At 65.6% G+C, this 40406-nt stretch carries 36 protein-coding genes; 22 read left to right on the forward strand and 14 right to left on the reverse strand.

The window, feature by feature from the left end; genetic code table 11:
- Positions 1 to 203: 203 nt before the first annotated feature.
- The 5 genes from sfsA (at position 204) to KDJ86_RS12595 (ending at position 6308) form a co-directional block, all read left to right on the forward strand.
- Positions 204 to 905 carry a DNA/RNA nuclease SfsA gene (gene sfsA / locus KDJ86_RS12575; RefSeq protein WP_291746190.1) on the forward strand — a complete coding sequence of 234 codons (702 nt, stop codon included), beginning with the start codon at positions 204 to 206 and terminating at the stop codon, positions 903 to 905.
- 83 nt (positions 906 to 988) lie between these two features.
- Complete coding sequence (gene map / locus KDJ86_RS12580; protein WP_291746192.1) at positions 989 to 1819, forward strand: type I methionyl aminopeptidase; 831 nt, start codon at positions 989 to 991, stop codon at positions 1817 to 1819.
- Positions 1816 to 2517 (forward strand): RadC family protein, encoded by a 702-nt coding sequence (gene radC / locus KDJ86_RS12585; RefSeq protein ID WP_291746195.1) that lies wholly within the window; start codon positions 1816 to 1818, stop codon positions 2515 to 2517. The genes map and radC overlap by 4 nt, the downstream gene beginning before the upstream one ends.
- Positions 2518 to 2685: 168 nt before the next feature.
- Positions 2686 to 4551 carry a glycoside hydrolase family 15 protein gene (locus KDJ86_RS12590; protein ID WP_291746197.1) on the forward strand — a complete coding sequence of 622 codons (1866 nt, stop codon included), beginning with the start codon at positions 2686 to 2688 and terminating at the stop codon, positions 4549 to 4551.
- A gap of 368 nt (positions 4552 to 4919) precedes the next feature.
- Complete coding sequence (locus KDJ86_RS12595; RefSeq protein ID WP_291746200.1) at positions 4920 to 6308, forward strand: calcium-binding protein; 1389 nt, start codon at positions 4920 to 4922, stop codon at positions 6306 to 6308.
- A gap of 30 nt (positions 6309 to 6338) precedes the next feature.
- On the opposite strand, the gene KDJ86_RS12600 is transcribed toward KDJ86_RS12595, so the two are convergent.
- Positions 6339 to 8375, reverse strand: a complete 2037-nt coding sequence (locus KDJ86_RS12600) for an aldo/keto reductase (protein ID WP_291746203.1) — start codon at positions 8373 to 8375, stop codon at positions 6339 to 6341.
- A 194-nt stretch (positions 8376 to 8569) separates the two neighbouring features.
- Here KDJ86_RS12600 and KDJ86_RS12605 point away from each other — a divergent pair, with 194 nt between their 5' ends.
- From KDJ86_RS12605 to KDJ86_RS20610, 5 genes are all read left to right on the forward strand, one after another.
- The gene (locus tag KDJ86_RS12605; protein WP_291746205.1) at positions 8570 to 9988 is read left to right on the forward strand and encodes a circularly permuted type 2 ATP-grasp protein; all 1419 of its coding nucleotides are present in this window, start codon (positions 8570 to 8572) and stop codon (positions 9986 to 9988) included.
- Positions 9989 to 10007: 19 nt separating this feature from the next.
- Positions 10008 to 10952: an alpha-E domain-containing protein gene (locus tag KDJ86_RS12610; RefSeq protein ID WP_291746208.1), complete on the forward strand. Its 945-nt coding sequence runs from the start codon at positions 10008 to 10010 to the stop codon at positions 10950 to 10952.
- A gap of 10 nt (positions 10953 to 10962) precedes the next feature.
- Positions 10963 to 11787: a transglutaminase family protein gene (locus KDJ86_RS12615; protein WP_291746213.1), complete on the forward strand. Its 825-nt coding sequence runs from the start codon at positions 10963 to 10965 to the stop codon at positions 11785 to 11787.
- 93 nt (positions 11788 to 11880) lie between these two features.
- Positions 11881 to 12627 (forward strand): proteasome-type protease, encoded by a 747-nt coding sequence (locus tag KDJ86_RS12620; RefSeq protein WP_291746216.1) that lies wholly within the window; start codon positions 11881 to 11883, stop codon positions 12625 to 12627.
- A gap of 300 nt (positions 12628 to 12927) precedes the next feature.
- Complete coding sequence (locus tag KDJ86_RS20610; protein WP_367116799.1) at positions 12928 to 15540, forward strand: nSTAND1 domain-containing NTPase; 2613 nt, start codon at positions 12928 to 12930, stop codon at positions 15538 to 15540.
- A gap of 93 nt (positions 15541 to 15633) precedes the next feature.
- On the opposite strand, the gene KDJ86_RS12635 is transcribed toward KDJ86_RS20610, so the two are convergent.
- The 9 genes from KDJ86_RS12635 to KDJ86_RS12675 all read right to left on the reverse strand — a co-directional run bounded on the left by KDJ86_RS12635 (position 15634) and on the right by KDJ86_RS12675 (position 23334).
- Entirely contained in the window at positions 15634 to 16005 is a 372-nt protein-coding gene (locus KDJ86_RS12635) for a cyclophilin-like fold protein (RefSeq protein ID WP_291746224.1), read from the reverse strand.
- Positions 16006 to 16066: 61 nt separating this feature from the next.
- The gene (locus KDJ86_RS12640) at positions 16067 to 16336 is read right to left on the reverse strand and encodes an usg protein (RefSeq protein ID WP_291746227.1); all 270 of its coding nucleotides are present in this window, start codon (positions 16334 to 16336) and stop codon (positions 16067 to 16069) included.
- A gap of 163 nt (positions 16337 to 16499) precedes the next feature.
- Positions 16500 to 18116: an NTP transferase domain-containing protein gene (locus KDJ86_RS12645; protein WP_291746230.1), complete on the reverse strand. Its 1617-nt coding sequence runs from the start codon at positions 18114 to 18116 to the stop codon at positions 16500 to 16502.
- Positions 18113 to 18820, reverse strand: coding sequence for an XdhC family protein (locus KDJ86_RS12650; RefSeq protein WP_291746233.1), 708 nt, complete (start codon positions 18818 to 18820; stop codon positions 18113 to 18115). The genes KDJ86_RS12645 and KDJ86_RS12650 overlap by 4 nt, the downstream gene beginning before the upstream one ends.
- Positions 18821 to 18880: 60 nt before the next feature.
- Positions 18881 to 19219, reverse strand: a complete 339-nt coding sequence (locus KDJ86_RS12655) for an XdhC family protein (RefSeq protein WP_291746236.1) — start codon at positions 19217 to 19219, stop codon at positions 18881 to 18883.
- 70 nt (positions 19220 to 19289) lie between these two features.
- A complete protein-coding gene (locus KDJ86_RS12660; RefSeq protein ID WP_291746238.1) occupies positions 19290 to 20474 on the reverse strand; it encodes a vWA domain-containing protein in 1185 nt (394 codons plus the stop codon).
- A complete protein-coding gene (locus KDJ86_RS12665; RefSeq protein ID WP_291746241.1) occupies positions 20471 to 21379 on the reverse strand; it encodes an AAA family ATPase in 909 nt (302 codons plus the stop codon). The genes KDJ86_RS12660 and KDJ86_RS12665 overlap by 4 nt, the downstream gene beginning before the upstream one ends.
- Positions 21380 to 21441: 62 nt before the next feature.
- Complete coding sequence (locus tag KDJ86_RS12670; RefSeq protein ID WP_291746244.1) at positions 21442 to 21609, reverse strand: hypothetical protein; 168 nt, start codon at positions 21607 to 21609, stop codon at positions 21442 to 21444.
- Positions 21610 to 21675: 66 nt separating this feature from the next.
- Positions 21676 to 23334 carry an electron transfer flavoprotein-ubiquinone oxidoreductase gene (locus tag KDJ86_RS12675; protein ID WP_291746248.1) on the reverse strand — a complete coding sequence of 553 codons (1659 nt, stop codon included), beginning with the start codon at positions 23332 to 23334 and terminating at the stop codon, positions 21676 to 21678.
- Positions 23335 to 23433: 99 nt separating this feature from the next.
- Here KDJ86_RS12675 and KDJ86_RS12680 point away from each other — a divergent pair, with 99 nt between their 5' ends.
- The 5 genes from KDJ86_RS12680 to KDJ86_RS12700 all read left to right on the forward strand — a co-directional run bounded on the left by KDJ86_RS12680 (position 23434) and on the right by KDJ86_RS12700 (position 29224).
- Positions 23434 to 24510: a tartrate dehydrogenase gene (locus KDJ86_RS12680; RefSeq protein ID WP_291746251.1), complete on the forward strand. Its 1077-nt coding sequence runs from the start codon at positions 23434 to 23436 to the stop codon at positions 24508 to 24510.
- Positions 24511 to 24639: 129 nt separating this feature from the next.
- Complete coding sequence (locus KDJ86_RS12685) at positions 24640 to 26244, forward strand: serine hydrolase (protein ID WP_291746254.1); 1605 nt, start codon at positions 24640 to 24642, stop codon at positions 26242 to 26244.
- 130 nt (positions 26245 to 26374) lie between these two features.
- The gene (locus tag KDJ86_RS12690) at positions 26375 to 27313 is read left to right on the forward strand and encodes a substrate-binding domain-containing protein (protein WP_291746257.1); all 939 of its coding nucleotides are present in this window, start codon (positions 26375 to 26377) and stop codon (positions 27311 to 27313) included.
- A 135-nt stretch (positions 27314 to 27448) separates the two neighbouring features.
- Positions 27449 to 28435, forward strand: a complete 987-nt coding sequence (locus KDJ86_RS12695) for an ABC transporter permease (protein WP_291746260.1) — start codon at positions 27449 to 27451, stop codon at positions 28433 to 28435.
- A 3-nt stretch (positions 28436 to 28438) separates the two neighbouring features.
- Complete coding sequence (locus KDJ86_RS12700) at positions 28439 to 29224, forward strand: ATP-binding cassette domain-containing protein (RefSeq protein WP_291746263.1); 786 nt, start codon at positions 28439 to 28441, stop codon at positions 29222 to 29224.
- Between the two features lie 21 nt (positions 29225 to 29245).
- On the opposite strand, the gene KDJ86_RS12705 is transcribed toward KDJ86_RS12700, so the two are convergent.
- From KDJ86_RS12705 to KDJ86_RS12720, 4 genes are all read right to left on the reverse strand, one after another.
- Positions 29246 to 30238, reverse strand: coding sequence for an LLM class flavin-dependent oxidoreductase (locus KDJ86_RS12705; RefSeq protein WP_291746265.1), 993 nt, complete (start codon positions 30236 to 30238; stop codon positions 29246 to 29248).
- 43 nt (positions 30239 to 30281) lie between these two features.
- Positions 30282 to 31043: an ABC transporter permease gene (locus KDJ86_RS12710; RefSeq protein ID WP_291746268.1), complete on the reverse strand. Its 762-nt coding sequence runs from the start codon at positions 31041 to 31043 to the stop codon at positions 30282 to 30284.
- Positions 31043 to 31972, reverse strand: a complete 930-nt coding sequence (locus tag KDJ86_RS12715; RefSeq protein ID WP_291746270.1) for an ABC transporter ATP-binding protein — start codon at positions 31970 to 31972, stop codon at positions 31043 to 31045. Before KDJ86_RS12715 ends, KDJ86_RS12710 begins: the two co-directional genes overlap by 1 nt.
- Positions 31973 to 32161: 189 nt before the next feature.
- Positions 32162 to 33532 (reverse strand): PQQ-dependent sugar dehydrogenase, encoded by a 1371-nt coding sequence (locus KDJ86_RS12720; RefSeq protein WP_291746272.1) that lies wholly within the window; start codon positions 33530 to 33532, stop codon positions 32162 to 32164.
- A gap of 120 nt (positions 33533 to 33652) precedes the next feature.
- Between KDJ86_RS12720 and KDJ86_RS12725 the strand changes: the two genes are divergently transcribed.
- From KDJ86_RS12725 to KDJ86_RS12755, 7 genes are all read left to right on the forward strand, one after another.
- Positions 33653 to 34468, forward strand: coding sequence for a uracil-DNA glycosylase (locus tag KDJ86_RS12725; RefSeq protein WP_291746288.1), 816 nt, complete (start codon positions 33653 to 33655; stop codon positions 34466 to 34468).
- Between the two features lie 120 nt (positions 34469 to 34588).
- Complete coding sequence (locus tag KDJ86_RS12730; protein ID WP_291746275.1) at positions 34589 to 35926, forward strand: MFS transporter; 1338 nt, start codon at positions 34589 to 34591, stop codon at positions 35924 to 35926.
- A gap of 115 nt (positions 35927 to 36041) precedes the next feature.
- Positions 36042 to 36965: an ABC transporter permease subunit gene (locus KDJ86_RS12735; protein WP_291746278.1), complete on the forward strand. Its 924-nt coding sequence runs from the start codon at positions 36042 to 36044 to the stop codon at positions 36963 to 36965.
- A gap of 2 nt (positions 36966 to 36967) precedes the next feature.
- Positions 36968 to 38386, forward strand: a complete 1419-nt coding sequence (gene livM / locus KDJ86_RS12740) for a high-affinity branched-chain amino acid ABC transporter permease LivM (protein ID WP_291746280.1) — start codon at positions 36968 to 36970, stop codon at positions 38384 to 38386.
- On the forward strand, positions 38383 to 39288 hold the full coding sequence (locus KDJ86_RS12745) for an ABC transporter ATP-binding protein (protein ID WP_291746282.1): 906 nt from the start codon (positions 38383 to 38385) through the stop codon (positions 39286 to 39288). Before livM ends, KDJ86_RS12745 begins: the two co-directional genes overlap by 4 nt.
- Positions 39285 to 40007 carry an ABC transporter ATP-binding protein gene (locus KDJ86_RS12750; protein WP_291746285.1) on the forward strand — a complete coding sequence of 241 codons (723 nt, stop codon included), beginning with the start codon at positions 39285 to 39287 and terminating at the stop codon, positions 40005 to 40007. Before KDJ86_RS12745 ends, KDJ86_RS12750 begins: the two co-directional genes overlap by 4 nt.
- Before the next feature lie 8 nt (positions 40008 to 40015).
- Positions 40016 to 40378: a DUF6867 family protein gene (locus tag KDJ86_RS12755; protein WP_291746286.1), complete on the forward strand. Its 363-nt coding sequence runs from the start codon at positions 40016 to 40018 to the stop codon at positions 40376 to 40378.
- Positions 40379 to 40406 lie beyond the last annotated feature (28 nt).

Consider the following 40406-nt stretch of genomic DNA (forward strand, 5'->3'; position numbering starts at 1 on the left):
CCCTTCCCATTCTCGACCGGCTGGCCGCCGACGGGGTGCTCCGCCGCGACGGCGCGATGGTCGAGATGGCCGGGGATGCCCGCACGCTTGTCCGTGTCGCGGCGGCGGCCTTCGACGCCTATCGCGCCGGCTCCGGCGCCGTCCACAGCAGGGCGGTCTGAGCGGCTGGCGCCGGCGGTCCGCCGGATGGTATGGCCGGCGGCATGCGATTCCCCTCTCCCCTGATCGAAGCCCGGCTGATCCGCCGCTACAAGCGCTTCCTCGCCGACGTCGAAATGCCCGGCGGCGAGGTCGCCACCGTCCATTGCGCCAATCCGGGCGCGATGACCGGCCTCGCGGCGCCGGGGTCGCGCGTCTTCCTGTCCCGCTCCGCCAACCCGAAGCGGAAGCTGCCGCTCTCGTGGGAATTGATCGAGGCGGATGGCGGCCTCGTCGGCATCAACACGGCCCACCCCAACCGTCTCGCCGAGGAAGCGATCGCCGCCGGCACGATCCCCGAGCTCGCGGGCTATGCGGCCATGGCCCGCGAGGTCCGCTACGGCCGCAATTCCCGGATCGACATCCTGCTGACCGGGTCCGGCCGGCCGGACACCTATGTCGAGGTCAAGAACGCCCACCTTATGCGACGGCCGGGTCTCGCCGAGTTTCCCGACTCGGTGACGGCGCGCGGCGCCAAGCATCTCGCCGAGCTTGGCGAGGTCGTCGCGGCCGGCCATCGCGCCGTCATGCTGTTCATCATCCAGCGCGGCGACGCCCGCTCTTTGGCCGTCGCTCGCGACATCGACCCGGCCTACGGCAAGGCCTTCGACGAGGCGCGCGGGGCCGGCGTCGAGATGCTGGCGCGGCGATGCGACCTCTCGATCGGGCAGATCACGGTGGCGGAGGCCGTTCCGCTGGCGGACTGACAACGTCAATGGCCTTGTATCGACCCGGTAAAGTCGTCATATCCTCGCAATATGTCCTACGCTGATCCTGATGCGAGCCGTCGATGGTGACCTATGTCGATGCGGGCCTGGTGCCGGTCAAGAATGATGGAACGATCAAGCTCTATGGCCCGGAGGGGTTCGAGGGCATGCGCCGGGCCGGACGCCTGGTCGCCGAGTGCCTCGACGCGGTCACCGACCTGATCCGTCCCGGCCTGCCGACCCGGGCGATCGACGATTTCGTCTACCAGTTCGCGCTGGATCACGGCGCCCTGCCCGCGACGCTCGGCTACAAGGGCTACACCAAGTCCACCTGCACCTCGATCAACCACGTCGTTTGCCACGGCATCCCGGGCGACAAGCTCTTGCGGGAAGGCGACATCGTCAATGTCGACGTGACCCTGATCGTCGATGGCTGGCACGGCGATTCGAGCCGCATGTATATGGTCGGCAACGTCAAGCGGGCCGCCGAACGCCTCGTCGCGGTCACCTACGAGGCGATGATGCGCGGCATCGAGGTCATCCGCCCCGGCCGGAAGACCGGCGACATCGGCCACGCCATCCAGGAATATGCCGAGGGAGAACGCTGCGGCGTCGTCCGCGATTTCTGCGGCCATGGAGTCGGCCTGCTGTTCCACGACGTGCCGAATATCCTCCACTATGGCAGTCCCCGCGACGGCGTCGAGCTCAAGCCCGGCATGATCTTCACCGTCGAGCCGATGATCAATCTCGGCCGGCCCCAGGTGAAGGTCCTGTCGGACGGCTGGACGGCCGTCACCCGCGATCGTTCGCTGTCGGCCCAGTTCGAGCATTCGGTCGGCGTGACCGAGGACGGCTACGAGATATTCACGCTCTCGCCGAAGGGCCTGTTTCCCTCCCGCAGCAACGAGGCATGACGGGGTTTCGCGACAAGGGCGGGGACCTGCCCCACTATCTTGAGCATCGGGAGCGCATGCGCGAGCGCTTCCAGGAACTCGGCGGGGAAAGTCTCCGCGACTACGAGCTGCTTGAAATGATCCTGTTTCAGGCGCTTCCCCGCGTCGACACCAAGCCGATCGCCAAGGCGCTGCTCGCCCGCTTCGGCAGCTTCGCGGAAGTGCTCGCCGCGCCGCCCGCCCGCCTCGTCGAGGTCAAGGGTGTCGGCGATCGCGCCGCCCATCACCTCAAGGTCGTCTACGCCGCCGCGCAGCGCTTCCTCAAGGACCCGGTCAAGCAGGGCCAGCTGCTCGATTCCTGGACGGCCGTCGTCGACTATTGCCGGGCGGCGATGGCCTATGAGCCGATCGAGCAGTTCCGCATCCTGTTCCTCGACAAGCGCAACGTGCTGATCGCCGACGAGGTCCAGCAGAGCGGCACCGTCGACCACACCCCGGTCTATCCGCGCGAAGTGGTGAAGCGGGCGCTGGAGCTGTCGTCGACGGCGATCATCCTCGTCCACAATCATCCATCCGGCGATCCGACGCCCTCGCGGGCCGACATCAACATGACCAAGTCGATCGTCGACGTCGCCAAGCCGCTTGGCATCGCCGTCCACGACCACATCATCGTCGGAAAGAAGGGCCACGCCAGCTTCCGCGCGCTGAAGCTCTTCTGAGCGCGCCTCCATCCCGCGACGGCGCGCACCGGCGGGCCGGATTGTCTATAGTCACCGCGGCCGATTCACCCGACCGCCGGTCCGGCCACCGGGGCACCCGACTGAAGGGAGAGCCGGCAGCGAATGTTCTGGTCGATGGCGGTATGACGGACGATCCGGAGGTCATGCATGGCGGCTGAAACAAGGAAGCCGGCTCAGGCATTGTCGAAGCCGCTCGAAGACTACGGACTGATCGGCAACATGATGTCGGCCGCGCTGGTCGGCATGGATGGATCGATCGACTGGCTTTGCCTGCCGCGTTTCGATTCCCCGGCCTGCTTCGCGGCCCTGCTCGGCGCCCCCGAACATGGTCGCTGGCTGATCGCTCCCAGGGGCAAGGTGGTCAAGTCGAGCCAGCGGTACGTCCCGGGGACCGCGGTCCTCGAAACCCGGATGGAAACCGAAACCGGCGCCATCACCATCACCGACTTCATGCCGCTTTCCGACAACGAGGAGAAAGTCGACCTCGTCCGCATCGTCCAGGGCGACCGTGGCGAGGTCACGGTGTCGATGGAGCTGGTGCTGCGCTTCAACTACGGCGAGGTGCTGCCGTGGGTGGCGCGGCGGGATTATGGTCTCAGCGCCGTCGCTGGACCCGACGCGATCGAACTCCATACGCCGGCGCGGCTCGAGGGCCGCGACCTGAAGACCTTCGCGGACTTCACCCTGCGCGAGGGCGAATCCATGCCCTTCACGCTCTCCTACCACCCTTCCCACAAGCAGCCTCACTTCGTCCCCGACCGCCATCAGAGCCTCGAGGAGACGGTCGAATGGTGGAGCGAATGGGTCGGGCGATGCTCCTTCTCGACCCGGCGGCCCCGGTGGCACGAGGCGGTGACCCGCTCGCTGATCACGCTCAAGCTGCTGACTTTCCAGCCGACAGGCGGCATCGTTGCGGCGCCGACGACGTCGCTGCCCGAGGCAATCGGCGGGACGCGCAACTGGGACTACCGATTCTGCTGGCTGCGCGATTCCGCCCTCACCCTCTACGCGCTGGTCAATTCCGGCTACCGCACCGAAGCCGACGCCTGGCGGCAATGGGTGCGCCGCGCCACCGCCGGCCATCCGAAGCAGCTCCAGATCATGTATGGCATCTCGGGCGAGCGATGGCTGCCCGAGATGGAGGTGCCGTGGCTCCCCGGCTATGAGAACAGCGCTCCGGTGCGGGTCGGCAACGCGGCCGCCGACCAGATCCAGCTCGACATCTACGGCGAGATCGCCGAGACGCTCTATATCGCGCGGCAGGCCGGCCTCGGGCCGATGGACAAGCACTACGAGTTCCAGTCGCTGGTGCTCGAATATGTCGAGTCGATCTGGCAGACGACCGATCACGGCATCTGGGAGATGCGCGGCCCGCCGCGTGCGTTCACCCATTCGCGGATGATGTGCTGGGTCGCCTTCGACCGTGCGACGAGGATCGCCGAAAAATACGGCATCCGCGTGCCCATCGATCACTGGAAGAAGGTGCGCGACCAGATCCATGCCGATGTCTGCGCCCACGGCTACGACGAGAAGCGCAACACCTTCACCCAGTATTACGGCGGCACGACCCTCGATGCGAGCCTCCTGGCGATGCCGTTGGTCGGCTTCCTGCCGCTCGACGATCCCCGCCTTCTCGGAACCATCAAGGCGATCGAGGAGGATCTGCTCGTTGACGGCTTCGTCATGCGCTACGCGACCGACGATGTCGATGACGGGGTCGGCGGCAACGAGGGCGCTTTCCTCGCCTGCAGCTTCTGGCTCGCCGACGCCTATGTGCTGACCGGCCGGCATGACGAGGCCGTCGAGCTCTTCGAGCGGCTGTTGTCGCTGCGCAACCACCTCGGCCTCCTCGCCGAGGAATACGACCCGATCCGCAAGCGGATGGTCGGCAACTTCCCGCAGGCGCTGTCCCATCTCGGGCTGATCAATACCGCGCACAGCCTGGCAAGCCGCCACGGCTCGGCGCAGCAGCGCAGCGGCCAGGATCCGACACCGCCGGGAACGAAGGACTGATCTGGACTTCCCCGACACTCAAGGCTCACCTGAGGTCGCGAGGATACCCGCCCGCGGTCAACTGGATCATCGATCGGGCTTGGGCGGAAGGCGTCCTCCGGCCGGCGGCCTGTCGTGCCCGGGCTTTCCGTCCGAATCCTCCTGATAACGGCTTTCGCGACGCAGCACGCATTACCCCCAAATGGGGGTCGGTGCATTCCAGATTCCAGGCCATGATCGACCCTGGACTCATCTTCGCGGGACCGCACAATGACGACTTTTGGGTCGATGCGTTCATCCGAACGCCAGAGCATGCCTCTCCCTGGGGCCATGCCCGCGATCACTCAAAGATCCGCTAATCGCTTCCTAGTCAAGATCGAGAAACAGCAATGACTTCAACATTGCCGCCCAATACATTCGAAGGAGCGTTGTCGGTTGGCACCTTTGGCGTCATAGATCCAACAACACATCGTTTTCTAACCGTCCATTTGGAAGGCACTATCACAAAAACTTCTCCGTTTGATACGGTATACTATAAATTCAACATCAAGTCGTCAGATTATTCGATCGCCGCGCCATATTATGAGAATCCCGGCGGCTCAAGCTATCTCGTTCTATATGATACGAACCGGAAGGAGCTCGCTGACAATCGCGCCAATGATGAGACGTATACCAGACTCGATCATGTCAGCTATGATACCTCATCGGAAGGTCAACTTCATTATATAAAAGTCCATCCATCGGATTCGAGTTGGACGACAGCAACTTATTCTTTTGGTATTGTCGTATTTCCCTTAATTCCCACCGATCATGGGGGAAATTCACCCGGATCTGGCCTGGATATCGGAACGCTATCCAAAAGCGACACGCAAATTTTTGGCAAAGACTCTTTCTATACCGCGTTCGGGAGAACTGACGCTGGCGGCTTGGCCCCGGGTGATCCTCTTCCCGTGAGCGATAAATTTGTGGCGGATGATCGCGACTACTTTGATTTCTCGGTTGCCGACGCGGGGACCGTAACCTTTCAGGTTGGAGGCAAATATGGTGGGTTCATTTTGCATGGTCCGGCCCAGAGCGCTACGGGAACGCCCCTCAAGCAGATCATCCACAACGGGGACACGATCCATCTGAATAAGGGCGATTATTATCTGGAAGCGGTTGATTCGGCAACAACGCTCTCGGGAACGAACGTATCAATTCGCCATGACGACTGGGAAGTCTACGAAAATTACAATTTTTCTTTCTCTCTTTCACCTGACAACCCTTTCGGATCAGGGAATGACGTCGTTACACTTAAAATTCCGGGAAAAGTCTGGTACGCCGGCTCCGGCAACGACAAGATATTCGGCACCTCCGGTCCCGACACCATCTACGGTCAAAGCGGGCGAGACAAGATATTCGGGGGAGACAGCAACGACATCCTTGGGGGAGGCTCAGGCAAGGACAAGCTTTCCGGCGGGCCGGGTCTATCGAATGTCTTTGTTTTCGATAGCGCGCTGAAAGCATCGAATGTCGATCGCGTGACTGATTTTAGGCCGGGCCTCGACGAGATTTGGCTGGACAAGTCGGCTTTCAAAAAGCTGAGCCTGGGCGTTTTACCAAAGAAGGCATTCTTCTCGGGAACGAGCATCGATAAGGCAAAGAAGGACGATTTGATCGCTTACAGCAAGAAATCCGGTGAGCTTGCCTACGTCGCGGGTCACGCGGAAAAGGTTTTCGCCATACTGAAGCACAGTCCGAACCACGTTAGTCATGATGATTTCTTGGTCATAGCGTAGGGGCCCGACGCCTCGAGCGAGATCCTGCGCTTAGCCAGGCCCGTCTTCAATGGTCCCGGCCGCTTCGTCTCCCTGCTCCAGCCAGCGCAGATCGTCGGCGGTCAGGGTGATGTCGAGCGCCTCGAGCGAGTCTTCCAGCTCGGCGAGGCTCAGCGGCCCGATCAGCGGGACCACCGGGAAGGCCTGGTGGAGACAATAGGCGAGCGCCACATGCAGCGGGCTCTTGCCCAGTCGCTCGCCGAGTTCGATGGCGCGTGCGCGCCGGGCGAAGTTCATGTCGCTGTACCAGCCGTTGACGAGCTCCGGGTCGTCCAGCTTGTCCGGCCCGGCGCGGTCGGTAAAGAAGCCGCGCGCCTGGCTCGACCAGGCGAAATCCGGAATCTGTCGTTCGGCCAGCCACGACTTCCAGGCATCGTCCGACGCCGCCAGCGTCCCGTTCCAGACCGGATTGACCATCTCGGCGAGTGAGAAGTTGTTGGACAGCGCCCCCGGCGGCCGCTTGTGGTTGCGTTCCGCATAGGCGATCGCGGCATCCATCCGTTCGCGCGTCCAGTTCGAGCCGCCATAGGACCTGATACGCCCCGCCTCCACCTCGTGATCGAGCGCGTCGACGAATTCTCCGACCGGGATTTCCGGATTGTCCCGATGCATGAAATAGATGTCGACATGGTCGGTTTGCAGCCGGTCGAGGGATTCGGTCAGTTGCCGGGCGATGACGTCGGGATAGGTCAGCGGCGCGTTGGCGCCCTTGCCGACCAGGACGATCTCCTCCCGGATGCCGCGCGCCGCCATCCAGGCGCCGAGGAGCTCGTCGCAGAGCCCGTTGCCATAGAGCCAGGCGCTGTCGAGCACGTTGCCGCCGCGCTCGAAATAGGCGTCGCAGACTTCCGCCGCTTGCGGGAAGGAGGTGAAATTGGCGCCGCCCAGGGCGACCACCGAAACCTCGCGCGGCAAGCCGGGCAGCATCCGTCGCGGCATGGGATTCGCCGGACTTGCAAGACCACGCCGCGCCGAGCCGAGCCGGGACCGTTTATCCCGCTCGAAGCCGTAGACGAGCCCGATATCGGCGCGCCACTGGTCGAGCGCCTTCATGTTGCCGATCGTGTCGTCCCATGTCGGTCCGGGTGGCGAGAACTCGCACCGTCCCTCGCGGATCGCGGCCGTCGCGGCCTCGATCTCGAACGAATAAAGGTGACGCGGCTCATCGATCGCCTCGGTCTCCGTCGTCCCGTCGGGGCGATGGATGACGATGTCGGCCGGACCGGATTCGGTGCATCGCCAGGGCGAGGCGACCGACATCCATCCGCGGGTGCCGAAGATGCGCAGCGCATTGTCCTGTGTGAGGGAAAGGCTGGCGGACACCTCGGCAAGGATGTCACCCGGAAACCGCAGCACGGCCGCCGACCATTCGTCGACCCCGGTGTCGCCAAGGTGGCCGGCGCCGTGAACCGCGACCGGCTCGAGGAATGCCAGACCGCTGGCCGCGCCGGCTATCAGCCGCGCCGCCGAGACCGGATAGCAACCGGTGTCGAGGATGGCTCCGCCCGCCGCATCATTGGCGAACAGCCTGTCGTCCGGTCCCGAATTCGGCGCGTTGATCCCGGCACTCGCCTTGATCAGCCGGACCTCGCCGAGCGCCCCGGACCGGACCAGGTCGACGATCCTGGCTGTCAGCGGATGCAGCCGGTACATGAAGGCCTCGCCGAGAAAGGTACCGGCCTGGCGGGCGGCATTGGTCATCGCCGCGGCTTCGGCGGCGGAAACGGCGAGCGGCTTTTCGCAAAGGACGTGCTTGCCCGCCTCCGCCGCCCGTACCGCCCATTCCGCATGATAGGTGTGCGGCGTCGCGATATAGATCGCCTCGACCTCCGGGTCGGCCAGGATCGCGGCATAGCCGTCGATAATCCGCGCGCCGGGGAACGCCTCCGCAAGCCCCGGCTTGTTCGGATCGCGGGTCGCGATCGCTGCGAGGCGCCCTGCTCCGGATTCCGACAGGGCGCTGGCAAATTGCCGGGCAATTGCACCCGGTCCGATAATGCCCCAGGCTACGGCTGCGTCTTCAGTCATCGGCATATCGTCATGAAAGGCTTGGCAAACCCGAATTGCTGATGGAGGAATCCTAGTCACTTAGCGAGCGGGGCACAAACAGTGGCGGCCTTCCTTTTTGGCTTCGTTTTTGCATCCATTTGCAGTAGGGACCGCAATTCGGGTTAGGATACCCTGCCTGACGGCGTTTGCCGCCAACAACTGAAAAGGGGACCATGCCGGCGCCTTTCGACGAAATGAATCACGCCGGCGGCGAATGCCGTCCGGGCTATGACCTGATCAAGCGCTGGCTCGAATCCGAGACGCCGGAGTCCCTCGCCCACAGGCGGCTGGAAGCCGAGTTGCTCTTCCGCCGGATCGGCATCACCTTCGCCGTCTATGGCAACGAGGAGGCCGAAGAGCGGATCATCCCCTTCGACATCATCCCGCGGGTCCTGACCCAGTCGGAGTGGCGGAAGCTGTCGACCGGACTCGAGCAACGGGTACGGGCGCTCAACATGTTCCTCGCCGACATCTACGGGCCCGGCGAGATCATCAAGGCTGGCGTGATCCCCGCCGACCTCGTCTATCGCAATCCGTATTTCCGCCCGGAAATGATGGGGCACAAGCTTCCCCACGACATCTACGTCCAGATCGCCGGCATCGACCTCGTGCGCACCGACGCCGAGGATTTCTACGTGCTGGAGGACAATGCGCGGACGCCGTCCGGCGTCTCCTACATGCTGGAAAATCGCGAAGTGATGATGCGGATATTTCCGGATCTCTTCGCCGACTACCGGATCGATCCGGTGGAGACCTATCCCGAAGAGCTGCTGGCGACGCTGAATTCGGTCGCGCCATCGTCCGCTCCGGGTGAACCGGCGGTGGCGTTGCTGACGCCCGGTCCGCTCAACAGCGCCTATTACGAACACTCGTTCCTCGCCGACAAGCTCGGCATCGATCTCGTCGAGGGCAGCGACCTCCTCGTCCGCGACAACATCGTCTTCATGCGCACGACCGAGGGGCCGAAGCGCGTCGACGTCCTCTATCGCCGGCTCGACGACGACTTCCTCGATCCGCTGACCTTCCTGCCCAACTCCGTGCTCGGCGTGCCGGGCCTGATGAACGCCTACCGGGCCGGCAACATCACCCTCGCCAACGCCGTCGGCACCGGCGTCGCCGACGACAAGGCGGTCTATTCCTACATGCCCGAGATCGTCCGCTTCTATCTCGGCGCCGAGCCGATCCTGAAGAATGTCCCGACCTGGCGCTGCCGCGAGCCGGATGCCTGCGCCCATGTGCTCGACAATCTGCAGGACCTGGTCGTCAAGGAGGTCGCCGGCTCCGGCGGCTACGGCATGCTGATCGGCCCGGCCGCCGACAAGGCGACCCGCGAGGAATTCGCCCGCAAGATCAAGACCGACCCGGACAACTTCATCGCCCAGCCGACATTGGCGCTCTCCACCTGCCCGACCGTCGTCGATGCGGGGATCGCGCCACGTCACGTCGACCTCCGCCCCTTCGTCCTTTACGGCTCCGACAAGGTCCGGATCGTTCCCGGCGGATTGACGCGGGTCGCCTTGAAGGAGGGATCGCTGGTCGTGAACTCAAGCCAGGGCGGCGGCACCAAGGACACCTGGGTGCTCGACGCATGACATACCGGATCGACGCCCGATGCTGAGCCGCACCGCCGATACGCTCTTCTGGCTCGGCCGCTACGTCGAGCGCGCCGACAATACCGCGCGCATCATCGACGCGGCCAACCGGCTCGCCACCGTGCCCGACACGCTGGCCGGAGAGACCAGTGAATGGGAGCCGGCGCTGGCCGCCGCCGGAGCCCTCTACGGCTTCAAGCAGGGCCATGACGAGGTCGACCGGGACCCGGCCATCGACTACCTCGCCTTCTCGCCGGATAACCTGTCGAGCATCAAGAATTGCGTCGGCACGGCACGCAACAACGCCCGCGCCGTCCGCACGGCGCTGACCTCCGAGATGTGGGAGGCGATCAACGAGGCCTGGCAGGAACTGAAGCGCTACGACGGGACGAAGATGGACCGCCAGACCCTCAACGGCTTCCTCAGCGGGGTCAAGGAGGCGTGCCTGCGCTTCGACGGCTCGGCCTACCGCACCATGCTGCGCCACGACGCCTACTGGTTCCTGCGGCTCGGCTTCTATCTCGAGCGGGCGGACAGCACGGCGCGCATCCTCGACGTCAAGTACCACGTCCTGCTTCCCGAGGAGGCGCGGGTCGGCGGCGGTCTCGACTATTTCCAGTGGTCGTCGATCCTGCGCTCGGTCTCGGCGCTGACCGCCTATCGCTGGGTCTACCACGAGAGCCTCAAGCCGTGGCTGATCGCCGACCTGCTGGTCCTCAACGACCAGATGCCGCGATCGCTTGCCTCCTGCTACGAGAATCTCACCCTGTTCCTCGACGAACTGGCGCTGGCCTACGGCCGCCAGGGCCCGGCCCAGCGCGCGGCGCGCTCGACGATGACCCGGCTGCAGAACGCGGAAATTTCGGAAATCTTCCAGAACAAGGGGCTGCACGAATTCCTGACGGAATTCATCGCGGAGAATGCGCGGCTCGGTGAAACCATCGCCAAGCAATACCTGACCTGAGTATCCGCCGATGCGTCTTCGAATCCATCACGAAACAGCCTACCGGTATGGTTCTCCCGCCAATCGCGCCATCCAGATCCTGCGGCTGACGCCGCGCGGCCACAACAGCCAGTTCGTCGTCAACTGGCGGATCGACGTCGACCGCGACTGCCGTCTCGACACCTCGCATGACCCGTTCGGCAACCTGGTCCATTCCTTCACGGTCGAGGGGCCGCTCGACGGCCTGACCATCGTCGCCGAGGGACTGGTCGAGACACAGGACAGCCATGGCATCGTTCAGGGCCAGGTCGAGCGGCTTCCGATGCCGGTCTACCTGCGCGACACGTCCCTCACCCGCTCGGACGCCGCGATCCGCCAGCTCGCCGAAATCGCGCGCGACGCGGCCGGCCCCGACGTCGTCAGCATCCTGCACGCGATCATGAACCATATCCGCGATCGCCTGGAATTCGTCGTCAATGTCACCGACCCAGGCACCAGCGCGATCGAGGCCTTTTCGCTCGGCCACGGCGTCTGCCAGGACTTCGCCCACATCTTCATCGCCGCGGCCCGGCATATCGGGATCCCGGCCCGCTATGTCAGCGGCTATCTCTTCCACGCCGACAAGCTGGATGGCCAGGATGCCGGACATGCCTGGGCGGAGGCGCTGGTCGACGGCCTCGGCTGGGTGGCCTTCGACCCCGCCAATGGCATCTCGGCGACGGATGCCTATGTGCGCGTCGCCGTCGGGCTCGACTATCTGAGCGCCGCCCCGGTGCGCGGCACGCGCTATGGCGGCGCGGACGAAGACCTCGGCGTCAGGATTCTGGTCCATGAGTCGACTCGGGTTTCCGGATAAGTCGTTGTTTCATGCCATGTTTCCGAAACCGATTGCCAGCGGGCCAGGTTCCGATGACAGTCATTGTCGGTTGGGAATCGCACTGAATCACCCATGACATATTGCGTCGGAATCCTCGTGGATGACGGGTTGGTGATGATCGCCGACACGCGCACCAATGCCGGCGTCGACAACATCTCGGTCTTCCGCAAGCTGCACCTCTTCCAGAAGCCGGGGGAGTATGTCTTCGCGCTGGCGACCGCGGGCAACCTCGCGGTCAGCCAGTCCGTCCTGACGCTGATCTCCGAGGGCTTCCACAACCCCGACACCGGGGAGACCGAGACCCTCGTCAAGGCGCCCAGCATGTTCGCGGCGGCGCAGATGATCGGCCGCGCCATCCGCGAGGTCCATCGCGTCGACGGCATCTCCCAGGAGATGGCCCAGTCCGGGACCTTCGACGTCACGGTCCTGCTCGGCGGACAGGTGCGCGGCGGCCGGCTCCGGCTCTTCATGATCTACTCCGCCGGCAATTTCATCGAAGCGACGGCGGATACGCCATACCTCCAGATCGGCGAGCACAAATACGGCAAGCCGATCCTCGACCGGTCGGTGACCGAGAAGACCGGCCTCTACGACGCGCTGAAGATCGGCCTCATCTCGATGGATTCGACGATCCGCTCCAACCTGTCGGTCGGCCTGCCGATCGACCTGATCGTCGTGCGCAGGGATGCGATCGAGCCGGACCTCACCTATCGCATCGATGAATCGGAACCCTATTTTCACGACCTGCGCGAACACTGGTCGGCGGCGCTTCGCGAAGCGCATCAGTCCCTGCCGCCGCCGCCCTACAAGACCCGCTAGCGGCCAGGTCTCTCGTCCGCACGAAGATGCGGCCCAGGTCGGGCGGTCCGCGTTGCAACCGGCGCCGCTGCCTGGCCGGTTCTGGTGATCACCGCCGCCCGATGATCTCTTCGGATCGTGTTCGGTTTGCACCGCGGGCCACGGCATGACGACCAACCGCCGGGTCGGCGTCGCCTCCCCGCTTCCGGATCCGGCTTGCCCGATCATCGCCGCCGGCCGGTCACGGTATGGCTCGATTGTCTGTGCAGTATCCGTACAACAACAGATTGAGGATGGGCACCAACCGACTATCATCGGGTCATGGCGCGCATCTTCATCTCACATTCCAGTCGCGACAATTCGGAAGCCGGGGATTTGTTCGCCTGGCTCAAGAGCCGGGGCTTCGAACACGGCTTTCTCGATATCGACAAGCATCTCGGCATCCCGCCCGGCGAGCGGTGGGAGCAAAGGCTTTACGACGAACTGGAGCGGGCGCAGGCGGTCATCCTGCTCCTGACGACGAACTGGTTCGATTCCAAATGGTGCTTTGCCGAGTTCGCTCAGGCACGCTCGCGCGGCAAGGCGATCTTCCCGCTGATCGCCTCTCCGGACGGTGACCAATTCGTCGGAGACGACCTGCAGAAGCTGGACCTGACGCGGGACCGTGAAAGCGGCCTTGAACAACTCGCCAGCCGCCTGACCGAGGTCGCCCTTCTGAGTCAGGGGGGCTTCGACTTTCCACCCGGCCGAGCGCCCTATCCCGGCTTCCTCGCCTTCGACGAGGACGACGCCGCGGTCTATTTCGGCCGGGATGACGACGTGAGGCGCCTCATCCAGCGACTGGACTCCCGCCGGATCGAAGGAGGCCGGCGGTTCGTCCTGTTGCTCGGAGAATCCGGCACCGGCAAGTCGTCCCTGATCAAGGCGGGGCTGATCCCCCGTCTCCGGAGGGCCAGGCGCGACTGGATCGTGCTCGCACCCTTTCGGCCCGAGACCGACCCCTTTGAAGGCTTCGCGCTCAGCCTCGCCGAGGCCGGCTTCAGGATCGCTGCGAACGAGTTGGCGGAGGTCGACCCGAAAGCGATGGCCGCGGCGCTCGCCGGAGCGCACGACGCCTTTCGCGCCGGCATCCTGGTCCCGATCGACCAGATGGAGGAATTGTTCACCCGGACCTCATCGGAATTGCGCCAACGGTTCCTGGCGTTTCTCTCGAGGCTGCTCGATCCCGGCCTGCCTTTTGTCGCCATGGCGACGCTGCGCTCCGATCATCTTGGCGAAATGCAGACGGCGGAAGGGTTGACCGCCGAGTTCGAGGACTTCTCGCTCCGTCCGATGTCGGTCGAGCGTATCGGCGAGATCGTCCGCGGTCCCGCCCGGATCGCCGGGCTCGACGTCGACGAGGGGTTGGCCGCTCGGATCGCCGGCGACGCGAAGAGCGCGGACGCCCTGCCGCTGGTCGCCTTCGCGCTCCGTCGCCTCTACGACCAGTTCGGCGGCAACAACCGCATCCAGCTCGTCGAGTATGAAAGTCTCAGGGACACGGAAAGCGGCCTGTCGCCGCTTGAGACCATTGTCCGCGATACCGCCGCGCGGGTGATCGCCGAGGAGAAGCCGAGCGAGGCAGAACTGAAGGCGCTCCGCGAAGCCTTCGTGCCGGGCCTTGTGCGGATCAACGACGAAGGTGGCTTCGTGCGCCAGGCGGCGCGGTGGGACGATCTTCCCGAAGCAGGTCGCCGGCTGGCCATGGCATTGGCCGGACCGCAGGCGCGGCTGCTGGTCATTCGCGAACACGAAGGCATCCGCCAGGTCGAAGTCGCCCATGAGGCACTTTTCCGGGTGTGGCCCCTGCTGGCGGGTTGGCTCGAGGAAGAGGAAGACTTCCTGATTGGCCGCAACCGGCTGGAAAGGGCCCTCGCCGATTGGCAGGCACTCCCCGAGCCGGACCGGGCCAAGGGTCTGATTGCCGGCATCCTGCTCGATCGTGCCCGAACCTGGCTGGTCGAGCATGCGGAACGTTTCTCGGAAGAGGAAGCGACCTTCATCCATGCATCGGAAGCCGCCGAAACCGAACGCCAACGCCTGGCGGAAGAGCAGCGTCGGGCGCTCGAGACGGCGCGGCTTCGCCAGGCCGAGACCGAGCGCGACGCCGCCCGGCGCCTGACCCGCCGAACCCGCGTCGCCGCCGCGTTTCTCGGGCTGGTGGCGCTGGTGGCGGCGGGCGCCGGGGTCTACGCCATGCGGGCGCAGAACGAGGCGGAGAAGCAGGCGACGATCGCCGGGCAACAGCGGACCAAGGCAGAGAAGGAGGCGGACCGCGCTGAAAAACGCCTGGAACTTGTCAGAAATGCCTCAAAGGAAATTGCGCTCGCTTCGCCGAATTTCGACGTCATGCTTGAGAGTTACCGCAGGCTGGTCGACATCGACCGGGACGACGAGGCGTGGCAGTCCGCGCTCTACGACAATCTTGAATATTTTGGCGACAACGCGCTGAGCGGCGAGGAGCTTTCCAGAGCTCTGGCGGCGTTCGGGGAGGCACTCGCGATCGCTCGCCGTTTTTCGCCGAAAGATAACGAGTGGCTACGGCGGCAGGCCACCCTTCTCGAGAAGACCGGAGCGATCATGAGTCAATCCGGGAACAAGACCGAAGCGGCTGGTCGCTTTGAGGAAAGTCTGGCGATTCGCAGGAAACTCGTCGAAAGCGAGCCTGACAATCTGCAATGGCAGATCGATTTGGCTTTTGGGCTTCGGACCGCGGCGAACGCGACGGGTGATTTCGACGAAAGCCTGAGACGTCTCGGCGAAGCACGGGACATTATTGAGCGTCTGGATTCGGAAGGCAGGCTTTCGGCGGGCCAGGAATCCTGGTTGACGTCGATCCAATCCGAAATGAGCCGCATTGACGCGGCGCGGCTGGTGGCGCCCGCAAGGAAATAGGCTTTCGGTGCCGTCTGATACGTCGGCTCGTTTGACGCAACGATGCGGCCGCGGTCGGCCGGAATGGTTCCATGGGCGGAATCGCCCGTCGGCTCACCCCCGCTCGGCCGTCACCCGCGTCCCGGCCGAGACGCGGGCGAGGATACGGACGTCGTCCTGCGTCGTCGCCCAGATGTTGCAGGAGCTTGCCAGCCGGATCTCGTCGCCTTCGCTGATCGGGGTCGGTCCGAAGCCGATGGCGATCGCATCGCCGTCCGGCCAGAAGGCGATCTCGCCGGCCTCGACGACGGCCCGCGCGTCGGGCTCGCGCGCGATGCTTATCCCGGTCCCGAAATAGACCTCTTCGCCCCAGGTCAGCACTGAACCGGTGAAGGGCAGGTTCTCCCATATCGCGTCGGCGGTCGGGGTGTCGCGCAGGTCGAGCGTGATCCGGATCCCCTCGAAGTCGAGCGTCATTTTCCGCATGTCCCCCTCCCCGGTCGGCGGCCGACCCGACCGGTCTAGGGGCAAATTGCGGTGCAATCAATCAGTGCAGCGTCAGCTGGGTCGTCACCGGCTTGAACTCGCCGGCCCGGACCAGCCGCTTGTGGGATACCGTCACCGAGCGCAGCGGGCCGTCGAGCTCGCGCTGCCAGAAATCGAGGAAGCGGCGAAGCTCCGGAAATTCAGGTGCCATGTCGTAGGTCTGCCAGACGAAGGTCTGCAGGACCGACGGACAGTCCGGCATTCCGTACAGGATATGGGCGGTGATCAAACCATAGTCGTCCCATGCATGTCTCGGCACCGTCTCAGGCATGACCACGCTCCTTCCGTTGCTGTCCCAGGCGGTGATTCATCGCGATTCAGGCCGCCGGTCCGAGGACTAGGTTTCCTCGGCGGAACTGGAAATGCAATTGCCATACCGGAAAAAGTTGCGTCGAATCAGTCGATTAGCAGCACGCTTGGGTGAGTGCTGACAGCTATGCCGGCTTGCCGCCGATCGCCGCCAGCGCCTCGGGCGTATCGACGTCGACCGCCACCGCCCGCCCCGTCTCGACCTCGACCACGGCGTCCCGATGGGCGCCAATGAGATGTCTCCCGCCGGTATCGCCCTCGACGGCGAGGAGGTCCGGAAACAGCCTCCTCGACCACAGAACCGGGTTCCCGCGCTTGCCCTGGAATGTCGGCAACACAATCAATCCGCCACCGTCGGCATCAAAGGATTCGATAAGCCGGTCAATGGTTTGCGCGTCGACGCCGGGCATGTCGGCAAGCAGGATGACAGCGCCGTCGATGTCGGGCGGCAGTGCTTCTATCCCGTGCCTCAGCGACGTCGACAGGCCGTCCGCATAGTCGGGATTGTGGACGAATTGCACATCGAGGCCGGCCAGCGCCGTCTCGACCTCGCCCGGACGGTGTCCCGTGACGACGACGACCGGTTCGGCCCGGCTCGACAGCGCCGCCTCCGTCGCAATCCGTACCAGAGGCCGCCCATCGACCGTCGCAATCAGCTTGTTCGGTCCACCCATGCGCCGCGAGCGGCCGGCGGCGAGCACGACCGCCGCGATCCTCGGCGCGCTGCCGGCGCCGGCCATCGGCGCGTCTCCTCCCCGTGGCTGGGGCCGGGACACGATCTCCATCAGCAGGCCGCCGACCCCAAGTCCGGTTATGCTCCCGGATGTCGCTGGCACGTCCGCCAGCAAGCGATTGAGGACCCAGTCGAAACCATTCTCCTTCGGGCTCCGCGCGCATCCCGGCGCGCCGATCACCGGGACGTCGCCGATTTCGGCGAGCACGAGGAGGTTGCCCGGATCGACCGGCATCCCGAAATGCAGCACCCGGCCTCCGGCCGCCGTGATCCCGGCCGGCACGACATCCTCGACATCGACCGTCGCCGAAGCACCGAAAACGATCGCCAGCTCGATGCCCTCGGCGGTCAGCTCCTTCAGCGCCGCCGCGATCGCTTCGGTCTCGTGCGGAACACGGCGCTCTGTCGCGAGGCTCGCGCCGGCGAGCGACAGCCGATCCGCGAGCAGCCGTTTCGTCTTGTCCATGACCGACGGCTTGAGAGACGGCAGCGTCGTCGCGACGAGCCCCACCGTCCGGGCCCGGAAAGGCGCGACCCGAACCGCATCGGCGGCGATGGCGAGCGCATCGTCCAGCCGCGCCTTCGGCACCGCAAAGGGGATGATCTTGATCGTCGCCGCCATCCGCCCCGGATCGACGACGCTGTACTCATCGAGGGTCGCGACGGTGATCGCCGGATCGACGCGGTTGAGGCGGTCGATCGCGTCGCGGTCGACGACGAGCAAGCCGGCGGCCTCGGCATAGAGGTTCGATCGTCCGGTGAAGGGCGGATCGACCCGAAGCCCCGCGCCGGCGATTGCCGCCGCCAGCGACTGCGCGGCTGAATCCTCGTGCACGTCGTCAGCGCCGAGGCGTGCGACGATCACATCTTCGACCCCGGCATCGACGAGTTCGGCCACCATTTCGGCGCAGAGGATCGTTCCTTTCCGCATCATGCCGCCGCGATGTCTGACCGAGTGGGCGAGGATCGCCCCGACGGCTTCGGCAACAGGGACGGGGCCGAATTTCACGCGACTGTCTCGCCCGCCATTCCGCGCCGGCGAAGGGCGCCGATCACCTCGGCCAGGATCGCCACGGCAATCTCAGCCGGGGACCGGGCGCCGATTGCGAGGCCGATGGGCGCGTGGATCGTCTCCAGCGCGGCATCGTCCACGCCGGCGGCACGCAACCGCTCCAGACGCTTGCCGTGGGTCTTCCGACTGCCCAACGCGCCGACATAGAAGCATCCCGCGGCGAGCGCCGCGGTGAGCGCTCCGTCGTCGATCTTGGGGTCGTGGGTCAGCGCCGCCAAGGCGGTGAAGCGGTCGAGCCCGACCTTCGGAATCGCGACATCCGGCCACTCGGCGTAAAGCGGGACATCCGGGAACCGTTCCTCCGAGGCGAAGGCCGTGCGGGGATCAACGATCGACATGTCGAAACCGGCGATCCGCGCCATCGGCGCCAGCGCCTGGCTGATATGGACGGCGCCGACCACCACCAGCCGCGGCGGCGGCACGCTGACGGTGAAGAAGAGATCGCCGCCCTCGGGCTGCCTGACCATGCCCGAGCCACCGGAGCGGAACCGCTTGCCCAACTCCTCTTCGAGGGGATCGCCGGCGTAGCCATCCTTCTCAAGGACCAGCCGCTCGTCGCCAGTCGTCACATCGGTGATCAGGATGGCGGCCTCGCGCGCATCGCGGGCCGTATTCAGTCGCTTCAACGTCTCGAGTTTCATGTCGCCTTCAGCCGACCGGCCCGCCTCGGGCTCGTCCCTTTTCGCCTGATCGCCGGGACCCTAGTCCAGCTTCTCCACATAGACCCGGATACGGCCGCCACAGGAAAGGCCGACCCGCCAGGCCGTCTCGTCGGCAACGCCGAATTCAAGCATTCGCGGCTTGCCGTCGGCAATGACGTCGACGGCTTCGGCAACGACCGCTCCTTCGACGCAACCACCCGAGACCGACCCTTCGAAGTTGCCTTCGGAATCGACGACGAGATGGCTGCCGACCGGCCGTGGCGCGGATCCCCAGGTCTCCATCACCGTCGCGATCGCCACGTCGCGCCCGCTGCCGCGCCACCCTTCGGCGGTCGCCAGCACGTCAAGTACCCGCTCCGACGAGGTCACGGTTTCCATAATCCGCCTCCATCAAGACAGCGATATTTCCATCTGAATATAACGACCCGACGCGAAACGCCAAGGCCGGTTAGGCGGCCCTCAGCCAGGTGCGCGGATCGGCGACCGGCGTGGACCCGCCGGACAACGCCCGGCAGATGTCCTCCACCGCTTCCAGCGAATGCACCGAACGCAGTTCGTCGACATGGGGCAGCATCGCCCTGATACCGCGGGCCTTCGCTTCGAAGCCCTCGAAACCGAGCAGCGGGTTCAGCCAGATCAGCCGCCGGCAGGAGCGGTGCAGGCGATCCATCTGGCGCGACAGATCCTCGACGCCGTCGCGCTCCAGGCCGTCGGTAACCAGCAGCACGATCGCCCCCTGCCCCAGCACCCGGCGCGACCAGTGCCGGTTGAAGTCCTCGAGCGTCGAGGCGATGCGCGTTCCGCCGGACCAGTCGGCAACCGAATCAGAACAGGCGGCAAGCGCCTCGTCGACGTCGCGGTGCCGGAGCTGGCGCGTCACGTTGGTAAGGCGCGTCCCGAACAGGAAGGCCGATACCCGCCGCTGCCGGCCAAGGACATGGGTGAAGTGGAGCAGGACCCGCGTATAGGGGCTCATCGACCCCGATATGTCGCAGAGCACGACGATCGGCGGATGCACCGGCCGCGACTGCCGATGGCGGAGCAGGATCATGTCGCCGCCGGAGCGGAGGCTCGAGCGAAGGGTCCGGCGCGGGTCGATCGTCCCGCTCGCCGCGGCCATCGCCCGCCGCGAGGCGACGCTGTCTTCCGGCAGCCGAAGGTCTTCGATCTGCCGCTCGGCGCGAACGATCTCGGCCGCGTCCATCTGTGCGAAATCGCGGCGGCGGAGCGCCTCCATCTCCGACACCGTCAGCCGCGCATCGATCTCGACTTCGGTCCGTTTCTCGGCGCCGGTCTTGTCCATGCCGCCAAGCATCGCTTCGGCGATGCGGCGGGCGGCCGGTGGCGAAGCATCCTTGCGATCCTCGTCACCGCCGCCTGCCGGAGATCCTTCGTGGTGCGGCCATCGCGTCCGCCAGAACAGCCAGAAGGCCTGGTCGAAGATCGGGTGATGATCGTGACGGCTGACGAAGATCGCATGCAGGGTCCAGTAGAAATCGTCGCGGGACGTGAACCCGGCGATCTCGACGGCCCTGATCGCATCGACGACGGCGGCCGGCCCGACCGGCAATCCGGCGCGACGCAGCGCGCGGGCGAAATGGACAATGTTCCCGGCGAGCCGTCCGGTGGTCATTCGGCGGCGTCCGCCCTCACCTCGGTGAGCAGCGCCTCGGCCCGCTTTGCATCGATCCCGCCAATGTCGTCCTGATACTTGAGCAGCACACCGAGCGTCTCGGCGATCGTCTCCGGATCGAGGGACTTGCGGTCAAGCTCGGTCAGCGCGGTCGCCCAGTCGAGCGTCTCGGCGACGCCGGGATTCTTGAACAGCTCCTCCTTGCGCAGGCGCTGGACGAAGGCGACGATCTCCTTCGACAGCCGCCGATCGGCGGCCGGAACCCGGGTGGTGACGATCTCCAGCTCGCGGGCGAAGTCCGGGTAGTCGATCCAGTGATAGAGGCACCGGCGCTTCAGCGCATCGTGGATCTCGCGCGTCCGGTTCGTGGTGACGATGACGATCGGCGGCTGCTCGGCACGGATGGTACCAAGCTCGGGGATCGTCACCTGGTTGTCGGCGAGGATCTCGAGCAGGTAGGCCTCGAAGGCCTCGTCGGCGCGGTCGAGCTCATCGATCAGCAGGATCGGCGGGCCGGCCGGATCGGGATAGAGCGCCTGGAGCAGAGGCCGGCGGATCAGGAAGCGCTCGGAGAAGACGTCCTCGACCAGGTGTTCGCGGTCGATGTCGCCGGTCGCCTCCGCTGCACGGATCTCGATCATCTGCGCGGCGTAATTCCACTCGTAGACGGCGCTCGCCGTATCGAGGCCCTCGTAGCACTGGAGCCGGATCAGCCTGCGTCCCAGCCGGTCGGAAAGCACCTTGGCGATCTCGGTCTTGCCGACCCCGGCCTCGCCCTCGAGGAACAGCGGCCGCCCCATCTTGAGCGACAGGAAGAGAACGGTGGCGAGCGCGCGATCGGGCACGTAGCCGCCGTCGCGCAGAAGCGCCAATGTGGCATCGATATCGGTCGGAAGATCGCTCATTGTCGGATTTTCGCTGGAGGGAGCCTGCTCTCTAGCACACCCCGCCGAGGCAGCGAAACGACCTATGCCCGCACCGCCCGCAGCTCCCGATCGGCGAAGAGCCGGCGGCGATGATCCGAGAATTTCTCGCCCTCGACCCGTTCGGTCCTGAACCCGTTCACCTTCCACGGCTTGCACAACAGACAACCGCAGCGGCTGCTCTTCGCCTTCTTCCGCTTGTGATGAGCCATGGCGGCGATCTCCCGAGGGCCGGTCACCATACCAGGGTTGGCGACATATCTGCGATGACCCGAAAGTCACATCCCTCGATAATTCGGCCCGCCGCCACCTTCCGGCGGTACCCAGTCGATGTTCTGATTAGGGTCCTTGATGTCGCAGGTCTTGCAATGAATACAATTTGTTGCGTTGATCTGATAACGCAGCGATTCACCTTCTCCGACCCATTCATAGACACCGGCCGGACAGTAGAGCGCCGACGGCCCGCCGAAAACGTCATGCTCGGACGCCTTCTGGAGCGCCATGTCGCGGACCCGGAGATGCGGCGGCTGGTCCTCGTCGTGGCTGACGCCCGCGACGAAGATGGATGACGCGCGATCGAAGGTCCGCGTCCCGTCCGGCCTGGCATAGTCAAGCGCCTTCTCCTTTGCCGCGGGATGGGTCGCTGCATGGTCGGGCTTGCCGTGTCCCATCGTACCGAAGAGCGAGAAGCCGATCGTGTTCAGCCACATGTCGAGCCCGCCGAGCGCGATGCCGCCCAGCGTGCCGAGCTTCGACCACAGCGGCTTGACGTTGCGCACCGGGCGGAGATCGCGGCCGATCGCCGAGCCTCGCCATGCTTCCTCGTAGGCGGTCAATTCGTCATTCGTCCGGCCGTCGGCAATCGACGCCGCAGCGTACTCGGCCGCGAGAATGCCGGAGTGGATCGCGTTGTGGCTGCCCTTGATCCGCGGCACGTTGACGAAGCCGGCGGCGCAGCCGAGCAGCGCCCCGCCGGGAAAGGCCAGCTTCGGCACCGACTGCCAACCGCCCTCGGTGATCGCCCGCGCGCCATAGGAAAGGCGCTCGCCGCCGGCAAGCACCGACTGGATGGCGGGATGGGTCTTGAACTGCTGGAAGACGCCGAAGGGCGAGAGATGCGGGTTGGTGTAGTTGAGGTGGACGACGAAGCCGATCGCCACCAGGTCGTCGCCGTAGTGGTAGAGGAACGACCCGCCGCCGGTCCGGTTGTCGAGCGGCCAGCCGAAGGAGTGCTGGACCAGCCCCGGCCGGTGGTTCTCCGGCGGCACCCGCCAGAGCTCCTTGATGCCGAGCCCGTATTTCTGCGGCTCGCGATCCGTGTCGAGGCCGAAGCGGGCAATGAGCTGCTTGGCAAGAGACCCACGCGCGCCTTCCGCGATCAGGGTATATTTCGCCCGCAGCTCCATGCCGCGCTCGAAGGTCGGCCCGGGCGAGCCGTCCCGGCGGATCCCCATGTCACCGGTCGCGACGCCGACCACGGCGCCATCCTCGCCGGTCAGGATTTCGGTCGCCGCGAATCCGGGAAAGATTTCCACGCCGGCGGCCTCCGCCTTCTCGGCGAGCCAGCGGCACACGTCGCCGAGCGAGGCGATGTAGTTGCCGTGATTGTTCATCAGCGGCGGCATCAGCCAGTTGGGGAGGCGGACCGCGCCCGCCGGCCCCATCCACAGGAAGCGGTCGGCGGAAACCGGCTGCGTGAGCGGGTGATCCTCCTCCCGCCAGCCCGGCAGCAGCGCGTCGAGCCCGGTCGGATCGATCACCGCCCCGGACAGGATATGGGCGCCGACCTCGGAGCCCTTTTCGAGCACGACGACAGACAGATCCGGTGCCACCTGCTTCAACCGGATCGCGGCGGCGAGCCCGGCGGGTCCGGCGCCGACGATAACCACGTCGAAATCCATCGACTCGCGTGGCGGAAGATCGCGTTCCTCATTCATGCCTGTCGTCTTGTCACGAGGCTGGCCGAAATGCCAGTAAGCAAGCCTTGAAAAACGTTCAAAACGGCCTCGTGGCCGGACAAAAGGGAGGAGCGGCTCGTGCGCCGATACAGGATCGCAGCCATTCCCGGCGACGGCATCGGGACGGAGGTCGTCCCGGCCGGCCTGCGAGTGCTCGAGGCGCTCGCCCGGCGCGCCGGCGATTTCGAGGTCAGCGCGACGACCCTGCCATGGGGATCGGACCACTACCGCCGGACCGGCAAGATGATGCCCGATGACGGGCTCGACCGGATTCGCGACGTCGACGCCATCCTGTTCGGCGCGGTCGGCGATCCCGGGGTCCCGGACGACGTGACGCTCTGGGGCCTGCGCCTCAAGATCTGCCAGGGCTTCGACCAGTATGCCAACGTCCGGCCAACCCGCATCCTGCCCGGTCTCGTCAGTCCCCTCGCCGGCATCGGGCCGGACGACCTCGACTGGGTCATCGTCCGCGAGAACAGCGAGGGCGAATATTCCGGCGTCGGCGGCCGGACCCATCGCGGCCAGCCCGGGGAAGTCGGCACCGAGGTGGCGATGTTCACCCGCCACGGTGTCGCGCGGATCATGCGCTTCGCCTTCGAGCTGGCGCGCTCCCGGCCACGGAAGCAGCTGACGATCGTCACCAAGTCGAACGCCCAGCGGCACGGCATGGTGCTGTGGGACGAGGTCGCGGCGGAGGTCGCCGCCTCCTATCCCGACGTCACCAGCGACAGGATGCTGGTCGACGCGATGACGGTGCGCATGGTGCGCGACCCGAAAAGCATCGACGTGGTCGTCGCAACCAACCTCCATGCCGACATCCTCAGCGACCTCGCCGCCGCGCTCGCGGGAAGCATCGGCATCGCGCCGACCGCCAATCTCGATCCGGACAGGCGGTATCCGTCGATGTTCGAGCCGATCCACGGCGCCGCCTTCGACATTGCCGGCAAGGGCATCGCCAACCCGCTCGGCACCTTCTGGAGCATGGTGATGATGCTCGACCACCTCGGCGAGCCGACCGCCGCGGAGCGGCTGATGCAGGCAATCGAGGCGGTCACCCGTGCCGGTGACACGCTGCCGGTCGATGTCGGAGGAAGCGCGACGACGGAACAGGTCACTGACGCGGTCATCAACGCGATCCGTGGCTCAAATGCCTGAATTCCGGCGATCGGCGCCGATCATGTTTTGCGGCCTGATAACGTTCTGGATGCCATTTCCTTCCGCGACAGCTAGCCAGGCTCTAAGGTTGGCCCCTTCGCATGGCGGATTTCGCAGGGAGGCAGGCAGATGATCACCAGCGGCACACGCGAGGAAAAGATGCGGCCTTTTGCGGCGGCGCTCTTCGTCGGCGCGGTCCTTGTCGCGACACCCGCCCTTTCCCAGGACCAGGCGCTGCTCCCGGCTCCGGTCGCCCCGGTCCCGCCCCTCATCGACCAGGCGGGTCTCGACAAAGCGGTCAAGGCGCTCGACGGCATCGTCACGGACGCGATGGAACGCACCGGCCTTCCCGGCCTCGCCGTCGGCGTCGTCTACAAGGACAAGGTCGTCTACGCGAAGGGCTTCGGCCTCCGGGAGGTCGGGAAACCCGGTGCGATCGATGCCGACACGGTGTTCATGCTGGCGTCGGTCTCGAAGCCGATCGCCTCGACGATTGTCGCCAGGCTCGTCGGCGAAGGGGTGTTCGCCTGGGATGATCCGGTCAAGCCGCTCAACCCCGCCTTCGCGCTCTCCGATCCGTATGTCACCGACCATGCGACCTTCGCCGATCTCCTCTCCCATCGCAGCGGCCTGCGCACCGGCGCCGGCGACCTGCTCGAGGACCTCGGTTTCGATCGTGCCTACATCCTTTCCCATATCGCCCAGCAGCCGCTCGATCCGTTCCGCTCGACCTACCACTACTCGAACTTCGGCTATACGGCGGGCGGCATCGCCGCGGCGGTTGCCGCCGGCAAGGGCTGGGAGGAGCTTGCCGAGGAGGTCCTGTTCAAGCCGGCCGGCATGACCAGGACCAGCTACCGGCACTCCGACTACCTCGCCCATGAAGACCGCGCGCATATCCACAAGCGGCTCGCGGACGGAACCTGGGCGGCGCTCTACGACCGCCAGCCCGACGCGGAGGCGCCGGCCGGCGGCGCCAGCGCCTCGCTGAACGACATGCTGCGATTCATGCGCCTGCAGCTCGGCAACGGCACGCTCGACGGCAAGGAGATCACCGATGCCGATGCGCTCGCTGCCGCCCATGAGCCGCAGATGATCCCGGGGCCGCCGCGCTCGCCCGCCAACCGCGCCGGCTTCTACGGCTTCGGCTGGAACATCAGCTACGACGACCACGGCCGGGCCCGGGTCGGGCATTCCGGCGCCTTCAATCTCGGCACCGGAACCAACGTCATCTACCTTCCCGGCGAGGATCTCGGTGTCGTCACGCTGACCAACGGGCAGCCGATCGGCGTCGCCGAAGCGGTTGGGGAGTCGTTCATCGACGTCGCCACCAACGGCCGCCAGTCCGTCGACTGGGTCGGGTTCTTCGGCCACATCTTCGACGCGATGCTGGCCGCCGAGGCGCCGGAGGTCGACTACGGCAAACGTCCCGCCAATCCTGAACCGCCGCGTTCGCTCGACGCCTATGCCGGAACCTACGGCAACAGCTATTACGGGCCGCTGGTGGTCACCGCCAACCACGACGCCCTGTCCATGAGCCTCGGGCCGGCAGGCAAGCCGGTGACCTTCGCCCTCGCCCCGTTCGACGGCGACACCTTCAGCTTCGAGACGATCGGCGAAAACGGCAACGGCCTTGCCGGGGCGATCTTCTCGGTGGGCGACGGCGGCACGGCGGGCAAGGTCGTGCTGGACTTCTACGACGTCAACGGCCTGGGGACCTTCGTCCGCGAGTAGACCGCCAGGGATTGGTAGATTTCCATCATTCTCGCCACTAGCGGGCATGATGGTGTCCGTGCCACACTTGTTGGCCCGTTCCGCATATGCGGAACCTATAAAAAATTCATCTGAAGGAGAGGAAACCCGGATGCTCAAGAGAGTGACAGGTCTTCTTGTCGGTGCCGCGATGGCGCTGACAATACCGCTGTCGGCCGAAGCGCTTGCCAAGACATATTACTGGATTTCCCATGGCGGCCCGGCGGACCCGGTCTGGACTTACTTCCTCCAGGGCGCCAACCAGTGGGCGGAAGACACCGGTAACACGGTCAACACCTCCTTCCACAGCGGCGACGTCCCCTCGCAGCAGGAAGCCGTCCGCGCGGCAATCGCGGCCGGCGCCGATGCCATCGTCACCACCAGCCCGGATCCGGGCTCGATGGTCGAGGTGGTCAACGAAGCCCATGCCGCCGGGATTCCGGTCATCAACATCAACACCCCGGATCCGACCGTCGATTTCGACTCCTATGTCGGCATGGATCTGGTCGTCACCGGCAAGAAATGGGCGCAGTACCTGGTCGACAACGGCCTGGTGAAGGAAGGCGACTTCGTCTGGATGCCCGTCGAGGTTCCCGGCGCCACCTATGGCGTGCAGGAAGAGGAAGGCATCAAGAGCGTCTTCGAGCCGCTCAACATCACCTGGGAAGTCACCGACAACACGCTCGACCAGGCCGAGGTGATCACCCGCATGTCCGACTACCTCACCGCCAACCGCGACAAGGTGAATGCGATCATCGGTCTCGGCGACCTCGTCACCGGATCGATCAAGCGCGTCTTCGACCAGGTCGGCGTGGAAGCGGGCTCGATCCCGGTGGTCGGCTGGGGCAACTCGCTCGACACCACCCAGGAAGTCCTCAACGGCTATGTCAATGCCGCGATGTGGCAGGACCCGCAGGCGACGAGCTATGTCGGCCTGTCGCTTGCCGCCATGGCCGCGAGCGGCATTCCTCCGGGATTCGACGTCCTGGTCGGCAATCTCTACGAGAAAGACGGCGCCCAGCTCATCGACGACATCCTGTCCGGCAAGTAATCGCCGGACGCATCTGACGCCGACCGCGACGGCCATGGCCGTCGCGGTTACCCTGCCCCGCAAAGGAAATGAACGCCCGGGCGGGCTTCGCCGCGCCGGGGAGAGATTGTCCCTAGCCCATCCCGGGAAGGCACCGTGGAACATCAATCGCTGGTTCGACGCCTGATCGCCAAGCCGGAGTTCGGCCCGTTCGTCCTCCTCGTGGTCGAGCTCGTCGTCTTCACCGCCATCAATCCGACCTTCCTGTCGCCGCTCAACATCTCGAACACGCTGGTGTTCACGGTCGAGCTCGGCCTCATCGCCCTGGCGATGACGCTGCTGATGACCGCCGGCGAATTCGACCTGTCGGTCGGTGCGGTTTTCGGCTTCTCGCCCGTGGTGATGTGGACCCTGTTCAATCAGGAGGTCATGCCGCTCGAACTCGCCTTTCTCGTCGCGATAGTGATCGCGGCGCTGATCGGACTGGTCAACGGCCTCTTCGTCACCCGGCTCAAGATCCCGTCCTTCCTGGTGACGCTTGGCATGCTGCTGGTCGTCCGCGGCACCGCCCTTTTCGTCACCGACGGCTTCCCCCAGCGCACCTGGAACGCGGGCGACCAGTGGATCGCGCAGGTGCTGGTCGGCGACTTCCACATCGGCGCCTTCCGCCTCTACATGTCGCTCTTCTGGTTCATCGTCGTCGCCGTGCTCTTCTGGTACATCCTGACCAATACCAAGTTCGGCAACTGGATCCAGGCCTCGGGCGGCAACCCCAACGCAGCGAGCGCCCGCGGCGTCAACGTCAATCGCACCAAGCTCATCCTCTTCATGCTCTGCTCCGCCATGGCGGCGCTCGCCGGCATCATCAGCTCGATCCGCACCTCGGCAGCGAATCCCAACAGCGGCACCGGCTACGAGCTCGAGGTCATCGCCATGGTGGTGATCGGCGGCACGGCGCTGATGGGCGGACGCGGCACCATCGTCGGTACCGTCCTCGGCGTGTTCATCCTCCGCACCATGCGCAACGGCATCGTTCTGGTCGGCGTACCGGGGCTTGCCTACAATATCTTCATCGGCGCGATCATCCTGGGGATGATGGCGCTCCACTACGGACTCGAACGCCGGCATCAGGCGGGGAACTAGACCATGGCGCAAGACCTCGTCCGAATGGAGCACATCACCAAGTTCTACGGCCGCGTCCAGGCGCTGGATGATGTGAACTTCACCGTCAGGGAGCAGGAAATCGTCGGGTTGCTCGGCGACAACGGCGCCGGCAAGTCGACCCTCATCAAGGTGCTGTCCGGCGCGGTCCCGTCGACCAGCGGCGACATCTACATGCGCGGCAAGAAGGTCGATATCAGGAGCACGACCGACGCCATCGCCAACGGCATCGAGACCATCTACCAGGACTCGGCGCTGGTCACCCAGCTTTCGATTGCCCGCAACCTGTTCCTCGGGCGCGAACCGGTCGTGGGGCCGTCCTTCCTGAACCGGATGGACTATGCGACGATGAACCAGGTCGCCGGCGAGCTCCTCCGCCGGGTCGGCATCACCAAGAATATCCCGACCACGACGCCGATCTCGGCCCTTTCAGGCGGCGAGCGCCAGGCCGTGGCGATCGCCCGGGCGATGTATTTCGACAGCGACCTGATCATCCTCGACGAGCCGACCAACAACCTCGGCGTCGCCGAGACGCGCGGCGTCCTCAACTTCGTCCGCAATGCGCGGGACCGCGGCCACTCCTGCATCTTCATCGCCCACAACATCCACCACGTCTTCCAGGTCGTCGACCGGATCGTGGTGATGCGCCGCGGCCAGATCGTCGCGGATAACATCGACCCGAAGCAAAGCACGGTCGACGACGTCGAGCTGGTCATCACGGGCATGACCGACGAGGAGCTCGCCGCGGCTTCGGCGACGCCGGCGGCCTGACAGCCGTACCGGCCGCCCCCTCTATGCGAGCGCCTTCGCCGCGTCCATCGCGATCGCGAAGGACTTGAGCCGCGCGGCGTGATCGAAGACCTGCGCGGTGACGATCAGCTCGTCCGGCCGATACCGGTCGATGAAGCCGGCCATGCCGGCCGCCACCGTCTCCGGCTCGCCCACCACCGAACAGGCCAGCGCCTGGCTCAGCATCGCGCGGGCGGGGTCTTCGAGTGTCTCGAAGTAGCCCGGTTCCGGCGGTGGCAGCGGCCCGGCCCGGCCCGTCCGCAGGTTGACGAAGGCCTTCTGCAGCGACGAGAAGAGCAGCACCGCCTCCTCGTCGCTGCCGGCGCCGATGACATTGAGCGCCAGCATCAGCCGCGGCTCGTCGAGATGCTCCGACGGCTGGAACCTTTCGCGATAGAGCGCCGAGGCGGTCTCCAGCTCGGCCGGTGCGAAATGCGACGCGAAGGCATATGGCAGCCCGAGCATCGCGGCGAGTTGCGCGCCATAGAGGCTTGACCCGAGGATCCAGACCGGCACCCTGAGCCCCGCCCCGGGAATCGCGCGTACGCGCTGGCCGGGCTGGGCCGCGGCGAAGTAGTGGATGAGCTCGACCACGTCCTGCGGAAAGCTGTCGCCGCTCGCCTCGAGATTGCGGCGAAGCGCCATGGCGGTGAGCTGGTCGGTCCCCGGCGCCCGGCCGAGCCCGAGGTCGATCCTGTCGGGATAGAGGGCCGCGAGCGTGCCGAACTGCTCGGCGATCACCAGCGGCGCATGGTTGGGAAGCATGACGCCGCCGGCGCCGACCCGGATCGTCCTGGTGCCACCGGCGACATGGCCGATCAGCACCGCGGTCGCGGCGCTGGCTATGCCCGGCATGTTGTGATGCTCGGCCAACCAGAAGCGCCGGTAGCCGAGCGCCTCGGCGTGGCGGGCGAGATCGAGCGTGTTGCGGAAGGACTGGCTGGCGTCGCCGCCTTCGACGATCGGCGAGAGGTCGAGAACGGAGAGCGGGACCATATTCTGTTTCCGGTCAGGCAAGCGGCAGGGGTCTGGGCCGGTGTCAGTTCTTCAGACGGTAGCCGGTCTTGAAGATCCAGGCGACTATCGCCACGCAAATGGCCAGGAACAGGGCCGTCGCGGCAAGGCTTGCCCCGACCGCCACATCGGCAAGGCCGTAGAAGCTCCAGCGGAAACCGCTCACCAGGTAGACGACGGGATTGAACAGCGTCGCCGTCTGCCAGAACGGCGGCAGCATGTTGATCGAATAGAAGGTGCCGCCGAGGAAGGCGAGCGGCGTGATGATCAGCATCGGCACGATCTGCAGCTGCTCGAAGCCCTTCGCCCAGATGCCGAGGATGAAGCCAAGCAGACTGAACGATACCGACGTCAACACAAGGAACAGCACCATCACGAACGGGTGCTCGATCCGGATCGGTACGAAGAGCGAGGCGGTGGCGAGGATGATGATGCCGAGGATGATCGACTTGGTCGCCGCCGCCCCGACGAAGCCGATGACGATCTCCACGTAGGAAACCGGCGCCGAGAGCAGCTCGTAGACGGTTCCGACGAATTTCGGGAAATAGATGCCGAAGGATGCGTTCATCGTGCTCTGCATCAACAGCATCAGCATGATCAGGCCCGGCACGATGAAAGCGCCGTAGCTGACGCCCTCGATCTCCGGGATGCGCGATCCGATCGCGCCGCCGAAGACGACGAAATAGAGCGAGGTGGAGATGACCGGGGACAGGACGCTCTGCATCACCGTCCGCGCCGTGCGGGCCATTTCGACATAGTAGATCGCCCAGATCGCCCTGAGATTCATCAGCCGTTCCTCACCAGGTCGACGAAGATGTCCTCGAGCGAGCTCTCCTTCGTCTCGAGGTCGCGAAAGCGGATGTCGGCGTCGCCGAGATCGGCGAGCAGTGCCGTGATGCCCGTGCGCTCGCCCTGGGTGTCGTAGGTGTAGTGCAGCACGGTTCCGTCCTCGACCAGCTCGAGCCTGTGTTTGGCAAGCGACGGGGGAATGGCGTCGAGCGGTTTCTGGAGATGGAGCGTCAGCTGCTTCCTGCCGAGCTTGCGGATCAGCTCCGCCTTCTCCTCGACGAGGATGATCGCGCCTTTGTTGATGACGCCGATCCGGTCGGCCATCAACTCCGCCTCCTCGATGTAATGCGTGGTGAGGATGATGGTCACCCCCGACGCCTGCAGGGTGCGCACCACGTCCCACATCTCCCGTCTCAGCTCGACGTCGACCCCGGCGGTCGGCTCGTCGAGGAAGAGGATCCTCGGCTCGTGGGACAGCGCCTTGGCGATCATCACCCGGCGCTTCATGCCGCCGGAGAGCGTCATGAGGTTCGAGTCCTTCTTGTCCCACAGCGAGAGCTGCTTCAGCATCGTCTCCAGGTAGGCGTCGTCGCGCGGCTTACCGAACAGGCCCCGGCTGAAGGATACCGTGTTCCACACGGACTCGAATGGCGTGATGGCCAGTTCCTGCGGCACCAGTCCGATCTGGGACCGCGCCGCGCGAAAGTCCGTGATGATGTCATGCCCACCGGCCGTCACCGTTCCCGAACTCGGGTTGACGATCCCGCAGATGATCGAGATCAGCGTCGTCTTCCCGGCCCCGTTCGGGCCGAGCAATGCGAATATCTCGCCCGGCCGAACCTCGAGATTGATGTTTGATAGCGCCTTGAAGCCCGTGTCATAGGTCTTCGAAAGGCGCGAGACGGCGATGATCGGCTCTGTCGACATGCTCGGAACGCGCGGATTTTGGAAAGGACGCGCCGCCTCCCCCCGCGACGCACAGCGCCATATAGGGGGCTTTCACGCCTCAACCAAGGGGCCGTCAGCGCTTCCCGCACCGCAACTGACAGGCGCCGCCAGCGGGTTATCGTGGCGATAATTCCGCTTAATCAATACGTTACGGGCAGGCGCCTGGGCTCAGGGCGTGGCTGCCACGCTGACCCGCCAGACGGATCCGGAACCGTCCTCGGTGAAGAACAGCGATCCGTCCTTCCCCACGGCGACACCGACCGGGCGTCCCCAGACCCTGCGATTCGACTCGACGAAGCCGGTGACGAAATCCTGATAGGCTCCCGTCGGCTGGCCGTCCTCGAACTCCAGGCGGACGATCTTGTAGCCGGTCCACTTGCTGCGGTTCCCCGAACCGTGCATCGCGACAAACGCGTCCCCCTTGAATTCGGGCGGAAATGCATCGCCGTCGTAGAAGGTGATGCCGAGCGGAGCCGAATGCGCCGGGAACAGCACATCCGGCACCGTCACCTTGCCTGCGAGATCGGGGCGATGTCCGGCGAGATGGTCGCGAGGGTCCTCGTTGTCGCCGATGTAGAACCATGGCCAGCCGTAGAAATGGCCTTGTCTGACGCGGGTGGCGAAGTCGGGCGGCAGGTCGTCTCCAAGATTGTCGCGCTCATTGGTTACGCACCAGGGATCGCCCGTCGCCGGCTCGATCGCAAGACCTGAGCAATTCCGGAGCCCGGTAGCGAAGAGCTCCTTGCCGGAACCGTCCGGATTGAACGCCAGGACCGCCCCGCGGTCGGCGTCGTCGCCCCAGATCGCGCCGAGCGCGTGGGTGCTCGCGAAGGCCTCGAGCCCGCCGGGCGGCTCCGCGGGCACGCCTTCCGCCACGTTCGAGACCGACCCCACCGCGACGAACAAACGGCCGCCATCCGGGGAAAAGGCGATGTCGCGCGTCCAATGATAGCCGGTCGGCAATTCAGGCACGACGACCTCGGCCTCGCCCGCCGCCGCGAGATCGCCGTTCGTGTAGGGGAAGCGGACGACGCTGCCGGTATTCGCCACATAGATCCATTCGGGATCCGGGCCGGGCGGATAGAAGGCGATTCCGTAGGGCCGGTCGAGGCCCGAGGCGAAGACGCTGTCCTCGACCGGCCGGGCCGCGCCTTCCGGCACCCGGAGGACCCTGATCTCGTTGGCGGCGCTGTCGGCAATGAAGAGATCGCCGTTCGGCGCGGTGCGGATGACGCGGGGCTGGGAGAAGCCGGTCGCGACGAGCTCCGCGGCGAAACCGTCCAGCGTCCGGAGCTCTGGATGGTCGGGGCGGGAAACGAGCCGGGGCCCGACATTTACCGATTTGGTGACATAGGGTGCGGGCATGTCGGCGGGCGTGATCAGGCGCCAGGCGCCGGGCCTGCTTTCCTTCCAGTCGCCAAAGGCAGCCGCCCCGGTCAGGATGTCGTCGGAACCGGGGGCCTCCGCGGCCACGGTCTGCGCCACCGGCCACAGAATCACCATCGCGGGGATCGCCAGCGCATGCACCACTCGTCTCATATGATTGCTCCTGCTCGCGCGGACCGGCTCCAATGCCGCCTTGCACCGCGCTCCGGAGCGTCTACGGTAGGCACGGTTGTAGTGCAAACCGGCATTCCGCCCGTGCACGAGAACGTGAACATGCCCTCTCCGCCACCCCGTTCCGACGCTGCCGACCTCGTCGCCTGGTATTCCGAGATGGGCATCGACGTCGCGTTGGACGAGGAACCGGTCGACCGCTTCGCCGAACCGCCGCCGAAAGCGCCGCCGCCACCGGACGCGCCCCGCGCCCGGCCCGTTGCTCCGCCGCCGCCGGGGCGCGCGCCGGCCTCGGTTCCGCCGAGCGACGAGACGACCCGTGAGGCGCGGACGACCGCACGCTCCGCGAAGACGCTGGATGAGCTCCGCACGGCCCTCGACGGCTTCGAGGGCTGCAACCTGCGCCTGACGGCCACGCAGCTCGTCTTTGCCGACGGCACGCCCGGCAGCCGCGTCATGCTGATCGGCGAGGGTCCGGGCCGCGACGAGGACATCCAGGGCCTGCCCTTCGTCGGCCGCTCCGGGCAGCTTCTCGACCGGATGCTGAAGGCGATCGGCCTCGATCGCGGGTCCGTCTATATCGCCAATATCGTTCCCTGGCGCCCGCCGGGCAACCGCCGTCCCACGCCCCAGGAAACGGCGGTCTGCCGTCCTTTCATCGAACGCCAGATCGAATTGGCGGATCCCGATTTCCTGGTCCTTCTCGGCGGCGCCGCGGCCAGTGAACTCCTCGACAGCCCCGAAGGCATCCTCAAGATGCGCGGCCGGTGGCGCGAATACGACACCGGCAAGCGGCGGATCCGCGCAATGCCGACGCTCCACCCCGCCTATCTTCTGCGCCAGCCGCTCCACAAGCGGCTTGCCTGGCGGGACCTGCTGGCCCTCAAGGAGGCAATCGACGCGGAGGCCGCGACCTGACGCGGATCATGCAGGCCCGACAAGGCTGGCCTGCATTATTGGTGTCTTGATTTCCGCCGGGGAAAGGAGAAAGGGTCAACCATTGCGGCGCGCGGCGCCGGCCCTCTCCTGGTCGATCCGATGGCTTCCACCCTGATCCCGATTGCCGCCCTCCTCCTCGGCTCTTCCTTCCTGCTGATGGCCGGCGGCTTGCACGGCCTGCTCCTGCCCCTGCAGGGGAGCGCGACCGGCTTCACCACGCTGGAGCTCGGCCTGATCGGCACCGGCTGGTCGATCGGCTTCATGGCCGGCAGCCTGCTGGTGCCGCGCATCGTCCGACGGGTCGGCCATGTTCGCGGCTACGGCTCGATGGCCTCGATCGCCGCGGTCGCGATCCTGCTCAACATCCTGATCGTGTCGCCGCCCGCCTGGATCGTCCTCAGGGCGCTCTCCGGCTTCTGCTTTGCCGGGGCCTATATGATCGTCGAATCGTGGCTCAACGAACGCGCCACCGCCGAAAATCGCGGCACCATCTTCTCGATCTACCAGATGGTGGTCTTCACCAGTTCGACCGTCGGCCAACTCCTCCTGGTCCTCACGCCGCCATCGGATTTCTTCTTCTTCGCGATCGGCGCGATCCTCTACTGCCTGGCGATCCTGCCGACGGCGCTGTCGACGGCCAAGAATCCGCAGCCGCTCAACGCCGCCCGTCTCGACATAAGGGCGCTTTACCGGGCCTCGCCGGTGGCGGTGGTCGGATGCTTCATGATCGGCCTGGTCAACGGTACCTTCGGCACGCTCGGCCCGGTTTATGCGGTGCGGATCGGGCTGCCGGTGGCCGAGGCCTCGGTCCTGATGGCCGCGGCGATGCTCGGCGGCTCGCTTGTCCAGTTTCCGGCCGGCCGCCTCTCCGACCGGATGGACCGACGCCGGGTGATGATCGGCGGCGCCGTCGCCACCATCGTCGTCGGCCTGGCGATCTTCCTGCTCCGGCCGCGGCAGCCGGAGATCGTCACCGGACTGGCGATCCTGTTCGGCGCGTCGATCTACCCGATGTACGGGCTGGCCGTCGCCCATGCCAACGACTTCGCCACCGATCACGACTTCGTCAAGATCGCCGGCGGCCTGCTCCTCGTCCTCGGCCTCGGCCTGATGATCGGGCCGATCCTCGGCTCGCTGGCGATGGACTGGACGGTGCCCGAGGGGCTGTTCGCCTTCGCCGCCCTCGTCCACGGATTGCTGGCGATCTACATCGTCTACCGCATGACGCGCCGCGCGGCGCGGCGCCGCGAGCCGTTCCGCGGTATGTCGCTCAAGGCGCTGACGCTGGAGAGCGCCGCGCTCGACCCGCGCGCCGAGCCGCTGCCGGAGACCTTCGATGAAGCGGCTTCGCCCGGTGCTCCGGCGCCGGAAGCGCCGACCGGCGACGCCCCCGCCGCGGAGCCCCCGTCACAGCAAGCGCCCCCCGGCCCGACCTGAGCGCGCGTCATTCCCGTTGTCTTGTTCGCTACGGCTTGATAACCAAGAGGGTTAAGGGAGCCGGTGGCGTGCCGAGCTCCGCGGCCGCAAAAGGCCGGAAGGGGACATGGGGCATATGGAGTATTTTACTCAGCAGCTCATCAATGGCGTCACGCTCGGATCCATCTACGGACTGATCGCGATCGGCTATACGATGGTCTACGGGATCATCGGGATGATCAACTTCGCCCATGGCGACATCTTCATGGTCGGCTCCTTCGTCGGCCTGATCGCCCTGGTCGTTCTCGGAGTCAGCGCCGCGACACCCTTCTTCCTTCTCATCCTCGCGCTGCTCGTCGTCATCGCGATCGCCATGGCGCTGACCGCGGTCTGGGGATGGACGGTGGAGCGCATCGCCTACCGGCCGCTGCGTGGCTCCTTCCGCCTGGCGCCCCTGATCACCGCGATCGGCATGTCGATCACCCTGCAGAACTTCGTCCAGATCAGCCAGGGCGCCAGGGTCAAGCCGGTGCAGCCGATCATCACCGGCGGCTATTCCCTGATGGAGAAGGACGGATTCGTCGTCCAGATATCCAACATCCAGATCATCATCGTCGTTCTCACCGTCATCCTGATGGCGGGCTTCACGACGCTGATCTCGAAAACCTCCCTTGGCCGCGCCCAGAGGGCCTGCGAGCAGGATGCCCGGATGGCCTCGCTGCTCGGCATCAATGTCGATCGCACGATCTCGCTGACCTTCGTGATGGGCGCGGCGCTGGCCGCCGTCGCCGGCGTGATGTTCGTCCTCTACTACGGCGTCATCGATTTCTACATCGGCTTCCTGGCGGGCGTGAAGGCGTTCACTGCGGCGGTGCTCGGCGGCATCGGCTCCCTGCCCGGCGCCATGCTCGGCGGCCTGCTGATCGGCCTGATCGAGACCTTCTGGTCGGCCTATTTCTCGATTGAATACAAGGATGTCGCCGCCTTTTCGATCCTCGTAATCGCCCTCATTTTCCTGCCGTCCGGCCTGCTCGGCCGGCCCGAGGTCGAGAAGGTTTGAGCATGGCGAACACGACCGGGGAAAGCGCTCTCGATACCGGCGCGGTCGGCGCCGAGATCGAGGACGAGCGTCGCGCCGAGGCGGTCCGGGGCGAACCGCCGTTCACGGAACACCCGGCCAGCGGCGACCGCCTGGCGGCGGCGCTGAAAGATGCCGTCATCGCCGGCCTGATCGCCCTCGCCCTCGCCGGTCCGATGGTCGGCTTGCGGACGGAGACGGCGATCGGCGGCCTGTCGCTTTCCCAGCACTGGCTGCCGGTGGCGGTCATCGTCGCCGTCGTGTTCCTCGGTCGCCTTCTCCTCAATCTCTTCGTCTGGAGGACCGGAGGGCGGACGAAGCCTATAACCGCCACGTCCTTTCGGCTGCTGCCGTCCGGCGAGCAACTCGAGAAATGGCGATGGCCGGGTCTTGTCGCGGCGATCGCCTTCACCATCGTCATGCCGTTCCTGCCCTTCGCCGATCGCTACTGGATGGACCAGGCGATCGTCGTCCTGACCTATTGCATGCTCGGCTGGGGACTGAATGTCGTGGTCGGCCTCGCCGGCCTGCTCGACCTCGGCTATGTCGCCTTCTACGCGGTCGGCGCCTATTCCTTCGCCCTGCTCGCGACGAATTTCGACCTCGGCTTCTGGGTCTGCCTGCCAATGGCGGGAATCCTCGCAGCCGGCTGGGGGCTGATCCTCGGCTTCCCGGTGCTGCGGCTGCGTGGCGACTACCTCGCGATCGTCACGCTCGCCTTCGGCGAGATCATCCGTGTGGTGATCATCAACTGGTACGATTTCACCAACGGGCCGGACGGGATTTCCGGCATTCCGCGCCCGACGCTCTTCGGCATCCCGTTCGAGCGCGGCGACGACGGCTTCGCAGCGGTCTTCGGGCTCGAATACTCGTCGATTCAAAGGATCATATTCCTATACTACATCATTCTCGTCCTCGCCCTGGTCACCAACTTCGTCACGCTGCGACTGCGCAGGCTGCCGGTCGGCCGCGCCTGGGAAGCGCTGCGTGAGGACGAGATCGCCTGCCGGTCGCTTGGCATCAACACGACCAACACCAAGCTCACCGCCTTCGCCACCGGCGCCATGTTCGGCGGTTTCGCCGGCTCCTTCTTCGCGACCCGCCAGGGCTTCATCTCACCGGAGAGCTTCACCGCCATCGAGTCCTTCATCATCCTCGCCGTGGTGGTGCTCGGCGGCCTCGGCAGCCAGCTCGGCATCGTCATCGCGGTGATCTTCCTCAACACCGCCTTCGAGGTGCTGCGGGGCCTCGACGAATACCGGATGCTGATCGTCGGCCTGATGATGGTGCTGATCATGGTCTGGCGGCCACGCGGCCTCGTCTCCACGCGCCGGCCCTCGGTCACCCTTTCGGGGCGGGCGAAGGCCGTCAGAGGCGAGCTCGTCGGGGAGGGCAGCGGATGAACAGATGGGAATCTGATCCTATCCTCACCGTCGAGCACCTGACCATGCGCTTCGGCGGGCTGGTGGCCATCGACGACCTGTCCTTTTCCGTCGGGCGCGGCGACATCACCGCGATCATCGGCCCGAACGGGGCCGGCAAGACGACGGTCTTCAACTGCGTCACCGGTTTCTACAAGCCGACGGAAGGCCGGATCGCCATCGCCCTCGACAAGGCCGATGCCGAGACCCTGGAGCGCCTGACGGCGGGCGGCCAACGCATGTCCGAGGACCGCAATATCCTGCTCCTCGATCGCATGCCGGACTTCGAGATCGCCCGCGACGCGCGGGTCGCCCGGACCTTCCAGAATATCCGGCTGTTCGGCGGAATGACGGTCCTGGAGAACCTCTTCGTCGCCCAGCACAACAAGCTGATGCTGGCATCGAACTACACGATCGGCGGGATCTTCGGCCTCTCCCGTTACCGCAAGGGCCAGGACGATGCTCTCGGGCGCGCCAGATACTGGCTTGAACAGATCGATCTGATCGACCGGGCCGACGATCCGGCGGCCGACCTGCCCTATGGCGCGCAGCGGCGGCTGGAAATCGCCCGGGCGATGTGCACCGGGCCGAAGCTGCTCTGCCTTGACGAACCCGCCGCCGGCCTCAATCCCCGTGAATCGGCCGAGCTCAATACCCTGCTTCGCTTCATCCGCGACGAACACGGCATCTCGGTGCTCCTGATCGAGCATGACATGGGCGTCGTCATGGAGATTTCCGACCACATCGTCGTGCTCGACTATGGCGAGAAGATCTCGGATGGCGCCGCCGACTTCGTCCGCCACGACCCGAAGGTCATCGCCGCCTATCTCGGCGTCGAGGACGAAGAGGTCGAGACGCCGGCCGAGCAGGGAGCCTCGGGATGAGCGCCCTCCTCTCGGTCAGTGGCGTCAAGACCTTCTACGGCAACATCATGGCCTTGCGCGGCGTCGACGTGGAGATCAACGAAGGCGAGATCGTCACGCTGATCGGCGCCAATGGCGCCGGCAAGTCGACGCTGATGATGACGATCTGCGGCAGCCCCCAGGCGCGCGAGGGCAGCATCGTCTTCGGCGGTGTCGACATCACCAGGCTGCCCACCCACGAAATCATGCGCATGTCGATCAGCCAGTCGCCGGAAGGACGCCGCATCTTTCCCCGGATGACCGTGCTGGAGAATCTCCAGATGGGCGCGGCGACGATCGGCTTCGACCACTTCGACGAGGATGTCGAGCGGGTCTTTGGCCTGTTTCCGATCCTCAAGAAGCGGCAGGGCCAGCGTGGCGGCACGCTGTCCGGTGGCGAACAGCAGATGCTGGCCATCGCGCGGGCGCTGATGAGCCGGCCGCGCCTGCTCCTCCTCGACGAGCCGTCGCTCGGGCTCGCGCCCCTGATCGTACGCCAGATCTTCGACGTGTTGCGGGATCTCAACCGGAAGGAAGGGCTGACGGTCTTCCTCGTCGAGCAGAATGCCTATCACGCGCTTCGCCTGGCGCACCGCGGCTATGTCATGGTCAACGGCCAGATCACGCTGAGCGGCGAAGGCCAGGAGCTGCTGAAACGCGAAGAAGTCCGGGCCGCGTATCTCGAAGGCGGGGGCCACTAGCGGCGACCATGGGCATCATCTGGGAAGTCAGTCTCGGCGATTTCTTGCTCGTCACCCTCTTCCTGGGCGGCGGCGCGGCCTATCTCACCGGCCGGGCCGCGGCCGGAACCTGGCGGCAATATCCGAAGCTCGTCATCTACCTGCTTCTCCTCGGGGCCGCGGTCCGCTTCATCCATTACGCCCTCTTCGGCGGAACGCTGCTGTCGCCGCAGTTCTATGCTGTTGATTTCGTTGTCCTGCTGATCCTCGGCAGCATCGGCTATCGGGTGACGCGCGCCGGCCAGATGACATCCCAATATGGCTGGCTCTACGAGCGGTCCGGCCCGTTCTCCTGGCGCTCCCGACCTCCGGCCGGACGCGACACGGCCTGAAGCGCCGGATACCGTCAGTCCAGTCCGG

The sequence above is a fragment of the Bauldia sp. genome, assembly GCF_020442045.1.
In the GTDB taxonomy this organism is placed as follows: Bacteria; Pseudomonadota; Alphaproteobacteria; order Rhizobiales; family Kaistiaceae; genus Bauldia.

Bases quoted from the DNA above. Each gene is read 5' to 3' on its own strand.
- sfsA (WP_291746190.1), top strand. From the start codon at position 204: ATGCGATTCCCCTCTCCCCTGATCGAAGCCCGGCTGATCCGCCGCTAC.
- map (WP_291746192.1), top strand. From the start codon at position 989: ATGGTGACCTATGTCGATGCGGGCCTGGTGCCGGTCAAGAATGATGGA.
- radC (WP_291746195.1), top strand. From the start codon at position 1,816: ATGACGGGGTTTCGCGACAAGGGCGGGGACCTGCCCCACTATCTTGAG.
- KDJ86_RS12590 (WP_291746197.1), top strand. From the start codon at position 2,686: ATGGCGGCTGAAACAAGGAAGCCGGCTCAGGCATTGTCGAAGCCGCTC.
- KDJ86_RS12595 (WP_291746200.1), top strand. From the start codon at position 4,920: ATGACTTCAACATTGCCGCCCAATACATTCGAAGGAGCGTTGTCGGTT.
- KDJ86_RS12600 (WP_291746203.1), bottom strand. From the start codon at position 8,375: ATGACTGAAGACGCAGCCGTAGCCTGGGGCATTATCGGACCGGGTGCA.
- KDJ86_RS12605 (WP_291746205.1), top strand. From the start codon at position 8,570: ATGCCGGCGCCTTTCGACGAAATGAATCACGCCGGCGGCGAATGCCGT.
- KDJ86_RS12610 (WP_291746208.1), top strand. From the start codon at position 10,008: ATGCTGAGCCGCACCGCCGATACGCTCTTCTGGCTCGGCCGCTACGTC.
- KDJ86_RS12615 (WP_291746213.1), top strand. From the start codon at position 10,963: ATGCGTCTTCGAATCCATCACGAAACAGCCTACCGGTATGGTTCTCCC.
- KDJ86_RS12620 (WP_291746216.1), top strand. From the start codon at position 11,881: ATGACATATTGCGTCGGAATCCTCGTGGATGACGGGTTGGTGATGATC.
- KDJ86_RS20610 (WP_367116799.1), top strand. From the start codon at position 12,928: ATGGCGCGCATCTTCATCTCACATTCCAGTCGCGACAATTCGGAAGCC.
- KDJ86_RS12635 (WP_291746224.1), bottom strand. From the start codon at position 16,005: ATGCGGAAAATGACGCTCGACTTCGAGGGGATCCGGATCACGCTCGAC.
- KDJ86_RS12640 (WP_291746227.1), bottom strand. From the start codon at position 16,336: ATGCCTGAGACGGTGCCGAGACATGCATGGGACGACTATGGTTTGATC.
- KDJ86_RS12650 (WP_291746233.1), bottom strand. From the start codon at position 18,820: ATGAAACTCGAGACGTTGAAGCGACTGAATACGGCCCGCGATGCGCGC.
- KDJ86_RS12655 (WP_291746236.1), bottom strand. From the start codon at position 19,219: ATGGAAACCGTGACCTCGTCGGAGCGGGTACTTGACGTGCTGGCGACC.
- KDJ86_RS12660 (WP_291746238.1), bottom strand. From the start codon at position 20,474: ATGACCACCGGACGGCTCGCCGGGAACATTGTCCATTTCGCCCGCGCG.
- KDJ86_RS12665 (WP_291746241.1), bottom strand. From the start codon at position 21,379: ATGAGCGATCTTCCGACCGATATCGATGCCACATTGGCGCTTCTGCGC.
- KDJ86_RS12670 (WP_291746244.1), bottom strand. From the start codon at position 21,609: ATGGCTCATCACAAGCGGAAGAAGGCGAAGAGCAGCCGCTGCGGTTGT.
- KDJ86_RS12675 (WP_291746248.1), bottom strand. From the start codon at position 23,334: ATGAATGAGGAACGCGATCTTCCGCCACGCGAGTCGATGGATTTCGAC.
- KDJ86_RS12685 (WP_291746254.1), top strand. From the start codon at position 24,640: ATGATCACCAGCGGCACACGCGAGGAAAAGATGCGGCCTTTTGCGGCG.
- KDJ86_RS12690 (WP_291746257.1), top strand. From the start codon at position 26,375: ATGCTCAAGAGAGTGACAGGTCTTCTTGTCGGTGCCGCGATGGCGCTG.
- KDJ86_RS12700 (WP_291746263.1), top strand. From the start codon at position 28,439: ATGGCGCAAGACCTCGTCCGAATGGAGCACATCACCAAGTTCTACGGC.
- KDJ86_RS12705 (WP_291746265.1), bottom strand. From the start codon at position 30,238: ATGGTCCCGCTCTCCGTTCTCGACCTCTCGCCGATCGTCGAAGGCGGC.
- KDJ86_RS12710 (WP_291746268.1), bottom strand. From the start codon at position 31,043: ATGAATCTCAGGGCGATCTGGGCGATCTACTATGTCGAAATGGCCCGC.
- KDJ86_RS12715 (WP_291746270.1), bottom strand. From the start codon at position 31,972: ATGTCGACAGAGCCGATCATCGCCGTCTCGCGCCTTTCGAAGACCTAT.
- KDJ86_RS12720 (WP_291746272.1), bottom strand. From the start codon at position 33,532: ATGAGACGAGTGGTGCATGCGCTGGCGATCCCCGCGATGGTGATTCTG.
- KDJ86_RS12725 (WP_291746288.1), top strand. From the start codon at position 33,653: ATGCCCTCTCCGCCACCCCGTTCCGACGCTGCCGACCTCGTCGCCTGG.
- KDJ86_RS12730 (WP_291746275.1), top strand. From the start codon at position 34,589: ATGGCTTCCACCCTGATCCCGATTGCCGCCCTCCTCCTCGGCTCTTCC.
- KDJ86_RS12735 (WP_291746278.1), top strand. From the start codon at position 36,042: ATGGAGTATTTTACTCAGCAGCTCATCAATGGCGTCACGCTCGGATCC.
- livM (WP_291746280.1), top strand. From the start codon at position 36,968: ATGGCGAACACGACCGGGGAAAGCGCTCTCGATACCGGCGCGGTCGGC.
- KDJ86_RS12745 (WP_291746282.1), top strand. From the start codon at position 38,383: ATGAACAGATGGGAATCTGATCCTATCCTCACCGTCGAGCACCTGACC.
- KDJ86_RS12750 (WP_291746285.1), top strand. From the start codon at position 39,285: ATGAGCGCCCTCCTCTCGGTCAGTGGCGTCAAGACCTTCTACGGCAAC.
- KDJ86_RS12755 (WP_291746286.1), top strand. From the start codon at position 40,016: ATGGGCATCATCTGGGAAGTCAGTCTCGGCGATTTCTTGCTCGTCACC.